54 protein-coding genes and 1 riboswitch (1 of these 55 running past the window's edge) are annotated in these 57,671 nt (G+C 46.1%); of the genes, 4 read left to right on the top strand and 50 right to left on the bottom strand.

Features of this window, described 5'->3' with window-relative positions; all coding sequences use genetic code 11:
- Positions 1-341 precede the first annotated feature (341 nt).
- On the bottom strand, positions 342-1,550 hold the full coding sequence (locus BLR65_RS19190) for a PAS domain-containing protein (RefSeq protein WP_176772768.1): 1,209 nt from the start codon (positions 1,548-1,550) through the stop codon (positions 342-344).
- Positions 1,551-1,842: 292 nt separating this feature from the next.
- Between BLR65_RS19190 and BLR65_RS19195 the strand changes: the two genes are divergently transcribed.
- Positions 1,843-3,063 carry a Crp/Fnr family transcriptional regulator gene (locus tag BLR65_RS19195; RefSeq protein WP_176772769.1) on the top strand — a complete coding sequence of 407 codons (1,221 nt, stop codon included), beginning with the start codon at positions 1,843-1,845 and terminating at the stop codon, positions 3,061-3,063.
- A 724-nt stretch (positions 3,064-3,787) separates the two neighbouring features.
- On the opposite strand, the gene BLR65_RS19205 is transcribed toward BLR65_RS19195, so the two are convergent.
- The 38 genes from BLR65_RS19205 to BLR65_RS19395 form a co-directional block, all read right to left on the bottom strand.
- On the bottom strand, positions 3,788-5,590 hold the full coding sequence (locus BLR65_RS19205; protein WP_093795792.1) for an LTA synthase family protein: 1,803 nt from the start codon (positions 5,588-5,590) through the stop codon (positions 3,788-3,790).
- Positions 5,591-5,596: 6 nt separating this feature from the next.
- The gene (locus BLR65_RS19210; RefSeq protein WP_093795793.1) at positions 5,597-6,649 is read right to left on the bottom strand and encodes a nicotinate-nucleotide--dimethylbenzimidazole phosphoribosyltransferase; all 1,053 of its coding nucleotides are present in this window, start codon (positions 6,647-6,649) and stop codon (positions 5,597-5,599) included.
- A complete protein-coding gene (gene cobT / locus BLR65_RS19215; protein ID WP_093795794.1) occupies positions 6,642-7,682 on the bottom strand; it encodes a nicotinate-nucleotide--dimethylbenzimidazole phosphoribosyltransferase in 1,041 nt (346 codons plus the stop codon). The genes BLR65_RS19210 and cobT overlap by 8 nt, the downstream gene beginning before the upstream one ends.
- A gap of 82 nt (positions 7,683-7,764) precedes the next feature.
- A riboswitch (cobalamin riboswitch) is annotated at positions 7,765-7,953 on the bottom strand.
- A gap of 57 nt (positions 7,954-8,010) precedes the next feature.
- Positions 8,011-9,174, bottom strand: coding sequence for an ABC transporter substrate-binding protein (locus BLR65_RS19220; RefSeq protein ID WP_093795795.1), 1,164 nt, complete (start codon positions 9,172-9,174; stop codon positions 8,011-8,013).
- 383 nt (positions 9,175-9,557) lie between these two features.
- Positions 9,558-10,505, bottom strand: a complete 948-nt coding sequence (locus tag BLR65_RS19225; RefSeq protein ID WP_093795796.1) for a tripartite tricarboxylate transporter substrate binding protein — start codon at positions 10,503-10,505, stop codon at positions 9,558-9,560.
- Positions 10,506-10,644: 139 nt separating this feature from the next.
- Positions 10,645-11,592: a tripartite tricarboxylate transporter substrate binding protein gene (locus tag BLR65_RS19230; protein WP_093795843.1), complete on the bottom strand. Its 948-nt coding sequence runs from the start codon at positions 11,590-11,592 to the stop codon at positions 10,645-10,647.
- A 147-nt stretch (positions 11,593-11,739) separates the two neighbouring features.
- Positions 11,740-12,690 (bottom strand): Bug family tripartite tricarboxylate transporter substrate binding protein, encoded by a 951-nt coding sequence (locus tag BLR65_RS19235; RefSeq protein WP_093795797.1) that lies wholly within the window; start codon positions 12,688-12,690, stop codon positions 11,740-11,742.
- 153 nt (positions 12,691-12,843) lie between these two features.
- Positions 12,844-13,791 (bottom strand): tripartite tricarboxylate transporter substrate binding protein, encoded by a 948-nt coding sequence (locus BLR65_RS19240; RefSeq protein WP_093795844.1) that lies wholly within the window; start codon positions 13,789-13,791, stop codon positions 12,844-12,846.
- Between the two features lie 95 nt (positions 13,792-13,886).
- Positions 13,887-15,374, bottom strand: a complete 1,488-nt coding sequence (locus BLR65_RS19245; RefSeq protein WP_093795798.1) for a tripartite tricarboxylate transporter permease — start codon at positions 15,372-15,374, stop codon at positions 13,887-13,889.
- A gap of 16 nt (positions 15,375-15,390) precedes the next feature.
- Positions 15,391-15,822, bottom strand: a complete 432-nt coding sequence (locus tag BLR65_RS19250; RefSeq protein ID WP_093795799.1) for a tripartite tricarboxylate transporter TctB family protein — start codon at positions 15,820-15,822, stop codon at positions 15,391-15,393.
- Complete coding sequence (locus BLR65_RS19255) at positions 15,819-16,979, bottom strand: ATP-binding protein (protein ID WP_143122617.1); 1,161 nt, start codon at positions 16,977-16,979, stop codon at positions 15,819-15,821. Before BLR65_RS19255 ends, BLR65_RS19250 begins: the two co-directional genes overlap by 4 nt.
- Before the next feature lie 606 nt (positions 16,980-17,585).
- The gene (locus BLR65_RS19265; RefSeq protein WP_093795802.1) at positions 17,586-19,625 is read right to left on the bottom strand and encodes a methyl-accepting chemotaxis protein; all 2,040 of its coding nucleotides are present in this window, start codon (positions 19,623-19,625) and stop codon (positions 17,586-17,588) included.
- A 97-nt stretch (positions 19,626-19,722) separates the two neighbouring features.
- Complete coding sequence (locus BLR65_RS19270) at positions 19,723-20,091, bottom strand: response regulator (protein ID WP_245692934.1); 369 nt, start codon at positions 20,089-20,091, stop codon at positions 19,723-19,725.
- A gap of 106 nt (positions 20,092-20,197) precedes the next feature.
- Entirely contained in the window at positions 20,198-20,836 is a 639-nt protein-coding gene (locus BLR65_RS19275; RefSeq protein WP_093795804.1) for a cupin domain-containing protein, read from the bottom strand.
- A 20-nt stretch (positions 20,837-20,856) separates the two neighbouring features.
- Positions 20,857-21,306 (bottom strand): EutP/PduV family microcompartment system protein, encoded by a 450-nt coding sequence (locus BLR65_RS19280; RefSeq protein ID WP_093795805.1) that lies wholly within the window; start codon positions 21,304-21,306, stop codon positions 20,857-20,859.
- 2 nt (positions 21,307-21,308) lie between these two features.
- Positions 21,309-21,653, bottom strand: a complete 345-nt coding sequence (locus BLR65_RS19285; protein ID WP_093795806.1) for a BMC domain-containing protein — start codon at positions 21,651-21,653, stop codon at positions 21,309-21,311.
- Between the two features lie 52 nt (positions 21,654-21,705).
- Complete coding sequence (locus BLR65_RS19290; RefSeq protein ID WP_093795807.1) at positions 21,706-22,254, bottom strand: BMC domain-containing protein; 549 nt, start codon at positions 22,252-22,254, stop codon at positions 21,706-21,708.
- Positions 22,251-23,579 (bottom strand): 4Fe-4S dicluster domain-containing protein, encoded by a 1,329-nt coding sequence (locus BLR65_RS19295; protein WP_093795808.1) that lies wholly within the window; start codon positions 23,577-23,579, stop codon positions 22,251-22,253. Before BLR65_RS19295 ends, BLR65_RS19290 begins: the two co-directional genes overlap by 4 nt.
- Positions 23,576-23,887 (bottom strand): EutN/CcmL family microcompartment protein, encoded by a 312-nt coding sequence (locus BLR65_RS19300; RefSeq protein WP_093795809.1) that lies wholly within the window; start codon positions 23,885-23,887, stop codon positions 23,576-23,578. Before BLR65_RS19300 ends, BLR65_RS19295 begins: the two co-directional genes overlap by 4 nt.
- Positions 23,884-24,639: a hypothetical protein gene (locus BLR65_RS19305; RefSeq protein WP_093795810.1), complete on the bottom strand. Its 756-nt coding sequence runs from the start codon at positions 24,637-24,639 to the stop codon at positions 23,884-23,886. The genes BLR65_RS19300 and BLR65_RS19305 overlap by 4 nt, the downstream gene beginning before the upstream one ends.
- A gap of 3 nt (positions 24,640-24,642) precedes the next feature.
- On the bottom strand, positions 24,643-25,926 hold the full coding sequence (gene pduL, locus BLR65_RS19310; RefSeq protein ID WP_176772770.1) for a phosphate propanoyltransferase: 1,284 nt from the start codon (positions 25,924-25,926) through the stop codon (positions 24,643-24,645).
- A 46-nt stretch (positions 25,927-25,972) separates the two neighbouring features.
- The gene (locus tag BLR65_RS19315; protein WP_093795811.1) at positions 25,973-26,284 is read right to left on the bottom strand and encodes a BMC domain-containing protein; all 312 of its coding nucleotides are present in this window, start codon (positions 26,282-26,284) and stop codon (positions 25,973-25,975) included.
- Positions 26,285-26,319: 35 nt separating this feature from the next.
- Entirely contained in the window at positions 26,320-27,792 is a 1,473-nt protein-coding gene (locus BLR65_RS19320) for an acetaldehyde dehydrogenase (acetylating) (protein ID WP_093795812.1), read from the bottom strand.
- A gap of 19 nt (positions 27,793-27,811) precedes the next feature.
- Positions 27,812-28,459: an ethanolamine utilization microcompartment protein EutL gene (eutL, locus tag BLR65_RS19325; protein ID WP_093795813.1), complete on the bottom strand. Its 648-nt coding sequence runs from the start codon at positions 28,457-28,459 to the stop codon at positions 27,812-27,814.
- Positions 28,460-28,496: 37 nt separating this feature from the next.
- Positions 28,497-29,393, bottom strand: coding sequence for an ethanolamine ammonia-lyase subunit EutC (gene eutC, locus BLR65_RS19330; protein ID WP_093795814.1), 897 nt, complete (start codon positions 29,391-29,393; stop codon positions 28,497-28,499).
- A 13-nt stretch (positions 29,394-29,406) separates the two neighbouring features.
- Positions 29,407-30,771, bottom strand: a complete 1,365-nt coding sequence (locus BLR65_RS19335) for an ethanolamine ammonia-lyase subunit EutB (RefSeq protein WP_093795815.1) — start codon at positions 30,769-30,771, stop codon at positions 29,407-29,409.
- Positions 30,772-30,804: 33 nt separating this feature from the next.
- Positions 30,805-32,229 carry an ethanolamine ammonia-lyase reactivating factor EutA gene (locus BLR65_RS19340; RefSeq protein ID WP_093795816.1) on the bottom strand — a complete coding sequence of 475 codons (1,425 nt, stop codon included), beginning with the start codon at positions 32,227-32,229 and terminating at the stop codon, positions 30,805-30,807.
- 12 nt (positions 32,230-32,241) lie between these two features.
- Positions 32,242-32,583 carry a BMC domain-containing protein gene (locus BLR65_RS19345; protein ID WP_093795817.1) on the bottom strand — a complete coding sequence of 114 codons (342 nt, stop codon included), beginning with the start codon at positions 32,581-32,583 and terminating at the stop codon, positions 32,242-32,244.
- A gap of 39 nt (positions 32,584-32,622) precedes the next feature.
- A complete protein-coding gene (gene eat / locus BLR65_RS19350) occupies positions 32,623-34,011 on the bottom strand; it encodes an ethanolamine permease (protein WP_093795818.1) in 1,389 nt (462 codons plus the stop codon).
- A gap of 381 nt (positions 34,012-34,392) precedes the next feature.
- Complete coding sequence (locus BLR65_RS19355) at positions 34,393-35,001, bottom strand: ANTAR domain-containing response regulator (protein ID WP_245692930.1); 609 nt, start codon at positions 34,999-35,001, stop codon at positions 34,393-34,395.
- Positions 34,964-36,439: a sensor histidine kinase gene (locus BLR65_RS19360; protein WP_093795820.1), complete on the bottom strand. Its 1,476-nt coding sequence runs from the start codon at positions 36,437-36,439 to the stop codon at positions 34,964-34,966. The genes BLR65_RS19355 and BLR65_RS19360 overlap by 38 nt, the downstream gene beginning before the upstream one ends.
- Before the next feature lie 235 nt (positions 36,440-36,674).
- Positions 36,675-39,047 (bottom strand): ATP-dependent DNA helicase, encoded by a 2,373-nt coding sequence (locus BLR65_RS19365; protein ID WP_218130649.1) that lies wholly within the window; start codon positions 39,045-39,047, stop codon positions 36,675-36,677.
- Between the two features lie 156 nt (positions 39,048-39,203).
- Positions 39,204-40,475 (bottom strand): nickel pincer cofactor-dependent isomerase, group 22, encoded by a 1,272-nt coding sequence (locus BLR65_RS19370; protein WP_093795822.1) that lies wholly within the window; start codon positions 40,473-40,475, stop codon positions 39,204-39,206.
- Positions 40,476-40,528: 53 nt separating this feature from the next.
- Positions 40,529-41,692 (bottom strand): UxaA family hydrolase, encoded by a 1,164-nt coding sequence (locus BLR65_RS19375; protein WP_093795823.1) that lies wholly within the window; start codon positions 41,690-41,692, stop codon positions 40,529-40,531.
- A complete protein-coding gene (locus BLR65_RS19380; protein WP_176772771.1) occupies positions 41,692-42,000 on the bottom strand; it encodes a UxaA family hydrolase in 309 nt (102 codons plus the stop codon). The genes BLR65_RS19375 and BLR65_RS19380 overlap by 1 nt, the downstream gene beginning before the upstream one ends.
- A gap of 223 nt (positions 42,001-42,223) precedes the next feature.
- Positions 42,224-44,107, bottom strand: coding sequence for a sigma 54-interacting transcriptional regulator (locus tag BLR65_RS19385; RefSeq protein ID WP_093795824.1), 1,884 nt, complete (start codon positions 44,105-44,107; stop codon positions 42,224-42,226).
- 120 nt (positions 44,108-44,227) lie between these two features.
- Positions 44,228-44,977, bottom strand: a complete 750-nt coding sequence (locus BLR65_RS19390) for a 3D domain-containing protein (RefSeq protein ID WP_245692931.1) — start codon at positions 44,975-44,977, stop codon at positions 44,228-44,230.
- A gap of 166 nt (positions 44,978-45,143) precedes the next feature.
- A complete protein-coding gene (locus tag BLR65_RS19395; protein WP_093795825.1) occupies positions 45,144-45,794 on the bottom strand; it encodes an HAD family hydrolase in 651 nt (216 codons plus the stop codon).
- Between the two features lie 142 nt (positions 45,795-45,936).
- Here BLR65_RS19395 and BLR65_RS19400 point away from each other — a divergent pair, with 142 nt between their 5' ends.
- Positions 45,937-46,506 carry a xanthine phosphoribosyltransferase gene (locus BLR65_RS19400; RefSeq protein WP_093795826.1) on the top strand — a complete coding sequence of 190 codons (570 nt, stop codon included), beginning with the start codon at positions 45,937-45,939 and terminating at the stop codon, positions 46,504-46,506.
- 19 nt (positions 46,507-46,525) lie between these two features.
- Here the strand turns inward: BLR65_RS19400 and BLR65_RS19405 are convergent, their stop codons facing one another.
- The gene (locus tag BLR65_RS19405; RefSeq protein WP_093795827.1) at positions 46,526-47,026 is read right to left on the bottom strand and encodes a GNAT family N-acetyltransferase; all 501 of its coding nucleotides are present in this window, start codon (positions 47,024-47,026) and stop codon (positions 46,526-46,528) included.
- 234 nt (positions 47,027-47,260) lie between these two features.
- Between BLR65_RS19405 and BLR65_RS19410 the strand changes: the two genes are divergently transcribed.
- Positions 47,261-47,701 (top strand): hypothetical protein, encoded by a 441-nt coding sequence (locus tag BLR65_RS19410; protein WP_093795828.1) that lies wholly within the window; start codon positions 47,261-47,263, stop codon positions 47,699-47,701.
- Positions 47,702-47,751: 50 nt separating this feature from the next.
- On the opposite strand, the gene BLR65_RS19415 is transcribed toward BLR65_RS19410, so the two are convergent.
- From BLR65_RS19415 to BLR65_RS19440, 6 genes are all read right to left on the bottom strand, one after another.
- Complete coding sequence (locus BLR65_RS19415; RefSeq protein WP_093795829.1) at positions 47,752-48,348, bottom strand: ECF transporter S component; 597 nt, start codon at positions 48,346-48,348, stop codon at positions 47,752-47,754.
- A gap of 278 nt (positions 48,349-48,626) precedes the next feature.
- The gene (locus tag BLR65_RS19420) at positions 48,627-49,541 is read right to left on the bottom strand and encodes a Na/Pi cotransporter family protein (protein ID WP_245692932.1); all 915 of its coding nucleotides are present in this window, start codon (positions 49,539-49,541) and stop codon (positions 48,627-48,629) included.
- A gap of 88 nt (positions 49,542-49,629) precedes the next feature.
- Entirely contained in the window at positions 49,630-50,844 is a 1,215-nt protein-coding gene (locus BLR65_RS19425) for an MFS transporter (protein ID WP_281241556.1), read from the bottom strand.
- A 52-nt stretch (positions 50,845-50,896) separates the two neighbouring features.
- Positions 50,897-51,289: a Na-translocating system protein MpsC family protein gene (locus BLR65_RS19430; protein WP_093795831.1), complete on the bottom strand. Its 393-nt coding sequence runs from the start codon at positions 51,287-51,289 to the stop codon at positions 50,897-50,899.
- A 231-nt stretch (positions 51,290-51,520) separates the two neighbouring features.
- Positions 51,521-52,441: an arginase gene (rocF, locus tag BLR65_RS19435; RefSeq protein ID WP_211285187.1), complete on the bottom strand. Its 921-nt coding sequence runs from the start codon at positions 52,439-52,441 to the stop codon at positions 51,521-51,523.
- A 178-nt stretch (positions 52,442-52,619) separates the two neighbouring features.
- Complete coding sequence (locus BLR65_RS19440) at positions 52,620-53,915, bottom strand: dicarboxylate/amino acid:cation symporter (protein ID WP_093795832.1); 1,296 nt, start codon at positions 53,913-53,915, stop codon at positions 52,620-52,622.
- Positions 53,916-54,389: 474 nt separating this feature from the next.
- Between BLR65_RS19440 and BLR65_RS19445 the strand changes: the two genes are divergently transcribed.
- Positions 54,390-55,142 carry an exodeoxyribonuclease III gene (locus BLR65_RS19445; protein WP_093795833.1) on the top strand — a complete coding sequence of 251 codons (753 nt, stop codon included), beginning with the start codon at positions 54,390-54,392 and terminating at the stop codon, positions 55,140-55,142.
- Positions 55,143-55,208: 66 nt separating this feature from the next.
- On the opposite strand, the gene BLR65_RS19450 is transcribed toward BLR65_RS19445, so the two are convergent.
- From BLR65_RS19450 to ilvB, 4 genes are all read right to left on the bottom strand, one after another.
- Positions 55,209-56,066, bottom strand: coding sequence for a YitT family protein (locus tag BLR65_RS19450; RefSeq protein WP_093795834.1), 858 nt, complete (start codon positions 56,064-56,066; stop codon positions 55,209-55,211).
- A 153-nt stretch (positions 56,067-56,219) separates the two neighbouring features.
- On the bottom strand, positions 56,220-56,393 hold the full coding sequence (locus tag BLR65_RS29915) for a hypothetical protein (RefSeq protein WP_169716945.1): 174 nt from the start codon (positions 56,391-56,393) through the stop codon (positions 56,220-56,222).
- Positions 56,394-56,599: 206 nt separating this feature from the next.
- Positions 56,600-57,097 (bottom strand): acetolactate synthase small subunit, encoded by a 498-nt coding sequence (gene ilvN / locus BLR65_RS19455; protein WP_093795835.1) that lies wholly within the window; start codon positions 57,095-57,097, stop codon positions 56,600-56,602.
- Positions 57,097-57,671, bottom strand: partial view of a biosynthetic-type acetolactate synthase large subunit gene (gene ilvB, locus BLR65_RS19460; protein WP_093795836.1) — the 3' end only. The gene runs 1,123 nt beyond the window's last position; the window shows 575 of its 1,698 coding nt (coding positions 1,124-1,698); its start codon lies off the right edge, out of view; the stop codon is at positions 57,097-57,099. Before ilvB ends, ilvN begins: the two co-directional genes overlap by 1 nt.

Below are 57,671 nucleotides of genomic sequence, written 5' to 3' on the forward strand. Positions count from 1 at the left end.
GGCCATTATCGGCAGAGTATAACGGTGCAAAGGGTGCTTCATCAATCTGGCTGAAAACGTGTTCGTAAAATATGGGAGCCCAACTGGCCATTAAGCGTTTTTGTTGACTGGGGTGTAAATGCTGGAAGTCATCAAACAAGCGTTCCTGAAGGTGTGAATTATTTTTGCGAAACATTTATATTCGCTCACTTTCAAATATCGTTATGTTTATAATAATAATATTCGACTTCAAGCAGAAAATCCCTGTTCGCAATACCTACAAAACCTTATTTCATAAGGGCTTTAGGTCATTTTCTCTCGGCAACTGATACCCCTGTGCAGGGGGAGTTTTCGCAGTAGAATCATGTATTCAAACAGTATTTTTTCAGTTCAACCCGTTTATCTTTGGCTAATAAGAGGTATTCGCTGATAATGGTATTAGCACGGTTCAGTTCTTCCATCATTAAAACCAAACGATTTTCATACTTATGTAACTCAGCCTCACGGACCATTATTTGCAAATAGCCGCAAACCGTTGTTAAAGGGTTGCGTATTTCATGGGCGACACTGGCAGCCATCGCTCCCGCCATATTCAGCTTGTCAACACGGGTGGCAAGGCGATCCAGTTCTTTACGGGCGGTGACATCCCGGATAATGCCGTCAAGGTAAAGCAAAATTCCTTTTTCGTCATAGTGGGGAACACACTTATTCTCAATCCATATTATATGGTTATCTTTGCGAATTAAACGCAGCGAAAGAGGCAAAGAACTATCTTCTCCCGTGGCGTTAATGAAAGCCTCATACGCAGGCAGATCATCAGGATGAATCAAACTACGCAGCAAGCCGGCATCGTCATAATATTCACCGGCACTATAGCCGGTGATGGGAAGTATGGACGGACTGATATACTCCAATTTAGGTTCAGGTAAAAGCCGGTAACGGTAGATGATGTCTACCGCACCTTCCGTTAACAGCCGAAAGTAAGCTTCCCGCTCAAGCAAATCGGCGCGGGTTTTTTCAAAATACACAATTAACGTACCGGAGGCAATAACTAGCCGTAATATTCCGCCAATGGCGTAATTCGCGGAAGTTATCCAGGGCAATCCTAAACCGAGGGTATAAAGGGTGCTGGCGGTAAGCAGGCCCCAGAGGATAAAGGCATAGCCGGTAATGCGGTTGCCGATGCCCTTTATTTTTAAATCATAGATAAAAGAATGACCAGTAGTGATCAGGATTATGCCGGCGAACATGGCGGGAAAAGCGTGTTTAAACCAAAAGGGTAAATCCAGGAAAGCTGCGGTAATGCTGATTACTGTCACGGCAGTGGCACCGTACACCCACCAACGGTTAAACGGTCTGCCGACAAAAAGATATTGGCCCCACAGAAACAATAGGATTGTGCTGTTATACGTTATTTGAAAGATAATAAATCCGGTCAGCGATTGTTTCCATTCAAGCATCCCGGAGTCAAAAAGGACCAGCCGCACGGAAAAGGCGACCCAGGTTATGATCCAAATCCCCATATAACGTTCGCGGTATAGAACGTAAAGATAACTGTAGACAAGAATCATACAAAACATTCCGGCTACCGCGCATAATATTGCCAAGCTCGCGTGATTCACGAAAGTTCACCTTATTTCAAACATTATTGATCGGTTCAAGCATTTAACAAACATTATTTTACTACTTCCCTTTGTAATAATTACTCGAAATGAGTAATAGCTTACCAAATTTATACAAAATAGAGACCCTTTATTCAAATGATGTATTTGAATAAAGGGTCTCTATTGTCAAAAAAGATCATTTTTTCATGACACGATGATAGGTAATGCAGCTTATTTCCTTAATTTTCAATCAAAGGAGGTGATTGACTTTGAAAACATAATGCCCTCTATTCGATCATCCGCTACAAAAAAACCGAAAAAAAGGAGCGAAAAAAAAATTATGACAAACGTGGTTAGCTTATCTGACAAATCCATCACCATCGGAATTGCGACAACACCGCAAGAAAAAAAAGAAATTTTCCGCTTTCGTTACCACATTTACGCAAAAGAAATTGGCCATCGGCTCGCATCCATTGACCATCGTAAAGAAATGCTATGTGATGAATTAGATGAAGGAGGAATACTGTTATATGTTAAGACAGAAACAAATTTGATCGGTACTTTGAGAGTGAATATTGGATATCTTCAAGACTTCCCTCCATATATAGTGCGTAATTTTTTATTGGACCGGTTTCAGAACTTTAATAGTTATAATGGCAGTCAACTCTATGCATATAATTCAAAAGGCATTATATCTTCAAACTACCGTCGCTCTGGAATACACCATTTGTTGGAAGAAATAAGTTACAAACTTTATTGTGATAACCACGTTCATTTTAGCTTCGGTAATTGCAATTCTTATTTGCTCCCCTTTCATGAACGATACGGCTACCGACGCTACACACGCAATTGGGCCGACCCGGATTACGGCCTGCAAGTACCACTTGTCTTATTAATAGACGATATCGCATACTTGCAGACCGTAAGCTCCCCTATATTTAATGTGGCTTATAACAGAACCGTACCAAACGATCAAACCCGCAAATGGTTCTACCGGGAATTTCCCGAAGCTGCAAAAGTAATCAGCAACCGTGCGGTCACGGAAGATGTTTATTGGGCTTACCTGAGCAAATGTCTACAACATTCCCCTCATAAGGCAATTCCGGTACTCCACGGAATTCCTGAATCGGCGGCCAAAAAGTTCGTCCACAGTTGCGGCGCAATTCTTAAATGCCACACCGGCGAGCCGATAATAACCTGCGGAGATTCCGGTAATGAACTGAATATTTTACTTGCCGGAAGACTGGAAACTTCGGATGGTAAATACATATTGCCAGGACAGTTTTTTGGCGAAGTCGGTTTAGTTAATCGTACTAAGCATATATTAAATGTTTTGGCAAGCACCGATGTAAAAATTCTTGTTTTGTCTTTCCAATATTTTAAAAAATTCAGTTATACTTACCCTGATATTTCCCGTAAGATTTTACAAAACTTAGCGGCAACAGGTAGCCTTAAATCCCGGACAAGTTCGTCGTTTTAGGTTTTCGTTCCTTACTTCTATACATGTAAATTGCCGCTTTAAGAAAACTGAAAAATCCGGTTGATTTTTGAGCCGGGTTTTTCTCTGAATCTGTGAGTCAAGGGACGGCAGACCGTGGGAAAAACATCATTACTATTTCATTGCAAACAGTGCTCTTCAACAGAAATTAAAAATCATTTGCCAATTAATAATAAGGAAGTATAAGAAACGAACAACTAGCCTTGTTATGTTAAGGCTAGTTGCTCGTTTTTTATAGTTTAATATGACTATTGGTTGGTCAGATGGCTATCAGCTTGGGTTGACCAAACTCTCTTTACCGTTAAACGAATTAGGGTTTCACACGGTCTGCCGTCACTTGACTCTTCACTCACACTGCATTCTTCGGACTTTTTTTCTCGAACATTCGTGGGAATATAAAGTTCTTTATGATTTTGCCAATGCCGTCCACTATGCGTCTGATGCGGCAACAGACTGGGCCAGAATCGGTTAATTCAAACAGAATCTGATTAATGTATCTTAACCCCCTTAAGTCAAACACTCCAAAGCAAGGATTTGGAGCTAATATCCAGTTCAATTTTAATCGTAAATTTTTTCTAAAAATAAAAGACAATTGAAATCTCCAAGCAAACTCTTGCTTGGATTTCAATTGTCTTTTACTAATAGTTAGAAAATATATATGTCTGGCGGCAGCTGCCGCTGATACTGAATGTCCCATATGCTCCAGCTAACGCTTACCATAGTAACTGCTGCAAATAATTTTATCGGCTACTTCCCAGCCTTGCACAACGTGTGCCTGTTCCCTCTCGTCTGCCACCTGTCCCATTAACTGTCCGTCAGTTAGTACAGCAAAATCCTTGCCTGTATTAAGCAGGTTTCTGCCTATCGCCGTATGACCGTACTCCTGTTCATCAATTCCCATGAGATAGGCAACTGTCGGCAAAATATCGATCTGGCCGCCACTTGTCATAATTCCCTGACCGGTTAAACCTTTCTGGTAAATAAGGAACGGTACCTTATGGTGGTTATCCTGCCACCAGGTATCGGCTGGCGTGATAGCATTTATTTCCTGGGAATAAAATCTATGTACCCCGGTATGATCGCCATAAATGACAATGACGGTGTTATCCAGCAAATTTCCCTGGTCAAGCAAAGCAAGAAAATTGCCGATTTGCCGGTCGGTATAGTGCACCGTATGAAAACTCCTGCCTAACATCGTACCGGCAAACTTTTCGTCAGGTTCCAGTTCTTTATACTCGTCCGGCAATTCGAAGGTCGTGTGGTTTGTGAGTGTGATCATGAAGGCCAGGAAAGGCCGATTCCGCTCTTGAAGGATAGGCGCCACCTGCCGAAAAAATGAGCCGTCGCTTAATCCTAAGCCAATTCGCTCCTCCATAAGAAAATTGGAGGAATCCAGACACAGTTGATAACCAATTGACTCCATGTTGTACTGCCAATTCCAGTAGGACTTATTATCAGGATGAATGGCCAGTGTCGTATAGCCCCGCTTGGCCATCAGCTTAGGCAGCGAATTATAGGTGTTATTGGGATAACGGAAGTACTCGGTTCCCCGGCGCAGCGGATAAATAGACGTATTGGCCATAAATTCGGCATCGGCGGTCGTACCGTTGCTGACCTGTTCATAAAAATTAGGAAAATAAAGACTGTTCTTCAGTAAACGGTTCAAATTCGGTGTAATCTCTTTACCGCCTAGCGAATTTTTTAAGTAAAAGCTCTCTAAGGACTCCACCTGAATGAAAATGAGGTTCTGCCCGGCAAACATCCCTTTATATTCGTTGTCCGGACGCATTTCCCTATTTTCTCTATACCAGGCTGCGATTGCTTCTTTTTCAGAATCAGTCAGTATGAGCGGTCTGGAGTCAGCTACATAATTATAAACATCAAAAAGATGATAACCCAGCGGCGACAAGCCGGTAACCGTCTGGCTGGGAGCCCAGCACACCGTAAACAAATACTGTCTTTGGCCACGTTCAGCCGACAAATCAAATACATAATGGGCATAAAACAAATAACAAACTGCAAGACCGAGCAGGCAACCGGCCAGCCGCCTGCCTGTCGCCGGCTGCTCACACCGCCGGTGAGCCAGTCCGGCCAAAACCAACAGAACAGGAATATCCCCAAATAGCAGAATGTCCTCTTCCCGGGCCATAGACAAAATACTGCCGCCTAAGTTGGTCAAATTAGCCGTCTGGCTTAACACATGCAAAGAAAGAAAAGTACCAAAAGCCCGAAAATGCCACAGGTCAAACAAAAAGAGGACAGACAGCAAGCAATTTCCCAACAGCAGGAGCCAGAAACGGCACCGACCGGTTAACAGCAAAACCAAAGAAAGCGGCATAATAAGAAAAGCCAGGTAAACATTGTAGGTCGGCACAATGGACCATACATCCCCGCAAGCGGCTTTAAAAAATTCGGTATAGTTTACGACACCGACTAAAAGGACGGATTTAAATACCAAGGCACTTAATGTACCCAGCCATACTAGCCAAAATTCATGTACTTTTGCCATAGTCGATCAATCCCGAACATCTTTACTTTGCCGCAAAGCCCCCGGTCCGTCCTGCGCTACGGCAACTTCAGCCTCGCCGAAAGTTTTCATATCATTCAGCATATGAAGGGTTGCATGAATAATGGACATTCCCAGCGCCGCCCCTGTCCCTTCTCCCAGATTCATTTTGAGTTGAAGATAGGCCGGTATAGCCAGAAGCTGCAGGGCCGTTTGATGAGCCGGTTCCTCGGCAAAGTGTGACCCCAGCAAATATGGTGTAACATTGGGCGCCAGCTTCACAGCCAGCAGCGCTGCAGCCGTTGTCGCCATTCCATCCAATATGACAGCCGCCCTGCCGGCAGCCGCCCCCAGAATAACGCCAACCAGCCCGGCAATGTCCAGACCGCCCACTTTGGTTAAGACAGCAAGAGGATCAGCTGCATCCGGACAATTAACGTCCTGTATTTTTTTCACAAGCGCCGCTTCCTGCGCCGTCAAACCAGGCAGTGTCCCGTCATAATAGCAGGCGACAACCGCCAGAGCGGCAATCAGGCCGCCTGTTCCAGTTTCACCCAAACCAATCACTTGGCAGCCGTGTGCCAGTTCCGACCGGACTACTTTTATCCCTGCCTCAATTGCCTTTACCGCCTGCTCGCGTGTCATCGCCGGCCCCTTGCTGCTGTCGTTGCTGCCATACGCCAGTTTTTCATGGCAGATCAACGGCGACTGCGGCAAATCGGCAGCAATGCCAATATCCACCATAACGGTCCTGGCCTGAACATGTCCGGCAAACACCTGAATTGGTGCCTTTCCCTGGCAGAAGGCGGCTAAACGGGCACACGTTGTCTCCTGTGGTTGACTATAAGCAGTTGCCACACCATGATCGGCAGCCATAATAATAATACTTTTTCTTAGAGTGCGCGGCCGGGGATCGCCGGTAATTCCCGCAAGTTTACAGGCAATCTGTTCAAAAGAAAGAAGACTGTTTAAAGGCTTGGTCAGATTATCCACTCTAAGCCGGCATTTTTCCATAGCTATGCTGTCCAGTGGTCTTATGGCTGCAATGTACTCTTCAAACATCGGCTTTGCCTCCCAGATTATTTAACAACTTAATAACTAGATAAAGCATGTCCACCACCATCGAAGCACCAATGCCTTCTCCCAGCCTGACTCCTAACTCCAGGCACGCTTCCAAGTGGAGCTGGCGTAATGCAATAATATGGGCCGGTTCACCGGATAAGTGTGATGCAAACATATACTCTTGGCAGAGAGGGTGAATCGCATTGGCGATCAAAGCCGCTGCCGTCGTGTTAAGCCCGTCGATAACCACAGGACAGCGATTGGCTGCCGAACCAAGAATGACACCGGCTAGTGCGCCTAACTCAAAACCGCCGACCTTGGCCAGGACATCAAGTCCGTCGGCAGGGTTTGGCTGATTGACAGCTAAGGCTTGGCCGACAATGTTGATTTTAGCCTGCAGCCTGCTGTCCGATATTCCGGTACCCCGTCCGGTGACTTTTTCGGGTGACAGCCCGGTAAAGGCGCCGACAATAGTTGCGCTGGCGGTTGTATTGCCAATACCCATTTCGCCCAGACAAAAGCAACGATATCCGTGCTTCACCCGGTCATTGACAATTTCGATTCCCGTCTCGACGGCTTGTACGGCCTGCTCCCGGGTCATCGCCGGACCTTGGGTAAAATCCTGTGTGCCATAAGCAATCTTTCTATGCCATAATCCCGGAACATGCGATAAATCTCCTGCCACGCCCATATCAACCACAACCATGTCCGCTCCGCAGAAATTGGCAAATGCATTGGCACTGGCTCCTTTCGAAACCAGGTAATTCACGGTCATATGAATTGTGGTCTCGATTGGGTAAGCGCTGACTAGACGTCTGGCTACGCCGTGATCGGCTGAAGCCACTACCGTACACGGTTTGGGCAACATAGGATTCAGCTCGCCTGTTATGCCCGCGTATTGCTCAACCATGTCTTCCAACCGCCCCAGGCTGCCTGTTGACTGTAGCACGTTCGCCAACCTGGCTCTCACCTGTTCTTTTACTGCGGCATCTGAAGCCGCGATTTTGGCTAATGTTTCCTGCAGTAAAGTCATAATACCCCCTGTTATTGCTTTTCGATAATTAAAAGTAAAAGGCTTTTTTGGTTACCCAAAAAAGCCCTCTTGTCCATGAAGGATGGTATTGTGGTATAAGGCAGGTCTCCTGGCTCCCGGTTCATTGATACTTACGCCTTCCCCTTGACGAGTGGCCGTGTAAGATCTCCGCGGTACAGTGGCGGGCCCGCGCCTATGTAGGAATATAATGAATCCCTACTCAGACTTCCCTATTCTCCCCCTGAGGGGCACCTTATCCGTCATCTATGCTATTCCAAGGATATTATATCAAAGGGCCGCGAAAACCGTCAACGGCCAATTCTCTGCATTACGGTTTTACCGTAGCTTTATACATTTGTTTGCCATCTTTCATTTCGATGATAACTGCGTTTTTAACAGCATCATGAGTAGCATTTAACGTGGTCGAGCCGGTTACTGTCGGAAAATCCTTGGTAGCAGCTAATGCTTCCCGGATTTTTGCCGGTTCGGTGCTGTTGGCCCGTTTGATCGCGTCAATTAATACATTGGCGGCATCATAACCAAGTACGGCCATGGCATCAGGTGCCTGTCCATATTCCTTTTTATAAGCTTCAACAAATGCTTTGGAGGCCTCACTGGTATCATCAACTGAATAGTGATTGGTAAAATAGGTATTGTTCAGCGCAGCCGCAGTACCAATTTCAACTAATTTAGGCGAATCCCAGCCGTCGCCACCGATAATTGGAATAGTAATTCCGAGTTCCCGGGCCTGCTTAACAATTTTACCTACTTCTTCGTAATAACCGGGTACATAAAGGACTTCGACATTGAGGGCTTTCACCTTGGTCAGAATGGTTTTGAAGTCCTGGTCTTTTTGCAAATAAGCTTCTTCGGCCAACACCTCGCCGCCACCTTTAGTAAAGGCGTCTTTAAAGAATGCGGCCAAGCCTTTGCTGTAGTCACTGCTGCTGTCAACCAGCATCGCCGCTTTTTTAAGCTTTAACGTATTAAGTACAAAATTGGCGCCTACGGTACCTTGGAATGGGTCAATAAAACAAACACGGAAGGTATAGTCTTTTACTTTGTTGGTTTTCTCATCAACTGTGACCTTCGGATTGGTTGCGCCTACAGCCAGAAAAGGGACTTTGGCAGACTCCGCAACACTGGAGGCGGCAATGGCATTAGAGCTGGCAAACATCCCGGTAATGGCCACAACTTTATCCTGAGTCGCTAATTTAGTCATTGCATTGGCTGCTTCAGACGGTTCACTCTTGTTATCCGCAACAACAGCCTGAATCTGTTTGCTCAGCACGCCACCTTTGGCATTGGCTTCTTTAATTGCCAGCTTGGCGCCATTGGCTGATGAGGTTCCCATTGTAGCGTTGCCGCCTGTCATTTCATTTAAGAGTCCGATTTTGATGTCATTGGAAGAACTGCCACAACCAGCCAAAACACCAGCCATCACTAGCACGGCCGTCAGCACGGCAACCATTTTTGCACTTGTCCTGCTCATCTTTGTAAAATTTCCCCCTCTTTTTTTCTTGGCCGTACTAACATGCCTACCTATCAAATTCTCATCTAATTATTTTCTACAATGAATCGGTTCAGGCTATAGAAATTCGGCCTTGTATAAAAAAACACGTAAAAGTATACTGTCTGAGTACTTTTATAGTATTTTTTTAATCTTGTTCATTATAGTTCTACATTATATTACATTCCTAATGCAAATTCAAGATAATTAGTGATTGATATCACTAATTATCTTGAATTTTTTTACCTTTTGTCCTTATATAATATACATAGATATTATTTGTCTCCTTATTATACTACTTATCGCATTTATTAAATACAAAAAACAAGTGTGCACTCACGCACACTTGTTAAAGTTTACTGCTATTATTTTTTCTGAGCCGCGATAAGTTCAGCTATGCCGGTTTCTTTGATTGTCTTTGTTAATTTAGCATTATCTTCTATCCATCTTGCGCTGAATTCTTCAGGTCCCATATATTGGATAGAAATTCCCCATTCCTCCATATTCTTTTTAAACTCAGGATCCTCAATCATTTTTCTAAATCCCTCAGCCAGTCTGTTTTTTTCACCTGCAGCCAAACCCTTCGGAGCTGCAATCCCATTCCAAAAGTTAAACGAAATATTAATCCCTTGCTCCTTAAAAGTTGGCACATTCTCAAAACCTGGAATTGTTGATCTACTTGCTTCCGCTACCCCCAAAATTCTAACTGTGCCATTTTTTATATGATCGGTTAACACAGCAGGATTAGATACACATATAAGCTGTACATGCCCCCCTAGGAGAGCTGCTAGAGATTCCGCTTCGCTTCGAAAAGGCACTTGCGCAATCTGAATGCCCGCTTCCTGAGCAAACATTTCCCCTGCAACATGAGTTCCCGTACCCAGCCCTCCGTGAGCAAATTTGATTTCACCCGGATGCTGCTTTGCGTAACTAATTAATTCACGCAGATCTTTCCAAGGTTTTTCAGAACTTGTTGCCAACACAGTGGGAAACGCTATGACATTAACTAACGGCTCTAAAGCGGTAGGATAATGGTATCTTGTCTGTCCATAAAGAGGCTGCAGCATTAAGCTCGGACCAACCATTCCAATAGTATAGCCATCCGGGCTAGCGCCAGCAAGTTCATTCATGCCAATGGTGCATGCTCCACCGGGAATATTAACTACAATCAAGGGTTGTCCCAGATACTTTTGTGCAAACCCTTCCAATACTCTTGCCAGCATATCCGTGCTGCCGCCAGCGGCAAACGGTACAATCATAGTAATCGGTTTTGCCGGGTATTTCTCGGAAACCACACTTTCCTTTGCTCCCATAGTACACCCTCCCGTCATAATCGCGACACTTAAAAAGATTATAGTCAAAATAGGAACTATCCTATTACCATTCACTTTACCCCTCCATTCTTGGTTAATTTTTACTATCAATAACTTCAACCAAAGAATTTATCGGATATTATTTTTTCTGCGCCGCAATAAGCTCAGCTATTCCGGTTTCTTTTACTATTTTGGTAAGCTCTTCATTATCTTTTATCCATTCTGCACCGAACTCCTCAGGGCCCATATATCCTACTGATATCCCCATTTCTTCCATATTTTTCTTGAATTCAGGATCATCAATCATTGCTTTAAGTCCTGCTGCCAGCTTTTCCTTTTCGGCCGGCGGCAGACCTTTGGGGGCGGCGATCCCATTCCAAAAACTAAATGCAACATTGATTCCCTGTTCTTTAAAGGTTGGTATATTCTCAAAGCCAGGAATCGTTAGTCTTTTTTCGTCGGCAACTCCTAATACCTTTATCGTGCCGTTTTTTATATGTTCTTTTAGCACAGCCGGAGAAGCAGCGAAAATAAGCTGCACATGTCCGCCTAACAAAGCGGCAAGAGATTCTGAGCTACCCTTGAAAGGAACCTGTTTAATATCAAGGCTTGTTTCTTTTGCAAACGTTTCTCCCACAATATGTTCCATTGTACCCAAGCCTGAATGGCTAAACTTTATTTCGCCCGGATGTTCTTTGGCGTAACTGACTAACTCACTCAAATTTCCCCATGGCTTGTCCGCCAGAGTAGCTACTATTACAGGAGTATCTACAACCTTTACCAGAGGGTCCAAGGCTGTCGGATAATGATAGCGTGTCTGCCCGTAAAGCGGCTGTAATATTAAACCCGAGCTAACAGCCCCAATGGTATAGCCATCCAGTTTTGACCCGGCAAGTTCGTTCATGCCAATGGTACCTGATCCCCCTGGCATATTGACCACAATCACCGGTTGTCCAAGATGCTTTATGGACGACTTTTCCAAAGACCGTGCTATTATGTCCATACCGCCACCAGCAGCAAACGGCACAATGATCGTAATCGGTTTTGCCGGATATTTCTCGGAAACCACACTTTCCTTTGCTCCCATCGTACAACCTCCCGTCATAATCGCGATGCTAAAAAAAATTATCATCAAGACCGGAACAACCTTATTGTTAGCCACTTTACCCCCCCATCCTTGGTTAACTTTTATGCCTTTATTATCAATAACTTCAACCAAAGAATTTATCAACCATTACTTTTTCTGCGCGGCAATAAGATCTGCTATTCCGGTCTCTTTGACTATTTTGGTTAGCTTCGTATTATCTTCGATCCATCTTGCGCTGAATTCTTCAGGTCCCATATATTGAACTGACATTCCCAGTTTTTCCATATTCTTTTTGAACTCTGGATCATTAATCATTTCCTTTAACCCAGCTGTTAGCCTGGCTTTTTCGGCTGGAGGCAGACCCTTGGGAGCGGCGATTCCCGTCCAAAAGTTAAAAGCAACATCAATTCCCTGTTCTTTGAAGGTTGGCACATCCCCAAATTCTGGGATATTTAATCTAGTTTCATCTGAGACTCCTAGTATTCTAATGATTCCGCTTTCAACATATTCTTTTAAAACAGCCGGATTATATGCAATCATAATCTGAATATGCTTGCCCAAAAGAGCCGCCAAAGATTCTGGTTCACCCCCCGGGAAGGGAACTTGTACGATATTAATACCAGTTTCTTGGGCAAACATTTCTCCCGTAACATGTACTGCCGTCCCTAAGCCAGAGTGGCCATACTTGATTTCACCGGGATGCCGTTTAGCATAACTAACTAATTCGCTCATATTTTTCCATGGTTTTTCCGCGAGAGAAGCCACTACCACGGGTGAGGATACAATATTAACCAACGGTTCCAAAGCAGTAGGGTAATGGTATCTTGTTTGCCCATAGAGTGGTTGTAGTATTGCGCCCATACTAACAACTCCAATTGTATAGCCATCAGGTTTGGCAGCGGCAAGCTCATTCATACCGATAGTGCCTGCACCGCCAGGTATATTAACCACCACCAGGGATTGACCCAGATGCTTCTGGGCAGACTTTTCCAAGGCACGTGCTATCATGTCTGAACTGCCGCCAGCAGCAAATGGCACAATAATTGTAATCGGTTTTGCCGGATACTTCTCGGAAACCGTACTTTCCTTTGCTCCCATAGTACACCCTCCCGTCATAATCGCAATACTTAAAAAGATTACCATCAAACTAGAGACCATCTTATTACCAACCACTTTATCCCTCCATCCTTAGGCTACTTTTCAATTTCTATACTTTCTATTGCAATAACCTCAACCAAAGGATATCAATCATTACTTTTTCTGCGTGGCAATAAGTTCGGCTATCCCGGTTTCCTTAACTATTTTGGTTAGTTTTGCATTATCTTCTATCCATCTTGCGCTAAATTCGTCAGGCCCCATATATTGGACTGACATGCCTAGCTCTTCCATATTCTTTTTGAACTCTGGATCATTGATCATTGCCTTAAGCCCTGCTGTCAGCCTTGCCTTCGCATCCGCTGAGAGTCCTTTGGGGACAGCGATTCCATTCCATAAACTGAAACCAACATTTATTCCTTGTTCTTTAAAAGTTGGTATATTTTCAAATCCCTGAAGCGTTAATCTATGTTCATCTGTAATGGCTAACACCTTTATTGTGCCATTTTTGATATGTTCTTTTAAAGCAGCAGGAGTAGCTGCAAAAACAAGCTGTACATGATCACCCAATAGAGACGTTAGTGCTTCTGCATCTCCCCTAAATGGCACCTGCTTAATACTAATATTAACCTCTTGGGCAAACATTTCACCTGCAATATGTGTCCCTGTACCCAATCCGGCGTGACCGAACTTAATTTCACCAGGATGCTGCTTAGCGTAACTCACTAGTTCATTTAAATTATTCCACGGTTTATCAGCCAAAGTAGCCATTATTATTGGCGATGATACAATATTAACTAATGGCTCTAAAGCAGTAGGATAATGATATCTCGTTTGACCGTAAATTGGTTGTAAAATTAGGTTAACTCCAACAATTCCTATTGTGTATCCGTCTGTTGGCGCACCCGCAAGTTCATTCATTCCAACCGCGCCTGCCCCTCCAGGCATATTCACCACGATGAATGGCTGTCCAAGATCCCTCGGTGCAGATTTTTCTAATACTCGTACTATCATATCCATACTTCCGCCAGCAGCAAACGGTACAATGATCGTAATCGGTTTTGCGGGATATTTTTCCGTAGCCATACTTTCCTTTGTTCCCATAGTACACCCCCCTGTCAAAATTGCCATACTTAAAAAGGCGGCCATTAAACTAAAAGTAAGCTTACTTCCAGACACTATATCCCTCCTTTGGGTTATTATTTTCTTTGGCCCCTAGCCCAAGTTACTATATTGAAAAGCAGCAAAATCATTCCCAGCAGTAAAATCGGTCCTGAAAGCGGCCGCGTGAAGAAAGAAGCGATTTTTCCGTCACCAATAATTAAGCCCTGCGCCAAGCCATTTTCCAATATCGGCCCCAGCATAAGCCCCAACAGCAGCGGTGCCGGTTCATAGCCTGCCTGTTTCATGAAAAAGCCCAGAATGCCAAAACCGGTCAGAAGCCCCAGGTCAAAAAGGCTATTATTGATGGAATATGCCCCTGTCATGGTAATAATCAAAATAATAGGCATTAAAATTTTCATCGGTGTCTTCAGAATATAGGCGAACAATCCCACCAGCGGCAAATTCACAATCAACAGAATCACATTGCCTATATACATACTGGCAATAAGCCCCCAAAACAAATCCGGTTTTTGCGTCATCAGGGTCGGCCCTGGTATAATTCCGTGAATCATAAAACAACTAAGCAACAGAGCATCAGAAGGAGAAAAGGGAAGACCCAAGGACAGCAGCGGAATCATGTTCCCTGACGCCGCCGCATTATTCGCCGATTCCGGGCCGGCAACCCCTTCAATCGCTCCCTGCCCAAATTCTTCCGGATTTTTGCTCCGCTTTCTTTCTACAGCATAGGAGGTAAATGTCGAAAGGGTGGCTGTCGGCCCGGGCAGTAAGCCGATAAAGAAACCAATTATGCCGCCGCGGAAAATTGGCATAATCGAGCGTCGACACTCTTCCTTATTTGGATATAACTCACGAAACCGGACAGACTGCAGAGCCTCTTTGCCTTCCGCATGCACCATCGTATGCAAGATCTCGCTAATGCCAAATAACCCCATCGCCACAATGGAAAACTCCATACCGCGCTGTAATTCATCCACATCAAAAGTAAACCGGTTGATGCCTGTCAAACTATCCAGCCCGATCGTACCCAACATAATTCCTACCGTAACCATCAAACCGGATTTGAGCATTGACTTGCCGGTCAATTTCATCAGAATCAATAATCCCAGCACAGCAATCGCAAAATACTCCGGTGGTCCAAAGGTCACCGCGGCTCTGGACAGCAGGGGAGCAAAAAAAGTTAAGCCAACAAGCCCCATCGTACCAGCAAGCAAAGATCCAACCGCCGCCACCGCCAATGCGGCTCCGGCCCGCCCTTTTTTAGCCATGGCATAGCCGTCGATACAGGTTACTACCGAAGAAGCTTCACCGGGAACATTTATAAGAATCGATGTTGTCGAGCACCCGTATAAGGAACCGTAATATATTCCGGCAAACAGAATCAGGGAAGTCGTGACATCCATCGTAAAGCTAAAAGGCAAAAGCAAGGCCATTGTCCCTACCGGTCCGATACCTGGCAGGACCCCCACCAGGGTTCCAATCAGAACGCCTGTTACGCAAGCCAGCAAATTTGCCGGCGATATGCTCACATAAAAACCATTGACAAGCATCGCTAGTATTTCCACTGCATCCACTCCAGCCTTACGGCAAATTAGTACCTAACAACTCGTAAAAAATAACATAGAAGCTTAAGGCAATCCCCAGGGAAAAAAGGCAGGGAAAAAACCAGCCTTCTGTCTCCGCTACTTTGAATAAATAAAACAAAATAATCATCGTGGCCAACAAATAACCAACTAATTTAAGCAGAATGATATAGCCTATCATACCGATAATCAAAAATATCAGTCTTCGCCAACTTATGTCATTCAGAGCGTTTGCCGCTTCCTGTCCGCCTTTCTTGAATAGTGTAGCAATACATAAGGAAAATGCCAGAATAACGGCGATACAACCTGTTATGACCGGCAAAAAACCGGCTTTAGGCGCCTGAAGACATCCAAAAGACAATTGAAAAGCAAAATGAGTATACAGCGTCGTCGTTACCAGAAAAAAAATCACTACCAGCTTTTCGCTCATTTCCTCACCTCATTGTCCGGCTGTGCTGCCTGCGAAAAAGTAATCGTGAACCTGGCTCCCCCTCCCGGTACGTTTTCCGCAACCATCCGGGCATTATGGCGCTGAATAATGCGATAACAGACAGCCAAACCAAGACCTGTACCCGTTTCTTTGGTCGTGAAAAAAGGCGTTCCCAGTTTGTCGATAATTTCTGACGGAATGCCGGTTCCCTCGTCGGTAAATGTCAGAAATACCCTAGGCGCATCACTGTATGTGCAGATTTTTATCATGCCACCCTGCGGCATCGCTTCTATCCCATTACGGACAATATTCAATATAACCTGGCGCAGACTGCCGACATCAAGCATAAGAGCTGGAACATCCTTAAGATCCAGTTCCAGTTGACAGTTATAACGCAATACGTCAGCTTCCAGCAGGGGAGCTACCTCACGAATGACGGTATTTAAATCGCTTTCTTTAAAATCCATCACTTTGTTTTTGGCCAATGACAAAAAATCGGTAATGATCCCATTGGCCCGGTCAAGCTCATCAATCATTAAGAGAAAGTGGGATTTATAGGTTTCAAATGCCTGTTTATTCCCAATGTACTGCAGAAACCCTCGTACCGTTGTCAACGGATTACGCACCTCATGGCCAATGCTGGCCGCCATCTCGCCAATGATATTTAAGCGGTCAAGCCGGGCCATACGTTCGGTTTGCTCGCTGATATATTGTAAAATCGGGTTAAGTTCCGTTATTTTGCTATGGAACTTTTTTCCATGCCCATCGACAATGGCATCAGCAAATAAGGAAAGTTCGCGTTTAAAGCGGATAAAGATTTCCTGAAATAATATAATCGCAATGATCAAAGCAATAACACTGCCAAGCATCGTCTTTTCATAGGTGCGCAGTATGTCTGCTTTAACTTTATCCAGATTGTCACAGGCAAAGATATAACCAACAATCTCTCCTTCGCAGCGGATCGGACGCACAAAATATAATATTTGCGCACCATACCACAGTACGGAATGCTCCTGCCTGCCAACTGTTACTGTATCGGCTTGAAATAAATTTCCAAACAGGCCCGGATCATCAAGCGCCAGCAGCGACTTATCCATTTCCGGCCCAATGGCAACAATGCGCTGCAGCTTGGTAGAATAGATTCCAAACTTGACCACATAAGTGGGGATGAAGATGTTATTCAATACAGGCTGCAATTGTTCATTAAGCAGCACTACCTGTTGTTCCCGGGATTTTTTATCGGCACTCGGATTCTCATTCGTTTCCAGTAGATAGCGGACAGGAAGGTTTTTTCAATATGAGCAGTGAAATTCTCCATAACCCGCGTATGTGCGGTAATTCTTTCTTCAAAAGCTATCCATTGATGATAAAAAGAAAAAAATAGCATAAATGCTAAAACAATGGCGATAGCTTTAAGGCTTAACATGGTAGTCAAATTAGATATTCTCATCATATCCTCAATTTTTCGCTACTTTTTTTTACAGCAACATCGCAATATACATTATCTTGCATTTATTGATATATTTATTAAAAATGTGTATATTTGCTTTTTCTCCATTTTCCAGCAAAATCCTTTTTTATCTTTTCATAAAAGTCGAAATATTTTCAGACCGCTCTCGACTTTTTGAAAAATTTCAAGCAAAAAAATTTCCCAGACAAGACGCAAGGCGTACAATACATGCACACTTCATCTCACCTAGGAAAGGATTTATCAAGAACCCCTACAATTGGTCAGTTTTTACTAATAAGTTATCGCCAGTCTCTCAGCGAATAAATTTGTTGACCGACATCGTCAGATCTTCAGCCAGTTTAGCCAGCATTTTACTGGCTGAGGCTATCTCCTGCATTGTTGCCGATTGTTCCTGAGTCGTGGCTGCAACTGTTTCGGCTCTATGTGCCGTGCTCTGGCTCATGGTGCCAATGTTCCGTACTGACTCTACCAATTTTTCACTATCTACATTCATTTCCTGAGCAGATCCGGCAATCCGGTTCAATTCGGACGCTATCTGCCGGATCATTTCCACAATTGTATCAAAGGCCTTGCCGGCAACGTCAACCATCCCAGTGCCTGCGTTAACTTCTTTAATACCTGCCTGCATTGTAGTTACGGCTTTACCGGTCTCGCCCTGGATTTCCCTGATAAGTCCGGAGATTTGTTTGGCGGCCGATTGTGATTGTTCCGCCAAATTGCGGACTTCTTCTGCCACAACGGCAAAGCCTTTGCCTGCCTCTCCGGCACGCGCCGCCTCAATGGCCGCATTTAAGGCCAATAGATTAGTCTGAGCAGCAATTGTGGAAATAGCCTCAACAATTTGCCCGATTTCTCCTGAATAATTTCCCAATTTATTAATGACTTCGGCCAGGTCGCCCACAGCTTTTTCAATGCTGTCCATTTGCGCTACGGCCGAATGGATTGCTTGTCGGCCCTCACCAGCAGTATTGGATGTTTCAGTGGATACATGGGTTACGGTAATCACCTGCTCAGATATCCGGTTAATTTTCTCATAAATCTGCTCGACAAATTTCAGGCTATCTTTAACGCAATTTAATTCTATATCGGTAGCTCCCGCCACTTCTGTAATCTCCGCAGCCACTTGATTAGACGCCTGGGCCGATTGTTCGACATTGGCAGTTAATTCTTCTGAAGCAGCAGATACTTGTTCTGCCGAATGCCGTATGCGGTTAAACAATTCTTTTAAATTGTCCACCATGATCTGCAGATTTTGCGCCAACACGCCAATCTCATCCTTAGTGTCAACCGGAATCTGCGTTGATAAATCACCTTGCGCTACCCGGTTGGCGGCCTCCTTGAGCCTACTAAGCGGCCCGCTAACCTTGCGGGTAAAGAAAAACGTAAGTAACACAAAAAATAAGAATGCCGCCATAATAAAGCTAATTGTGCTGGCAATGTTCAGCTTATTAAGCCCGGCAAACACCTCAGACTTCGGCATAACCATCACGAGTTTCATCCCGGTATCTCCAATAGGACATATACCTATATAACTTTCCTTTTTATCCATCGTTCCATTTAGCATTTTAAATTCGGTTGCTGCAATCGCTTGTTCGCCAAGCTTCCGGACAAAATCATCCGGATCCTCAGTAATCTTCTGCTTCATATTTTTTTCAGCCACCGGATGCCCCAGATACTGCCCGCTTTGGCTGACAATAAACGCGTAGCCGGTCTGTCCTACCTTGATACTGGCAACATAGTCGTTAATTTCTTTAAGGCCAATATCCATCGTGGTAACCCCAACCACTTTGCCTGCGCGTTTGACAGGCGCCACACTGGTAATCATATCGGCTTTCAGCACTTCATCATAATAAGGATCAGTCCAGGCTATTACACTCTTAGCATTTAAACCTGTTTTGTACCAGTTCTGAGAGTGATAATCGCTTTGCGGCGTACTAAAATCCCAGGTTAGATTTACTGTATTATCTTTTTTAAGCAAATATGGTCCATAGTATCTTTGCGTACTGTCAAAAACAAAAGGTTCATAAAAACAGCCGCCGCCAAAAATCATCTTGTCAGATTGCATGTAATTGGCTAGGATTTTCAGCAAACTGTCAATATCCTTATCGTTTGTCTCCATATCTCTGGCGGTGGCCTCTGTTAGTGTCGCAATATGAAACAAATCCCGTTCAACTTTCTGGGCTTCAAAGCTAACTTGGTAGGACAATGATTTTTCAATCTCATTAGCCAAAATCTCTTTACTCTCGAAATAATTAAAAATTCCTTGTAGCGAAAAGACAGCAAAACTTATGGCAATTGTAACAAAAATAAACAACGTCTTAATATTGTTCATCAAATCCTCCTTTGTTTGCTGCCACGGTAACCTTACAAATTATCATAGTATGGAAACATACTACCAGCGAAGCATTGTAGGATAATGGCCGATTTTCTTAATTTGACATACTCTTGGTAAGGCAATGCAGATTGTGTATCAGTTTGTCAGGCCGAACAGGTTTCAGCATGTAATCGACTGCCCCGGCTGTGGCGACGTCTTGTACATAATTTGAGTTGTCAGATGCAGTTAGAAAAATTATTTTAGCCTCCGGCACGATTGTACGCAGATGTTTAGCCGCATCCAGACCATTCATTTCCGGCATCCGAATATCCATAAGCACAATGTCTGGTCTTACCCGGTTTGCCACTTGTAAGGCCAGCGCGCCGTCACTTGCCTCACCAACAACTGATATTTCCGGGCAATGCCTGTCAACGATAAAGCGAATGGCCTGTCGTTCCAGTTGTTCATCATCAACTATAATCATTTTATACACCAGCAATCCCTCCTCTTAATACTCTTGTTCTTTGTGTGCTAATGGGGCTAACCCATTTCAACAGGTCAACCCCTATTGATCAGATAGTCTTGTTACTCTAAATATCCGACCAATTCGCCGGATATGTCACATAAAATACTTTGGCTTTGTCCGGCGATCCGAACACCACCTGCGTATCCTTGGGTATGTAAAGGACATCACCGGCAACACAGGTATATGTCTTTCCGCCGCTTGCTACCGTAAAAGTCCCCTCTATGACATAATCCACTTCATCATAGGTTAAATTCCAGGGAAACTTTGCATGATCAAATGACATAAAACCTGCGGCTAAATTGGCCTCTCTTGCCGTAATGACATCTTTCAGTTTAACCTTTTGATCTGACGGCGCCGCCTCAAAGGGCCGCAGTTCCACTTCCGAACCCTTAACCTGAGTCATCTTCGGCTGAGCGCAGGCCGGCTTCATTAATTCAGTTACTATATTGCGCACCTGTACTTCAAGAGTGCTTTGACTGCTATCAGGCTTTGACTGGATTTCCGTACTGCCATGCTTCCCGGCTTCTCGTTGTTTTTGCTTATCCGACAATCGGTTAACTGCCTGTTCGCGAACAATTCTAACGCCTAGCTCTTTAGCCATATCCTTGGCCGAGGGAGTCAGCACACTTTGTGACGGAATAATCACGTCTTTACCGGTTTCGGCCAACCGGCGCAGTTCAACGGCCGAAATTAGCTTTTTCATTCCCCCACCCCCTTTTGAATTTAATCTGATAAGCCTGCCAAACAAGACATATGCAACGCAAGCTCCTCTATACCGATCCCCTCTTGTGCGGAGACATGATAAATCCGTCCGGCAATTCCTGCTTTGCGTAAGTGATCCTCAGCAAGTTTCGGATTAGCTTCCGGATGATCGATTTTAGAAATAATGCCGATAACCGGCTTACGAAATGCCAAAGCAAATTTAGGCGGATACGGACAATTACGCCGGGTCGCATCATGCAATGCCCAGACTTCAGCCGCGCCAATGCCGGCATTTATTAACACATGATAGTGACGCGGTATTTCCAAATATTCTCCCGGACAGTCGATAAAAATGCTGGAAAAGTCCATTGCCTGGGTCTTCAAATAAACAAGCGACTGATTTAACAATTTTTGTTTCAAAGTTGTCTTGCCGGCACCAATACCGCCAATCAATAAAATTTTTTTCTTCATCGTCAACTTCGCGTCACTTCCGCTGCTGAAAATCCCAGGATCGTAACAAGTGTTTCAACAGCCGCCCGAATGGCCGCTTCGACATCGGCAATGCCGCCGGTAACGACAAGTGAACCTGTAAACCGGTCGACAAAACCTATTTCGACATCGCCGGATTTGGCTGCCGAATCGGCGGCAATGATCGCTGCTTCACTAGGAGTAATTGTCATAATGCCTAAGGCCCCGTTGCCATCAATCCCCAAGCGTTCATGCAGGTTGCCTTGCGGGTTGGGTATGATATGGGCCATCGTCACTTGTTTTCCTGGAACATATTCTTGTATCATCCGCTGTTTTTGTGTTGTGCTCATTCCCTGTCACCAACCTTTCCGCCAAGATGCTCCTACTAGCTTTTCATTGGGTTCATTTGAAACTATCAATAACCTGCTGATTAGGACGGGGAATCACGACTTTATACACCAGCATTCCTTTTTCTGCCGCCAATTCACTCCCGGCAGCAACAGCCGCTTTAACGGCAGCCACTTCGCCTGTCAATATACTGTAACTTTTACCCCCGATACCAAAAGCCATATGCAGGCGGACAGGCGTCACAGCCGCCGTTTTGACAGCCAAATCAGCCGCTTCAATCGCCGCTGCCACCGTATAGGTTTCAATTACACCAATAGCCCTTATACCGTTTAAATCGTTGCCGCCCCCAATAGCCGGCAGGATGGACGGATGAACGTTGGGAATAACAAAATGGTCAACCGCATGCTGAGTTCCCAGGTCAAGGCCCGCAGCAACCGCCTGCTTGACAGCCGAGACATCCCCACTCACCAGCACCATATACTTGCCAGGGCATAGGTGTTTGGCTACAAGCAGCGTGACGTCAGCAGTTTTAGCCATGGCATCTGCGGCTTCTATTCCCTTTGCAATACTGGTAAACTCAACAATACCAATCGCATTAATCATGAGGTGGCACCGCCTTTTCGAATCGTAATAACTTGCGGGGAAACTTGTTCAACAGTCCCTGTTATACTGGCATGAATTCGAGCCCCTAGCGCATCGGCAGGCATTTCAGCTATCAATTGGCCTGCTTCAACCAAGTCCCCTTCCTTAATTACAGCGACTGCCGGCGCTCCGATATGCTGGCGCAAGGGAATGCATACGCGCTCCGGCTGATAGTTCTCCTGGCGCAAAGGGGCATCCGGCGGATACCACGGCTGTAAATGGAGGCGCGACACTAAACGGGATGAAGGAATAAGCCGGTGTTCGGCCATAGGATCTGCTTGCCTCAAATCTCCCTGATAGCGAATATTATGAGCCCGGAATTCTCCTTTTAGCGCCACGTTCACCCGCATGGGAGAAATACCGACAGGACAGGAATAGGCTTCACAAACACCGCATTCGGAGCAAGTTAATGCACTTTGCAGCAATTGCGGGTTACCTACCGCATTATGGTTAACTGACCGAACAATGAGGTGCGGCGGCAGCTCGTGGCCGATGATATGCCGCGGGCAAAGCTCAGTACAGTAACAACACTGTTCGCATACGGTTTTAGCGATCTGCAAAACAGATTGGACAGATTGCTGCTTGCGCCGGATAAGCAGATGGTCTGCCGGCAAAACGATAAGCCCGCCGGTAGTCTTCGTTACAGGAGCAGATAAATCTGCAACTAAATTTCCCATCATGGGACCACCGTCAATATAAGCGGCCTCGGCACACACAGCTCCTCCGGCTAAATCCAGTACTTCGGTCAGCGTGGTGCCAACCGGTACGGTTACGGTAGCCGGCGACTTAACAGCGCCTGTCACTGTCAGGGTTTTAGTCGTAACCGCTTGCCCCCGCATGGCTTTGGCTATGTTCATGACGGTCTGGACATTATTGACAACAACGCCAATGTTAATCGGAATGCCGCCCGGCGGCACCCTTCGCCCGGTAGTCAGCCAGATCGTCATAACTTCATCGCCGGCGGGATAGATATCCCGCAGAATCCCGATACGAATGTTCGGCGGCAATAACGGCTGAATTGCTTTTATTGCCGCTTTGTATTTAGCCTTTAAGGCAATAATGCCTTCTCGGGCCCCCGTAGCTTTCATCGCCTGGTTCAGACCTTCAAGGAGCAATTCGGGATACCGGGCCGCTAGCTGCTGGTCGGTCCGCAGCATGGGTTCACATTCGGCGCAATTAACAATATAGATTTCGGCTTTGGCCGCCAGCTTAACATGGGTGGGAAAACCGGCGCCGCCGGCCCCTACTACGCCGGCTGCCTGTACTTTTTCGATTATTTTGCTCATGATACTTCGCCACTTTCCGCTCCGAAGGTTTCTTTATCAATAATGCCTACGACCATTGCATCCACTGGTATATGGGTGTCAGCAAGGCTTTGTCTGGCTGATGACCCGGCGGCGATCATCACAATCTCCTCTTCACCGGCCCCAATCTTATCACCGACAACCAGCGTGTCACCCCATTCTGCCAGAAAAACTTCTCCGGACTCTTTATATCTCATGGCCACCGGCTGTACGACAAGAAATTTAAGTCCTCTAAGGGACTCTTCCTTGCGTGTCGCCCAGACATTTCCGATTACACGTGCGATAATCAACAGCAACGAACCCCTTCCCTATAGACTTCTATTTTTTGTTTTTTGAGTACATCAATGGCGCCCGGTGCCACTACAGTCGTTTTGGCTATTCTTATGATTCCCTTTAAGGGAAATTGCAAAGCCTCTTTAGCGGACAGCAGCCGCTTTTCATAGCGTATTCCGGAGTTAAGTGGCTGTACTAGCGGTTCCGGGCTGCCTGGGACCATAGGAACAGGCTGTACCGCAGGTGTAGCCTGCGTTTCTGAGTTGCTGCCGGCAATAACAACACCAAAGCCGGTTACCCTCCGCACATACTCCGCAAACATCTGCCGGTAGCTGTCTGGTGTTTTGGCGGTAAAACCTAAGTTTAACTGCCCGATTTCGACCGGTATGCCTTGGGAAATAGCCCAGGCAATCATCCTGCCGACTTTGTCACTGATCAGTCCGAGAGCGATTTGCGCCAGTTGGTCCGCGGAGCATACCGGCAGATGAATACGGCTCCAGCTTGGCTGTTCCACGGCCTGTTCCCAAGAAATCCTATTTATTTGCTTGCCAGGCACCTCAATTGAACTAAGAGCACATACCTGCAAGGAATAGTCCGGGTGATAACGGGCTGTTAACGTCGGCAACCGCTCCAGGTCCTGCTGGCTATTTACCAAAATCAAGCACCCCGGCCGCCTTTCGCAAATTTCTGTATTGGGCTGCAAGAGTGCCTGCAGTTCTGGTGAAGCTAGCAGCCGGGTGATAATTTCCGTCAATACAGCTTCATTCATAAACTATACCTCCACCAGAATACAACGGGTGTCCGGTTTGACTAAAGCGGCATTTGCCTCATCGGTATCGAGATGTAATTCCCCTTTAAAATTAGGACTAACCCGGACCAGCACCTTTTCAAAAACCACCGGTCTTTCACTGTCAACCTGCACGCTAACCCGCTGTCCGTCTGTAAGGTGCCACTCTCTGGCCTGCTCGCTGTGCATGTGGATATGCCGCGCCGCAACGATGGCTCCCCGCTCTAGTTCGATCATGCCGCAAGGTCCTATTAAGGTTAATCCGCTAGTTCCCTCAAGGTTTCCTGAATCCCGGACGGCCGCTTTTATCCCTAGTTGAAAACAATCCGTTACGCTGACTTCGACCTGGGTTGCGGAACGCACCGGACCCAATACCCGTACTTTCTCGAGCTTGCCCTTAGGTCCGGCCAGGGTGACAACTTCTTTGGCGGCAAACTGGCCGGGCTGGGACAGGTCTTTTTGTTTTTGCAGGCTATAGTTGGCGCCGAACAAAACTCCCAGGTGTTCTTGCGATAAATGGATATGCCGGTTGGAAATGCCGACAGCCAGGGCTTTGAGGTTCTTGTTTTGACTGCATCGCTGGCAAATAAGCACATAAAACAGACTGGATAGCCGGTTTAAAATTTTAACGATATCAGTTCGGCCGCAACTACCGTCCTCTGCCGTAAAGGCACGGTTAGCGTATAATTCCACTTCCCGGATTTTGGAACGCAGACGGTTGAGCCGCGCGACAACCCACCCGTCCCGGCTGCTCATAGCGGTATGTGGTATGCCGAAATATTTGTCCGGATGATGAGACATATCCCGAATTTTCTCTGCCGTCCAGCCGAACAAAGAACCAAACTCAATTGGCTCCTCTTTAACTTCAGCCGACATCAATTTTTGGGCAAGCAGAACAATTTCTTCGAGCTGCCCAGCCAATTGAGTCTCGCCCGCCTTCAATAACAACGTCTGTGTTTCTACCAAATCACAGTCAAACTGATCCAATTGCCCCCGCCAGGCGATGATCGGATGGGTTTTCAAAATAAGTTCTTTCCCTCTAAGGTGGGTCATATGTTCAGGCTTAGGCGCACCAGGCGTAACTGGCACCGTAGAAACAGGCTCCTGTTGTCCCAGATCAGTTTTTTCCAAAGTATATTGAACCTGAACACCTTGCGAACGCAGGAAATCACGTGCTGAAGGCGTAATGACACTGCCCTGGGGAAGGGTTAAAATTTTGGACTTTGTTTTATGCCATGTGGCCCGTAGTTCATGTTCAGATATCAGCAATTATAATCACCTCCCGGTTGTATCAAACTTGCAGGCCGCGAGAGCATTATTGATTGCCGTAAGCTTTGTTGTCACCGACAGGCAAAACATATTCGACACTGCCATGCGGCCGCGGAATGACATGTACACTGATAATTTCTCCAACCCGTTCAGCCGCCAAGGCACCCGCGTCAACCGCCGCCTTGACCGCCCCAACGTCACCGCGAACCATAACGGCCACATAGCCGCCGGACACATGTTCCTTGCCGCACAAAGTTACATTAGCGGCTTTTAACATCTGATCGGCAGCCTCGATGGCCGGAATTAAACCCTTGGTCTCAATCATCCCCAAAGCAACAACACTGCGAACTTCTGCCATTTGCTTTCCTCCTCATATACTAATTTGTCAGCTTTTTACGAACATTTCATGGCCTTCATCACTTCAGCCACAACAGACTTTATCAGCTGCGGGTCAATCGTATTGGCACTTACGGAACAGAAATTGGCTGTCCCGCCGGGAGGCTGTATAGCCGGACGCTCTGGTATGCCCGTGTGCCAGGCGACCCGTTTTATGTTAATTAAGTGCAACGGGGTTACATTCTCCGACACGCTGGAACCGCCCCAGGTTCCGCAACCAAGGGTAAATGAAGGGGCCATTTCCGTTGTAGCCCCAACGCCGCCTAAAGCGGATGGCGTATTAACCAGCACACGGAAAATCGGCTTTCTTAGCGCAAACTCACGAATAACCGTCTCATTCGTGGTATGAATGGCTAAACTGTGACCGATACCACCCAATTCCAGGAGTTGGGTACACTTCTCACACCCCTCCTCCCAGTCTTTCACCCGGTAAAAACCTAACACTGTAGTCAATTTTTCGTAGGATAACGGCCACTGTGACCCGATTCCATCAAGCGGCGCCACCAGACATTTTACTTGCGGCGGCACATTGATTCCGGCCATTTTGGCAATAACTTGCGGATCTTTTCCGACTACACGGGGATTCATACTGTGATTGGGCAGCATGACAATTTTCGAAACTTTCTCGACTTCATCAGGTTCGAGGAAGTGGGCTCCGTAACGCTTCAATTGCTGGGTCAACTCACCGGCAATACAATCTTCGGCCACGATGGCTTGCTCGGACGCACAAATAGTGCCATTGTCGAACGATTTCCCCGCAATGATATATTCCGCCGCTTTTGCCAAATCGGCGCTTCGTTCAACAAAGACGGGCACATTGCCCGGGCCAACGCCAAGAGCGGGTTTGCCGCTGCTATAAGCGGCTTTTACCAAAGCGCTGCCGCCTGTCGCTAAAATTACGGAGGTAATCGCATTCTTCATCAATTCCTGCGTTGCATCCATGGAAATTGTTGTCAGACAGCCAATAACGCCCTCCGGCGCGCCTGCTGCGACGGCTGCCCGGTTCATGACCGCGGCCGCCTCGGCGGTACAACGCGCCGCCGACGGGTGCGGGGAAAACACAATTGCGTTGCGGGACTTCAGGGCAATCATCGACTTATAAATGATCGTCGAAGTCGGGTTAGTTGTGGGTACAATCCCGGCAATTACGCCAACCGGCTCGGCAATTTTCCACATTTTTTCCTGAGTTTCAATAATGCCGGCGGTTTTCATATCCTTAATATAGTCATATACATGCTTGGCAGCGAAATAGTTTTTAAAGCATTTATCCTCATATTTACCCATACCGGTTTCACTTACCGCCATGGCCGCCAGCCGGCAAGCCTCCGCTTCGCCGGCATTACGCATTGCCTTGATGATCTCATTTACTTGTTCCTGCGAAAAACTTTTCAGGATTTGTTGTGCTTCCCGGGCCTTTTTCAATAGATTACGGACTTCCTGTACGGACGCTAAATCCCGGTCAAGTTCCATTGTCTCCACCTCTCCCAAGTTAGAACTTCAGTGCATTAGATGCCACATCAATAACGGCTCTTTGAAAAGCTTCACACGCTGCCCGGCAGGCACTTTGCGTTCCTGTTAAGAGCGCACCGCCAAAGTTTGTCTCTGTCGGCGGACCGTAAAATGCTTTCATCTCAACCTCAGCGGCTTTTAGTGCCGCATCAATACCATACATGGCTTCCAGCGGCGGCGCAATTAAATAGGCCAATGGTTCACCCAGCGGAATCTCGGCAATTTTGGACAAATAGCTGCCTGTTCTGGATATGGTCTGGGCAAACCAGGCAGTTGCCCCTCCGTCACAAGTGTAAAAAAACGCCTCGGTCTCCAGGTGATTAATGCAAGCATCCATGCCGGCATTTACTTCAGCCGGCGAAGGTCCTGCCAACACGCCGATAATCTCACCGGAGCGGGGACCGGATGCATGAGCGGCACCTGCATAAAAGCTTTTGGCGTAAATAACGTCAACTTCAGCCTTTTTTGTCGCCTCGTCAAGAGCGGTATAAGTCGCATCATCGATTGTTGCCGTAATCAGGCCAATTGATTTTTGGTACGAATCCAATCCCAATTTTTCTGCAAAATCAGGGGCAACATTAGGAATTAAACGCACGGCAAGAACCTGCGGCTTAATCGGTTCGATCATGTTTATAGCCTCCTTTTTTCCCACTACCATCCACGCTTTATTTGAAATTAACGCCTGTTGCCTTAGCTTCAAGTATTCTCTTTAATAAATCTGCCAAATGGGCCCCGGCTTCGGCCGAAGGCAACCCGCCTCTATGGATATTGCTGACTACCGTTCGCTCACTTTCCAGCATGCCGCGACGGGCGTGATAACCAATATAGGCGCTCATACTTTCCGCAGTACCCAGACCCGGACGTTCCCCGATGAGAATAATCACGACTTCAGGTTTAAGAACCTCGCCGATGACATCCATAACTCCTACACGGGAGTACTTGACAAAAATGGTGGTCCCCACTGTGATCCCCAGGCTGTTTAGCCCTTGGAGCATGGCAGGCAGCAAATTAGGAATATTGGCTTCCACCGCCTTACTGGATAAGCCGTCAGCTACAATTACTTGTACTGTAGCCCCTTGCACACAATGTTGACGCAAAATTTCAATGTTCTCATCATCAAGCAGTCTGCCTAAATCCGGCCGCGTCAAATATTCATCCTTGGAAGAACACTTGGTAACAACCGATACCATCTTATATTGTTTAGGAAACTCCGCCGGCACCTCGCCCAGCACAGAATCCTGCGCCACAGCGTGGTCGGCCCGAAACCGCAGTAAAGTATCTGTTAAAGGACGTACGCCTGCGCGCCAGACACCAATTCGCGCCGGTGTGGCCAACTTCATTTCGTGATAGAGTTCCGCATTCACCGGATTGGGAACTTGTAAATATTTCTGCAGATTAATGGCTGCCAAATCATCCAGATAGTCTTCATTGTTCACTACGTCCTGCGCAGCAGCCACAGCCTGCTGCGCAGGCATTTGACACTCCACAGAATCTTTTGCCGGTTTATTTATTTCTGCCAGCACCTGTTCCACGATCAGTCGAATATTATTGTCCACCTCCATAAAAACCTGCCCCCTATTTCGTAAAAATAGTTGCGTCACCGGCCTGCGGTGTAAGCCTGCCATTTTTCAAAATTCCCATGCTGTCTGCCCAGGCTTCGAACTCCGGCAGCGGCCTGAGGTTAAACACCTCACGCAAAGTTGGAATATCATGATAACTGGTACACTGGTAGTTCAGCATCACATCGTCGCCCATGGGTATCCCCATAAAATAAGTGCATCCGGCGGCGCTTAATAAAACAGCCAGATTTTCAATATCATTCTGGTCTGCTTTCATATGATTGGTGTAACAGGCGTCCACGCCCATCGGCACCCCAGTCAGTTTGCCCATAAAGTGATCCTCCAGTCCGGCCCGGGTAACCTGACGGGTATCATACAAATACTCAGGACCAATAAACCCTACTACCGTGTTCACAAGGAAGGGTTTATAGTGACGGGCCAAACCGTAGCATCTTGCTTCCAGAGTAACCTGATCAGCATCATGGTGAGCTTCAGCCGAAAGTTCGGAACCTTGCCCAGTTTCAAAATACATGATGTTAGGACCGGCAGCCCGGCCCTCTTTTAAGCCGGCGGCATAGGCCTCATCCAAAATCCTGCTCTCAATGCCAAACGCCTTATTACCGGCTTCGGTGCCGGCAATAGACTGAAACAGTAGTTCAACAGGCGCTCCTTTTTGTATAGCTCTAAGCTGAGTTGTAATGTGAGCCAAAACGCATATCTGGGTTGGGATTTGCCAATCCTGAACAAACTGATAGAGTGTTTCTAAACTGCGAATAACCGCTGGCAGCGTGTCGTCAACCGGATTCAAACCGATTACGGCGTCACCAACTCCATACGATAACCCTTCGCGAACACTGGCCAAGATTCCATCGACTCCGTCCGTCGGGTGATTAGGCTGCAGACGTGCCGCCAAGCGGCCCGGAGCACCAATGGTGGTATTGCAATGAGCTACGTTTTTGATTTTGCTGGCTCCTAACACTAAATCCAGGTTGCTCATTAATTTGGCAACTGCGGCCACCATTTCCGAAGTTAGGCCGCGGCTTAAGCGGTGAAGCTCATTATTGCCGGTGTCTGAGTCTAAGATATACTGACGAAGTTCAGCCACAGACCAGTTTTTGATTGACCGGTAAACTGACTCATTGATATCACCGTCAATAATCCTTGATACCTCGTCCTCTTCCAACGGTACAACCGGATTGTTGCGAAGATCCTCAAGAGTAAGCTGGGAAAGCACATATTTGGCGGCAATCCGTTCGGCGGCATTTTCGGCGGCAATGCCTGCCAGAATATCGCCGGATTTTATTTCATTCGCTTTTGCGAGAACCTCTTTAACGCTTTTAAAACTAAAGCTTTGGCCCATAAGCCTTGTTTTCAGCTTCACGCGTTTCACTCCTTCCCTGCCTGGTGCGGCACATTATCGCGCAAACACCAGCGTTTTTACAATAACTGGCACCGCTTCCTCATAAGGCAACGGCTTTGCAATATCGAGAAAATCACCAAGCTTTAACTCAATACCGTCAAGGCACACGATTTCTTGTTCAGGCAAAATGCAGCGCAGGCTTTGCCCTAAAACCTTAGCGATGTCTTGCTGGGCTACAACCACTTTGGGAGTACCGGAAATTTGGAGTAGTTCTTGCGCAAGATGACGGGCCAGGGCAACAATTGTTGTAAAATTAGTATCCGCTAAAGGGGGCACAACTGCGGCAAAGGTACGGTATAATGAATTGTCATAATTGGCGGCCAGATTAGCCCAGCTCCAAGTACCGTCTGTCTTTAACTCCGGATAGATAGCCGGAATATTTCTCAGCGGCAAAGCCGCCTTACTCGCCATAACAGTTGAACCGGATACGCTTACCGTGTGCACGCCTGCTCCCAGTACAGTGGCATGAATCGTTTCCTCTCCCTGAAAAACCCGCAGCGACTTATAAGCCCTGCTGCTGCGATAGGCTTCGGCAAGCAGCGGGCCGACATCGCCGTGAACCCACCAATTCTCAGCCTGCGGTTGATAAATATAGCGGGCAACGCCTCCGGAAAATACGATTCCGTCCAGCGGCATATCCGGCAGATGATTGGTCATTACCAATGCCGCATCGCTGTCAGCTATCGGTAGATGAAATAAAACCCGTTCTACACAGCAAACCATTTCATTTAGACAGGCCTTGATGCCAGCCAATTCTTCTGCCGGCGAATCGACGGGAAAAAGGGCACTCTCCCGTTGTTTCTCCAAACATTGCACTAATTTTTGTGCCGAAGGACTGATATAGGTGAGCCGGCGAGAAAGTGTGTCCACCTCAAACAGCCGCCCCCCAACATTAATGCATGCTGTACCGATACAAACCCCGCGATCAAAAATCGCAATATTGGAAGTGCCGCCACCGATATCCAAATTGGCCACTCGAATACGCAGTCGTTTGGAAATCTCCTCCGCACCCGCTCCTTTGCCGGCTATTACGCTTTCCAAATCCGGTCCGGCGGTGGCTACCACAAATTCACCGGCAAATTCCGCCAAAGCATGGACAATCTCTGACGCATTTTCTTTTTTGGCTGTCTCACCGGTGATAATGACAGCCCCGGTATCTACATCTTTAGGCTGAATGCCGGCACATTCGTATTCTTGAGCTATCAAATTCCGTAAAGCCGCACCATCAACCCGGTTGCGGTCTAAAAACGGCGTAAAATGAACGGCCCCCATATAGACGACGCTTTTGCGGCTAATTTCGATTTTGGGCACTTGGGTTCCCGGCATCACATTAACCAGTGTCAATCGGGATAACACCATTTGGGTAGTGGTTGTTCCGATATCAATACCAATGCTTGTAAGCGTAATTTCCTTGTCCATACTCGCTCAGGATCACTTGCCGGTATCAGTTGGCTTAGTCGCTGTTTTAGCCGGTTTTTCTTCCACAGGGATGCTCGGCAAAATAGCCTCCAATTCGGCGTGCGGCCGGGGAATTACGTGACAACTGATCAGTTCGCCAACACGTTCAGCAGCGGCAGCGCCTGCATCAACAGCCGCCTTTACAGCCCCGACATCACCGCGCACCATTACCGTTACCAGCGCCCCGCCAACTTTTACTTTGCCGATCAAATGAACATTAGCTGCTTTTACCATCGCGTCGGCAGCCTCAATACTTCCCACTACCCCTTTTGTCTCGACCATCCCTAAAGCAACTAATCCGTCTTTGTATGACATACTTTATTTGCCCCTTTCATAAAAATGATCACAAACCGACTAATTGTCCAATTCATCCAACACACCGAATTCTTCTTCGAAAGGCCGGATGTTTTTATTGCCCCAGATGAAATAATAGGCTACCGCCAAGACATAAGCCACAGCCACCCAGATTAGACTGTCAATACTTGCCACCAACAGACTGACTACGCAAAATACTGCTATGATTAAGCTGATTGTCGGCACCAGCGGAAACATCGGAACTTTAAACGGACGTTTCATTTCAGGTTCCTTGGAGCGTAATACAAACAAACTGATCAGGCTGATAATATACATGATAACCGAGCCAAATACGGATATCGTAATAACAACATTTGTCAGCCCTGTCATTGCGGCCCCCAGGCACACTAAACCCGGTAAGAGCAGCGCCCAAACAGGTGTACGGTGCTTTGGATGAACATAGGCCAGGAATTTTGGCAAATAGCCGGTGCGTGCCATAGCGTACGCTTGGCGGGAGTACCCGAGAATAATGCCATGCAGGGATGCTACAAGACCAAATAAGCCAATGGCGTTAATCGCTAAAACCCAGAAAGAGCTCTCGCCATAAACACAGCTCAAAGCCATCGGCAACGGATAATCCACTGCATCAATCAATGCGACGTCAGCAATGCCGGCAGTAAGAAACAGTGTGGCAAAGGCCATTACCGTCAAAGTTCCCATTCCACTTAAAAATCCGACAGAGATATCCTTTTGCGGATTGACCATTTCCTCAGCCGACATAGCGCCGCCTTCAATAGCCAGGTAAAACCATATTGCAAAAGGAACTGCCGCCATAATACCGTTATAGCCGTTAGGCAAAACGGGTTCGGCCATAACTTTGGCCATATCAAAATGCGGAATAGCCAACCCCCAGTAAATTACTAAGCCGACAAGAGCCACAATTGTTACAATAAGTTCGAAAGTAGCAGACGTCTTCATACCCCAATAATTAATAAAAATAAACACCAAAAAGGCAAATACTGTCGCTGTCATTGCCGGAATAGCAGGCACAATATTATGAATATAGCCGCCTATTGCTAATGCAATGGCCGGCGGTGCGAAAACAAATTCAATAAGACAGCTTATCCCGCTCATATAGCCCCAAAACTTACCTAACGCCCGCCGCGCGTACGCGGACGGACCGCCGGCATGCGGAATCGACGTTGCCAGTTCGGAATAAGAAAGAATAAATGTCACATAAAAAATAGTAACCGGAATAAGAGCAATCGCTAAGCCGATTACCCCGCCGGCTCCAAAGCCATAACTCCAGCCAAAATAGTTTCCTGAGATAACCAGTCCAACTGCCAACGCCCAGAGATGAATGGGTTTTAAAACTCGCGTAAGTTGAGAATTTTCGCCTCCGGTATTGGCCTGCGCACTTAGAATTACCGGTTTTTCAACATTACTCATTACATACTCCTCCTACTTTACTAATTAGGCAATTGTAAAACATACTATCCTTTGTTTCTGATCTCCCTCCCATCCCATTTACTTATCCAGTGCACCAACACCTTATATGTAAGGCTGATGTTACTGTCCGTAAAATAAAATAAGCGCCTTTTAAGACTGTTATCCTTGTATAACAATCTTAAAAGGCGCTATTGCCCATTATTTCTTTGTCGCCAACAAATTTCACCAATAAAAATTAACTTCTATAGGCAAGGGGCGCTATTGCCTCTGCCTTTTAGCAGCGAATAACCAAATCTAATTTTGATAAATCTGATAATTCGCGTTCTGATAAAAAAATCCTGCAAGATTTTGCTAAAATATATAAAAAATTTGCTCATTATCTTAGTTATTACGATCAGAATTGTTTAAGACTTTTGCAGCTTTATGACTGCTGATAATTTGCTTGGCCACCTCCACCAGAGTCACCCGCTTCTGCATAGCTTGGCGCAATAATTGCCGATGAGCCTCCTGCTCGGAAACACCCAATTTGTCTTTTAAAATAACGCGCGCATGAGCAATTGTTTGCTGATTTGCCAATTGATTTTTGGTTTCAGCTAATTCCTGTTTAATATTTTGCGTATCTTTCCACCGGGCATAGGCAATTCGAACCATGGCTAACAAACCATTTTCCGAGGTTGGTTTTATAAGATAGCCGCAGGCGTGCACACATTCGGCACGGCTGATAAAGCTCGGTTGGCTATAGGCCGTAAGCATAATAACCGGTATGTTCATATTTTGAAAAATCTTTGCCACTTCCAACCCGTCCAGTTTGGGCATCATAATATCCAAAATAGCCAAATCCGGCGATGTACGTTTTGCCGTGTTAACAGCGTCACGTCCGTCGGAACACTCGCCACAAACGACATAACCGGCTTTTTCAAGCATTGCTTTAATGTCTACTCTCGTTAGTACTTCATCTTCTGCGATTAGTATCGACAATGGAATCATCATCTTTCTCCTTCCTACACGAAGGAAACGAGACCTTCGCTATTGTTGTACTATCACGGCGCTCGATCTTAAATGTCCCCTCCATTTGCTCACAAGCTAATAAGTTGACCAAATATAAACCTAAGCCTTCATTTTTTATATTAAGTTTCCTATCGGTTTCCTGATTTTCAGTATCCGCAACCATTATATGGACAATTCCCTCAGATTCCTCCACAAAAATGCTAATTTCTCCATTCATAACCTCCTTGATGCCATGTTTTAAACTATTGGTAATGAGCTCATTCAGGACTAAAGCAACGGGAACAGCCTGACTATCGGGAATTCTTACTTTTTGCCCCTGTACGGATATCTTGATATTTTGATCAGCTAATGTATAATTATCCACTAAGCTTTCGACAAGGTAACCGGCTAAATCCAAAATATTCAGTGAATTCCAGCTTTGATGAGCAAATACATCGTGAACCCGGGCAATGGAAATAATTCGGGATACACAGGCTTCAAATTCCTGCTCTACAACCTTTGAACCCACTCGCCGCTTTTGCAAATTCAAAAGCGATACGACATTTTGTAAATTATTTTTAACACGATGATGAATTTCTCTGATAATCGTGCTTTGCACATCTAACTGTCGTTCCTTCTGCCGCAGTTCCGTAACATCTTGAATAGAAACAACACACCCGGATAATTCCATATAGTTTACCAGTGGATGCACCCGAAAAAGGAAATGGGAATTATTAACTTCATACTCCATTGGTGAAGACAGACTGCCCAACATGTCCTGCATCGATTTGAACGCTAAAGCCTGCATGAGGTTTTCACCTAATGGCGAATCAGGAAAATAAGCCTTGCCAATCCGCGCTGCATTTTTATTGGCATAAATGATTTCGCCTTTTTGATTAAGCACGAAAATACCATTGCCAACCCATTCATCCCAGGCAAAACCGGTAAACGTCAAGGACATTAAAGTACTACTGAGCCGTTCTGCCGTTTGATTAAGAAATTCGACTTGTTCCTCATGGCGAATTTCTGCCGAAATATCCTTTTCCATAATAATAACACCAATAACTCGCTTGGTTTTGCTATAAAGCGGTACAACCGTCTGGTCAATGGGAACGCCTTCTTGGCTCAATCCCCGAACATTACGAACAATCCCTTCCCTAGAAAAAGCTTGAAATACAGCAGGCTCCTTAGTTGCATAAGCGATCTCACCAACTACACTCTGTTTATACAGTGAATGTCCCGGGGGATGCGCCCATGCCAATACAATCGCGTCAACACCATTCTTTAAAAAAGCATCAATAAAAACATCTGTTCCCGTTAACTCGGCAAAAACCGGCAATTGCCGGATAACATCCTCAATATCACCTGCCTCATTCGTATCCAAATCCGTATATTCCCTACAAAGCTTGCGAAATGTTTGCAAGTCATCCTTTTTTTCCACAGATTAAAGCCTCCATACATATTCAATACTAAGCTTTGCTCGTATGCAACATTTGAATTGCTCGTAAATACAAAATATGTTGTAGACATTTTATAACGGGTTAGATCAGTTTTTAGTTGTTATGTTTATTTTTACATATCTCTCCAATAAATGTCAAGAGTTGACATTTATTGGAGAGATATGCTGTTTTTTCCATTTTTCGAAGTATACTCTGTAAGGATGTAGATATAGACTATTAAATACGCTTCCCGTCCTTATTCCAAAAAAAGCCGGCCTGCTTCGCAATACTATCAACAGTTTTGACACTTACCGCCCCTTTCCATTCCGGCGGAAATAAGCGCCGGTACCCCGGTTGCGCAAAGCGGGCATCAATCAACAGTACAATTCCCCGGTCCTGTTCGCTGCGGATGACCCTCCCGGCTGCCTGCAAGACTTTGTTCATACCCGGAAATACATAAGCATACTCAAAACCCTGGTGGTTTTCCTGATCAAACCATTGCCTGATAATTTCCCGCTCCAGGCAAATTTTCGGCAAACCGACACCAACAACGACGGCACCTAGCAGCCGTTCGCCCGTTAGGTCAATTCCTTCGCCAAATACTCCGCCCATGACGGCAAATCCCACCAGCGTAGTCTCGTTATCACTGGAAAACTGACGTAAAAATGCGGCCCGCTCTGCTTCGGTCATCTCACCTACCTGTTGAATCACCCTGATGGCCGGATTTTTCAAGGTGAAGCGCCGGCAAACTTCTTCCATATAACGGTAAGACGGCAAAAACACCAGGTAATTGCCTGTTTTTGCCTGAGTGGCCGCCGTTATACTGTCGACTATAACTTCATAGGTTTTATCCCGCATCCTATAGGTAGTATGAATGGTATCAGCCACCAACAGCCCCAAATGATCCTGCCGGAAGGGAGAAGGCACCGCCAGCTTGCCGTCTTCCGCCTCGCCGCCCAGTATCTCCGCAAAGTAAGTAAGCGGTGTTAACGTTGCCGAAAAGAAAACCGCAGCTTTGCCCCGTTTAACAGCCTGCCTGAGTAATTCGGAAGGGTTGATGCAAAACAGCTTAATTTTTACATTCTTGTCCAGTTTTTCGTAGTATGTCACATAGCGTTCATCGTACAGCTCCGCTGTCCGCACAAAGGCATTAACCTTGAAATACAGTTCCAATAATTCTTCCCGGAAGCCGGCTTGCTCATTCTTAGTCAGCCATTTTTCCGCTAAATCCATAAACTTTCTCAGCAAGGGAAAAATTTTAGCCGGCAATTCCGTCAGGCAATAGTCCGCTTCACCGACTGCGGACTGTTCTACACATAATTTTCCGGCCTGCAGCATAAACGTATTGATTTTGCCGGCACTTTTTGCCACGTGGGGGAGTTCCTGACTGAGACTCTTTTTTAGATCCAAAAAGCTTTGTTTGGTTATTTCTGCCGAAAACATCTCTCTGGCCCGGTCAACAAGATTGTGCGCCTCATCAATCAAAAAACAATACGGGCCGTTATTTTCCAAGAAGAAACGTTTTAGATACACCCGGGGATCAAACACATAATTGTAGTCACAAATGACAACATCTGCCCACAAAGCCAAATCAAGTGACAACTCAAATGGGCACAGCCGGTGCTCACGGGCGACCTGTTCGATTGTCTCCCGCGTAAAAGTCTCCTGATCCCAGCAGGCGTTAAGCGCCTGATTAATGCGGTCATAATAGCCTGCCGCATACGGACACTCCTCCGGCGTGCAGGCCGCATCCGGCATAAAACAGATTTTGTCTTTGGCGGTCAGTGTCAGCGTCTTACACTTAAGCCCTGCTTGCCGCAATAACTGAAAAGCCGCCTCAGCCAGTTCCCGGGTTACCGTTTTGGCTGTGAGAAAAAATATTTTTTCCACTTGTTCCAGCCCCAGTGCCTTCACAGCCGGAAACAAAGTCGCCATGGTTTTGCCGGTACCTGTCGGCGCCTGCGCAAACAGCTTTTTCCCCTTTACCAACGTCGTATATACGGCGACAGCCAGTTGCCGCTGGCTGGGACGAAATTCAGCAAAGGGAAATTCCAACAACCGGGCTGTACCATTGCGGATTTCCAGCCAATCCCCCAGCCGTTTTGCCCACAAGGCGTACTGATTGATTAGCGAGTCAAAAAAGTCGGCCAGTTCTGCCAGCGAATACGTTTTCTTAAAAATCTTCACTTCCAGGGTAGCAACCTGACAGTAGGTGATCTGCACATCGATTTGCGTTAACTCCTGCTTACGCGCATACATATAGGCATAGCATTTGGCCTGTGCCCAATGGAGTGGATTATACGCTTCGTCAATTGCCTCAAGTTCTTCTGTCACGGATTTAATCTCATCAATCGTCACCTGCGGCGGTTCTGTGTCAGCCTGTGCCGTAATAATTCCATCAGCCCGCCCGCTAACTTGCAATTGTACATCAGGCCGTTCGACAATGATGGACAGGAAGACCTCCGATTCATAGTCGCCACCTTGCGCATGCTGAAGCCGGCGATGAATCTTGCTTCCCTCGGCCATACGGGCACTGCCGGCAAATGCCGACGACAAATCTCCTGACCGGAGAACAAATTCAACTAAATTACGCACCGAAGTTTTTATCATGCTATCAGAAGACATATGTCATTACCTTTCAGACTGGTATTGTGTCTATTATACAACACCCTGACCTTTTGTAGGAGGGTTGGGGAATGCAAAAGACTGACCTCACTATGAGATCAGTCTCCTTTTATACAAGTCTGTTGGGCGCATAAACTTGCATTAGCCAATCAGATTGCCGTCGTCATCAAACACCATATCCATAGGCTCGCTGCAAATTTCAATATCAGGGTTGGCCTGAGCCGCCTCTAACAAAGCCTCCGAAATAATGATGTCTTTCAAATGCAGCGTGTCTTTAATTCTAACCAGTTTAACCTTAGACATATCGCGGGCGTTGCAGGTCTTAACCGCAGCCAGCAGGGCTTCCCGGTCGTCGGCCATGATCATCGGCATGCGGGCCGGCGCAGGCGTCGTATTGGTAATACAGTTGGCATACGTATAGTCAAAATCAATTTTATTAAACAATTTACGGGTGGTATAGTCCGCTACCCCGATGCCGCAGGCATTGCCATGCGTTCCTTCTGTCAAATCCAGCACAACTACTTTATTGGCATCCAGGCCGCCGCTGGCATAGGGAGTGGGAAAACGCCCGGTAATGTTCGGGTCCATGCCATCGCCGGATATCTCTTTGCCCAGTTGATCCACAACCAGAACATCAACAGGGTCGAACAGGATGCGCGGCATCTTCTCTTTAGCTTCAAATAATAGTTTCTGATCCACTTCCATAATGTTTTCCGCAGGTACGGCTAGCAGTGTCGAAATCCTGTCATAGGCGTTCTCGACAGTGGCAATACCGAACAATATCTTACTGTTGGCGATTTTTACCTTAGCCATTTCAAAAACATGCTCAGCCATATGTTTAAAGCTGTATTTATGACAGGTTTCCGCACCCTTTTGCTTGCCAAGACCAATAACCAGCATCTTAGCCAAGCCGCTTTCACATGGCCCCCGGTAAGCGGTATGGGGCTTTATCCGGTTAATGATGACAATGCCGTCTGCCTCGTAAGCATTTTTATCCATATGCACAGGCAAACCGTTGGCGATTTTGCCGATTTCGACCACTTCCATCGAGGAAACAATTGGACAGCCGGCACTTTCGGCAGTAACACCGAGATTGGCTAATACCTGTTCTTGTCCGGCGGCAGTGGCACCGCCGTGGCTCCCCATGGCCGGCACGACAAAAGGTTCGCCGCCGCGTTGTTTAATCTCTTGTACTGTTAACCGGACCAGTTCAGGAATTCTGTTAAGCCCCCGGCTACCGACCGCAACCGCAATACGCATGCCTGGCTTGATTCTGTCGCCAATATTCTCTTTGGCAAACTCCTGTTTAATGGCTGCCGCTATATCGTTGATTTCTGTTACATTAAATTTTTGACGCACTTTTACTACCCGCGGCAGCTCAGTGTCTTTGAGCAATTCTTGTATAATTCCCATTGGAAATTCCCCCTATATGGTCTATCCTTAACTTGATTCCATGTTACAGGCAACTACATCGTCGGGCCAATTCGCATAATGGCAAAATCATTATGCCCCAAGACTTCGGCTTTGGTCATCTTTCCGGATGCCACTGCCAGCATCTCCTCAAAAATTCGTTTGCCAACCTGTTGGACGGTTTCATCCCCGGTTATAATAGTGCCGGCGTTAAGATCCATATTGTCGGCCATCTTTTCAAATAACGCGGTATTGGTAGCCACTTTGATCGTGGGTGCGATCGGCGAGCCGGTAGGTGTGCCGCGCCCGGTGGTAAACACGCAAATATGGCAGCCGCCGGCGACCATCCCGGTCAACTGTTCAATGTCATTGCCGGGAGTATCCATAAAGACAAGTCCCTTGGTGCTCACTTTTTCCGCCCAATCAATGACGGCTTGCAACGGCCTTGTCCCACCCTTGTAGACACAGCCCAGCGACTTTTCTTCAATTGAGGATAACCCGCCCTCAATATTTCCCGGGGTAGGATTACTCCCCCGCATGTCAACTCCCATCGTTTTGGCCTTTTCTTCAAACCCTCTGATGGTAGCATAACATTTGGCTTTTACGGATTCATTAATTGCCCGTTCGGCAATAATATGGTCAGCGCCGATCAATTCGGCAGTCTCAGCAAGAATTGACGTACCGCTCGCATCTATTAACAAATCGCTGGCCGCTCCCAGCGCCGGATTGCCTGACAGCCCCGAGCAGGCGTCAGAGCCGCCGCATTCTGTCCCTAAAATAAGTTCCGAGGCGTCGATAGGCTCGCGCTGTAGTCCGGAGGCTTCAATAACCATTTTCTGAGCAGCGGCTGCACCGGCTTGGATGGCTTTAATCGAGCCGCCCTCATCTTGAATAATAATGGTATGAACAGGTTTGTAAGGACATTGCTTTTTAATTTCCGCCGCTACATCCTGGGCGCGAATGACTTCACATCCCAGGCCGACAACAACGATTCCATAAACGTTGGGATGAATGCCATGACCAATAAAGGCCCGCGCTGTCTGCTCGGCATCTGCCCCCAACTGCGAGCAGCCATGCTGATGTTCCACCCAGGTTGTTCCCCGTACATTGGACGCAATGCCCCGTGCTACTTGATTAGCGCAATTGACTGTCGGAAAAACTAATACATGATTGCGAATTCCTACTGTTCCGTCTGGCCGGCGATAGCCCATAAAGTTCATTATTTTTCCACTCCTGTCTCTAAATCTCCGCGTCCGCGACAACCAACCAGATTGTGGACATGGGTATGCTGCCCGGCCGCTATGTCTTTCGTCGCTACTCCGATTACTTCACCATACTTAATGATTTGACTATCCTTGGCTATGTCCTTAATAGCCACCTTATGGCCAAAAGGAATGTTCTCTTGCACGTGAAGTTTCACCGTTTCGCCATCCTTATTGACAGCAATCTCTGTGCCTGCTGCAATATTTTCCGTTACGGTTGCCACATTGTCTTTGGCTTTCATAACAATCGCTTTAAACTTATTCACAATTTCTCCTCCAAGACCTGATTTATTCACTACCGGCAGTTGATTATATTTGCAATTTCTATGCCAAGTTTTTGCGTTACATTGCTGCAATCTGCCACAAGCGTGCCGCGGCCTGTATTCATCAGTATCTTCTGTCATAGTAATGTGAAAATTAGCGGAATTACCTGTCTATTGTTTAGCAACAAATTGTTACATCGGTAACGATTTGTTTCATGAATTTGTTTCATTCGTCTTTTTCCCATTGCCGAAGTTTGCGCCAAAGTGTCGTGCGGCTCATGCCCAGCCTTTTAGCGGCTTGTGTATAATTATATTTTTCCTCAAACAATATTTGTTCAATTTTACAACGTTCTGAGACAGCAGACCTTGCCGCCTCATGTGCAAACTCATTAACTACCTGCCCGCAGGCGGCCAATTCCTGACGCACCATGATTTCGTCAATAGGCCGGCCGCCAGCCAGCAGTTTAACTCTTTCCATAACATTTTCCAATTCACGGATGTTACCCCGCCAGTATTGTTTCTGTAAAAGTTTTACCGCTTCTTCCGTAATTCCGCTACAATGGCCGCCTAGCGGCTTGCCCAAAAAACTCCGCACCAACTCCGGAATGTCTTCAATCCGTTCCCTGAGCGGCGGAATATGCAGTCTGAGAACATCCAAGCGATAATATAAATCCACCCGGAATTTTTTTTCATCCACCAGGCGCATCATATCCTGATTGGTAGCCGCCAGTATCCGCACATTTACCGGAATAACCCGGTCAGCCCCCAGCCGCATGACTTCTTTTTCCTGCAATACCCTGAGCAGCCTGGCCTGTAGCGCCAAAGGCATTTCGCCAATCTCGTCCAAAAAAATCGTCCCGCCATGCGCCAGTTCAAATAAACCGGATTTCCCCCCTTTTTTGGCGCCGGTAAACGCGCCTTCCTCATAGCCAAAAAGCTCACTTTCCAGTAAATTTTCCGGCAGCGCCGCACAATTTATGGCCACAAAGGGCCCTCGCTGCCGTTGGCTTACGTTATGGATACTCTGCGCAACCCGTTCCTTGCCGGTTCCGGATTCGCCGGTGATCAGCACGGTAGCGTCATTGCCGGCATACAACCGCACACGCTCCTTAATCAGTTTCATCTGCGGCGAGGATGCGCTCAATTGTTCTAGATGGAATTTGGCCACAAGGCCCTTTTTGTTCAGCTTTTGCCGTACCGCCTGCTCAAAGTTCTGCAACTGCGTAACATCCTGTACATTGGCTATTGCCCCCACCGTATCTTCACCCAGCTTAATGGGAATACGCTTAATGGCAAAAACGTGGTTTTCTACACTGCGTACACTTTCACGTTCGGCCTTATCATCCATAAGACATTCCCGCAGACCATCGTCAGGAAAAATCCGGCCAATTTTCTTGCCAATAACCTCCGCTCGGGAAATCCGGTACATCCGTTCCAGCGCCTGATTAAAAATCGTTATCTGTTCATTTTTGTCAATGGCAATAATCCCATCCGCAGAGGCTTCAATGATGGTGCGAAACAGTTCCGCTCTCTCCCGTTCGCGGCGTCTGACATGCGCTAGATTCACAGCCTCAATAATTGCCTTACTGATTGATTCTGCCGATGATTCAATCGGCACAACATTTAACCCCCGTTCAATCAGCAGTTTGACTGACAAAGCATCCCCTAAAAACGTACTGATCCCTTGCTTGCAAGCGATCTCAATCGTTTTTTCCTCAATGGTTTCGTTCTCCATAAAAATTTCCCTGATCGGCACGCCGATATATTCACCCAATTTTTCGCATTCAAACAAAAAACGCCGCATAAATACAACTCCTACCGGCCCTGAAACATGACCGGCAATTTTTAGAGCCTTAAGAATATCAAAGGCGGTAACCTGAATCTCAACAACCGGAATATCCACATGCTTGGCAATCAAGGACGCAGTAGCCCCGCGGCTGATAATAACATCCGTGCCGCCTGCTTCTGCCCTGATTGCCTGTTTCACTCCGGTTTCCAAAAGACCGGCTACGATTTCTATCTCTCCCGGCCAGTTGAAATCTTGTTTTGTCAGCACCTCTCTGGCAGTATCCGCGATATTCTCCAGGGGTGCAATTATCGTAATCTTCATCACCCACACCTCTTAACTCGACAAGTCAACCAGTAAGTTTAAATTTATTGTACCATTTGCCTGACTGCAACTACAAGACACAGAAAACTCCACCCTTTGCTAATAGGTGGAGTTAAAAAACTAGGCGTTGGTTCCTGGCCCTAAAACATATACTTTTGCGTTTTTGACACCAAAGTCATAGGCCTGGTCCACAGAACTCTGTGCTACGTCAATGCGGTTGCCCTTAATAGCTCCGCCGGTGTCTTCCGCCGTTGCATAGTGTCCGGTACCATCCGGGTACTCGATATACAGCCGCGAGCCCAAGGGAATAACATCCGGATCTACCGCCACGACTCCGGGGCGAACTGTCGTACCCAAAAATGTTTTATCCCCCCATTGTTCATTATCATGAGCGCCGGGAGCATAGGCAGTCGCCTTGACTTCTACGACTTTTTGAAAATCTTCCGGTGCCTGAGCCGATGTTTTTTCACTTGCCGGCGTTTTTTCACTTACCGGTGTCGCTTCCACCCGTTTAGCCTGTGTCGCTTCTTTAGCCGGTGCAGCCTTGGAGTTGGCCGCAAGCGGATTGATCGTTTTCTGGCTGCGTTCAGCGGCCGCCCTGGCTTGTATTCTCGCCAGTTTTTTCTGCGGTATCTTGCTGTCTGACTGTAAACCGAAAGATCCTTTTGGTGTTTTCACCATCTGTTGCACGGCAGCGTCCGGCTGCGCGGGAGCATCAGGAACAGCTGAGGCATGAGCGGTAGCCGGCATCCCCGGCAGCAAAGCCGATGACACAAATGCAGCCCCGGCAACCGCCGCGGCGGCCGCCATACGTTTAAATTTACGGTTAAGGGATTTACTGTGCCTGTTGTGACGCGTTTTATGTGTCACAACCATTCGCCTCCTTTCCAAAACTATACTTATAGTTTTTGGCTAAAAATTGTCTTACATGCACGACAGTTTTTAACAATAGACGAATAAATAAAAAGTTTTTTTCATACACCATCCGCCTGCGCCTATAAATTTCCTTAATGCGGAGTAAGAATGACCCCAGGCATTACACCCTTAAAAGTTCGGTAAGTTCATCAACTGTGGCTGCCATATAGGTAGGTCCGGCGTCCTGCAGTTCTTTAACCGTGCCATAACCATACTGAACAGCAATGGAGTCAATGCTATTTTTTTGCGCACCAATCACATCATGCTTTCTGTCGCCCACCATAACGATATCTTTCTTTTCCATACAGTTAAGTTCCGTCAAAATATAAGAAATAATTTCATCCTTATGAATGCGGGACCCGTCCAGATTGCTGCCGACAATCAATTGGAAAAACTGCGGAAGGTTAAAATGCTCGATAATTTGCTGGGAATACACAGTAGGCTTGGAGGTGGCTACCAGCAGCTTTTTACCAGTACCGCTAAGCAGCGCCAACATTTCCCTGGTTCCTGGATAAACCGCATTTTCAAACATTCCGGCCTGCGTGAAATATTCACGGTAATAGCCAACCCCGGCAACCGCTTCTTCCCTGCTCAACGAATAAAACTCCTGAAAAGATTCAACAAGCGGTGGCCCAATGAACGGCACCAGCTTCTCTAAATCAGGTTCATGAATAGCGAATTTTGCCAGTGCATACTGCACTGACTTCGTAATCCCGACCTTGGGATCTGTCAACGTTCCATCCAAGTCAAACAAAATCACCTGATATCCCATACTTACTCCTCCCTTGCCCGTTTAATAAGCCGGTCATATTTTGTCTCCTGTTTTGCCTTCATTGACAACCCCGTAAAGCTCCTGCTACAATAATGTATAATTTACATTCTGGTCCTAACCCTAAAATCTTTAGGAGGCTGTTATGGATTTACTCAAACAACGGATACGGACCGATGGTCTGATCTTGAATAATTCGTTACTAAAAGTTGACTCTTTTTTGAATCAGCAGATTGATCCTGCGCTTATGTTGAAAATCGGCGAAGAGTTTGTCAACCGCTTCAAAGGCGAAACAATAACCAAAATACTAACCATTGAATCCTCCGGTATTGCTGTTTCGGTTATGACCGGGCTCATTCTGAAAGTCCCTGTGATTTTTGCCCGTAAACGAAAGCCTAAAGTCACCAGCGACGATGTGTATACGGCCAAAGTATACTCTTATACCAAAGGCGAAAGCAATAATATCATGATATCCAAACAGTTTTTACACCAAGACGACAGTGTACTTATTATCGATGACTTTCTGGCAAATGGCGAAGCCGCCGCCGGTTTGGCCGATATTGTTAAACAAGCCCAAGCGAAAGTGGTCGGTATCGGCATTGTTATCGAAAAATCCTTCCAGCCTGGTGCCCAAAAATTAGCGCAAGCCGGTTACCGGGTAGAATCCCTAGCCCGAATAAAATCATTTGCTAACGGCCAGGTTGAATTTTTATAAATGAATCTTTTCGCAGCCGTTAAAATTCATAAAATTTCCCGGCAGCAACCGGCTCAAACTGAGCCAGCAGCAGGCACTTCCCCTTGGTATCCGGCGACTTCCTGCCATAAGGCTGCATGGGAACAAAGCCGGCCCGGGTATACATGGGATTTTCCCAGGTACAAACCATGACGCTAAAAGCAGCCGGGCCATGGTGAAGCCTTATCTGGCGCAACCGCTCGTCAAGCATCAGCTTATTAATACCTTGGTGGCGCCATGCGGGTAGCACCGTAGCCCATGACAGCTCATACAACCAAAACGAACACATCGACGGCGCCCAGGCGGCGACACCGATGATCCGGTTATTAACAACCGCCGCAATAAAGCGCGCCCGAATGTACCCATAGATATCGCCTTTAAAAAAAGCCTGCATTTCGGCCTTTACATAAAATAAATGTTCTTTATTCCAACCGCTTTGCGCAAAGACAGCCAAGGCTTCCTCCCGTCTGTCCTCGGTTAAATTTACGATCTTTACATCCATAAACATCCTCCCCTGCATAACCTTACTACAAGAGCCATAGTTCTCCGTAACTTCATGGAGAATTATGGCTCTTTTCGTTATACCGGCCTATTTTTCCTGCCTTACTATAAACTTCTTTAATGCGGAAGATATATAATCGTTCGAGATTATCTGATTTCTGATGATCATCCCCGGATAAATAATAATAAATTCCTTAATAATAACAATAGCACGAAATAGTAGGAGGTCAAAATAATGATGTATATTAAGAGAATTGCTTTGGCAGCCGGCTTGTTTTTTCTGGCAAGCAGCCTACTGTTTGCCGGCTGCAGCAACCTGACACCGGTTAATCCGCAGAACCCGCCAACCCCTTCTAAGCAATTGGATAATACGCAAGACTACACAGTTACCTATAATTATGGCGACACCGGCCCGGTACAGCTTTCAGCCAATAATTTTTCTTTGAAAGTCGGCCAAAGACTTATTCTCAAACCGGCGCCGGGTCTCACGAAAAACACCCGTTTCACCTCAGGCAATGGCAACTTTTTCGGCGATATCATGCAACAGGAGGGAGACCAAAGCAGTACCGGCCAGCTTAGCTTTCGCGCCAAGCAGGCAGGCAAAGGCAAACTGCAAATTATTCCCAACGGTACCGACACCGACAGAGCAACCGACCTGTGGGTTACTGTAGAATAACTAAAAAGCCTGGGGTTTACTGTTTTTTTAATAAACCTCAGGCTTTGTGTTTAATTTTTATACCGTTTCTTAATAGCCCCGATAACCGGAATACTAATCGCTGCAGCAATAATGGCCTCAGGAATGCCATTAATCAAGGCAATACTATAGATTACTTTGGCGGCAGCACCCAGCTCAATCCCCCGGGTAGCGGCAAACTCCGCCGCATACAGCAGGTAAAGCATCGTCAAAAAGCCAAATGTGTTGGTGAGTGAGCCAACAATTGCTCCGACACCAATGCGAAGTCCTTCGTGCTTTCCCCAGGTCCATTTATAGGAATAGTAAGCTGTAATACCAATCAGCATCCGCGGCAATACGGACACCAGCGGATTAATAATTGCAAATGACAAAATCGTAGGCGCCGTTAAATTCTGCACGATGCTGAACAAGCCAAAAATCAAACCAATCATAGCCCCGACAAGCGGGCCTTCTAAAATGGCACCAATGATAACCGGAATCTGCATGATGGTGGCTTTGGCCGTAGGCAGTGGAATAAAACCAAAACCCGAAAGTCCCAACATGATCGAGATAGCAGAAAGCATGCCGATAACCGCAATCTGCCGCACGCCAAATTTACCTGATCCCCGTAGTGATGCTGTTTTTTCCATTACTTAATACCTCCGTTCTTATTCCCTTCAGGATATAAGTCGTTTTATTCCGGAGTCTTCTCAGACCGCCAGTCCGGTTTCCTGCGAATACCGGCTAAAAAGGCGGATCGTGCTACTCCGTTAACATGTTACCACAAATATAATAAAATTTGTATAGTTTTTTTCTTGGATTAAAAGATTTTTTTAAGACTCAGTTATGGCGTTTTCGTCGCCGGAATTTATCCAAAAAGCCCTTTTGCAGCAGGCAAAAGGGCTTTAAATAAGCTCCATGATCGGCATCACTTTGTCCTGGGAACAAGAAAATAAATCACTTTTGCAAACTGATCAAACAAAGGCAGCACCGCCACCGACGACAACACATTAAACAAGGTATGCATCACTGCCACCTGGCCACTGAAATCAGTCGTAATCCAGCCGGCGGCAACAACCAGGAATTTGGTCAAAGGCAAAAAGCAAACAACCCCCAAAACATTCAGCAAAATGTGGGCCGTTGCCACCCGCCGGGCTGCGAGCGGTGCCGCCGCGCTAAATACTACCGAAGAAATACAGGAACCAATATTATTGCCGTACACAACATAAGCAGCGGTCGTTATATCAACAATCCCCTGATCGGCAAGCACCATCAGCAAAGCGGTCGCCGCGCTGCTTGACTGAAAAACTATTGTCGCGATAATCCCGCCCCAAATACCGTAAAGCGGCTGAGCTTTAGCCAAAATGAGATAATCTGTAACCCGGGCAATCTCCGGAATACCGGCAATACCTTGCACCAGCAGGAAAATGCCGCCAAACATACTTAACAGTCCCGCACAGGCAAAACTTAGATAACGCAGCCTTCTTATTCTGCTCAACGCCAGGCAGCCGATCAGCAATGGCCAAATATAAATTAACGGGACCGTCACGTTGATCAAACCCAAAGTTGAACAAGTACCAATATTCGCGCCCAAAATAATGCCCAGCGCCTGCCGAAACGACATATAGTCGGCACTCACCAAACCAATGGTAATCAAGCATACCGTAGTACTGCTCTGGAATGCCGCGGCGGTCACTGCCCCTAACAGCAGTCCGCGCCAAGGTGTTTTCGTTAACTTCGCCAAAACAATATGCAAACGATACCACAATGCTTTCTTCAGCCCATAACGCATAAGGAAAATGCCGCCTAACAGCATCATAACCCCGAAAAAAACCGTCAGCATAGTTATAGCCTCCAACACATGTTTTCCTTCTACCATATGTCGGCAACGCTTTTCCTATGTTTAACAATCTTCAAGTTCGTGTAAGCATTTACGATTGTGTTTGTTCTTCCGGACAAACTCCATACATAAATTCGAAAAACACCACACCGCCCAGCAGCAAAAGAATACTACCGGTAAAAATGAAAACAGATGAAATGCCCAGCCATGAGCTAAGCACACCACCCATAACCGGCCCCAGCATTTGCCCCAATTGATTGGCCGTTGTCGTCAGGCCAAAGACACGCCCCTGCGAACCGGCGTCCGCCGAGGATGCCGCAATGGCATTAATCGCGGGAAAAACACCTACAATAAACAATCCATAGAGAAACTGCAGCACACCAAACTGAACCAGGTTACTGGCAAAATACTGCCAGAAATTAAAGACACCCGCCCCTAGAAAGGCAATGAGCATCACTTTAAAAAATCCCCCGCTTTGGCCGAGCCGTCCCCATAACGGTGCGGACAGCGCGCCGGCAATACCGGCCAAACTAAATACAAATCCGGCTTTTAAGGCGACGCCTTCCATGCTCCCCTGTAATTCAGCCACATACAGGGCAATGACCGGCTGCAGCACCATGCCAACAGCTTGCACGGCAAATAACAGCAACAGCATCTGTACCAACCTGCGGTTGGCGAGTGCTGTTTTCAAATCCTCCAGTATACTGCCGCTTTCCTGCGGGCAGGACTCATTCTCAGTCGCCGGCTCTACCACCAAAGCACCTACCAACAGAGTGCCGCAAAAAATAATACCGGCAGAGACCATGAAAGAGAAGCGCATACCGAAAATATGGGAAAGGGCCCCGCCCATCAAGGGCCCCAAAATACCGCCAATTAACAAGGTTGTTTGCATAATCCCCAAACTAAAGCCTAAATGTTCTTTAGGCGTTGAAGCAGCCACAATGGCCATTGCCGCCGGCACAAAACCATTGGCAAATCCCTGCAGCAATCTTACGATAAATAAGTCTACCGGATTTCTTACCAGTCCTCCCAAAAAATAAACCACCGCCAAACTGAATCCGGCCCGCATCACCATGCGGCGCCGGCCACTTTTATCAGCACATCGTCCCCAATAAGGAGCCAGTACGGCAGCGACCAAAAAAGTAATAGAAAGCACAAGTCCTGACCACATATTTACATTTTGCGGACTAGCCCCAATATCCAAAAGATATAACGGCAAAAATGGTATAACCATTGTATAACTCGAGCCGGACAGCATTACTGCTAATGCTAATGTAAAAAGATTCCTACGCCAATGCAAAACCACACCACTTCTTTCCCCTATTCAAACTAAACTCCGTAACCAAATCAAGCGGTAATTAACATTCAATTCGTTGTTTCTCCAAACTCCGCAACCGTTTTTCGAGGTTGTCTTCCATAATATATATTTCTACCCGTTCACCGGTCTTGGTGCTAATGTCGCTATGACTGCTGACAACTTTGCATTCTGTCAATTTGGCAACCAGATCCTCAGTTTCATTACTAAAAGTTTCTCTCAAGATTTGCCGCATTTCTTTTACTACCTGGCGCCCCTTCTCTGTCTTAGCCAAATGGGTTTCTTCGATTGTCAGCACACCTTTAAACCGGATCAGTACCATATCTTCAATAATATAAGTACGCGCCTCTACCGGTCCCCGTCCAACCAGATTCCGTTGAAGCTTGATAAATGCGTCACGAATTGCTGTTTCCATCGCAGCCTTTTTTGAAACCATTGCTTACCTCCCACCAAAGTTCACCAACTGCTCTATTGTTAATTACCGGCAATCATTGCTGCTTTTCCAGCAGTTTTCCGCCATACAGGCGGTACTTCTATAAAGTTATATTATATAACATACAAAAGCATTTTTACAAGAGGGAATTCTGCATGGCAATCTATAGAGAGACTAACCTTCCGGTATTTTACTTTTTTGTAACGATCAGTCTTTTATTCCATCTTAGGAAAATCAATCATCGGGTAAAACCTGCTCCCCCAACAGCGACCTCATTAATGCTACAGCTACTTTGGCTGTTTGATTTTTGTGATCCAGTACGGTGTTTACTTCTACAAACTCTGCGCTGGTAACAATTTGCGCCTGAGAGATCAATTCCATCGCCAAATGGCTTTCCCGATAGGTGAGGCCACCAAAAACCGGCGTGCCGACACCGGGAGCATACAAAGGATCCATGACATCCATATCAAAACTAACATGGACACCATCAGTTCCAGCGGACACAAGTTTGATGGTCTCCTCCATAACCTGGGCCATGCCTTTTATATCAATATCATGCATGGTATACACAATTACACCTAACTTTTTTAACAAGATTTTCTCGCCCGGGTCCAGTTCCCGGGTACCAATCATCACAAATTTTTTGGGATCCAAAGTTACCGTTTTACCGCCAATCCCTATCAGCCGTTCATGCCCAAGTCCAAAACTGACGGCAACCGGCATACCGTGAATATTGCCTGAAGGTGAGGTTTCGGCCGTATTGATATCCCCATGGGCGTCGAACCAAATTACACCCACTTTCTTTTTATGCTGCAAAATACCTGATATGGTACCAATGGCGATGCTATGGTCGCCGCCCAAAACAAGGGGAAACCGACCCTTATCCAGTTCTTCAGCCACAATCCGGCAAAGCTCCGTATTCACCCTTTCAATTTCATCCAGATATTTTAAGTTACTTCCGTCTTGGTGACAAGCATCCGGCCGGTTCGGTACAATATCACCCCGATCATCGATTTCATAGCCGAGATCCTGAAGCTTTTCCCGCACTTTCGCATAGCGTATGGCGCTAGGCCCCATGTCAACACCGCGGCGGTCAGCGCCAAGATCAAGCGGCACCCCAATCAGAGAAATACGATTATTCATAGCTGGATTCATTAAGAAATCCCCCTTTTCTGACTTCCTTGCTTTACATCTATAGAATGTCCAATATCATTTCTATATTATATCATTTGCAGAGCATAATAGCGCTTTAGAAAACAACAGGGCCGCCTTAAAGGCAGCCCTTGCTGTTTTCCCAATTAATACTCCGCACTATTTCGGGATTATCAATTTATTAGGCGCTTACTCCGGCCTTATTGGTTTCAGGAGTGTCTGTTTCAAACCCAGCGCTGACTAATTTGGAAATCACCAAGTCACCGGATACATTCAAAGTCGTTCTGCACATATCCAGGAATCTGTCAACGCCAAGAATCAATCCCAAACCTTCCACCGGCACACCCACATTTACGCACAGAATCGCGATGATCGGCAAAGTACCGCCTGGAACACCGGCTGTACCGATACCGCCTAAAACGGCAGTTAAAACAACGACCACCTGCTGGCTAACTGTCAAGTCAACGCCAAATACCTGGGCCAGGAACAGTAAAACGGCTCCTTCATACAAACCTGATCCGTTTTGATTGGCAGAGGCCCCGCAGGTCAGTACAAAACGTGAAATTTTCGGGGGAAGTTTGCACGATTTTTCCGCAACTTCTAAGGCAATCGGCAACGTAGCATTCGAAGAAGCGGTTGAAAATGCATATACATAGGCCTCACGACAATTTTTAAAAAATGTCCAGGGATTTGTTTTAGCAAAAATCTTGAGGCAAAGGGCATATACAACAAATTGCTGAATTAATAAGCTCAACACAACAACGCCAACAAAGTAAGCGACGTTTGCTAAAAAGCCGGCACCCATACGGTAAGTAGTATTGAATACAATTGCAAAAATACCATAAGGAGCAAGTTTCATTGCCCAGTCAATGACTTTCAAGGAACAATCATAAATGGCTTCCAGCGTTTTAACGAAAGGATGGTTTTCATCCTTAACACAGATACTCAACGCATAACCAAACATCAACGCAAATACCATCAGCGCGATAATTTCACCGTTAAAGGCTTTGGCAGCAGAGTCGATCGGATTTTGCGGAATCAACTCGGTAATATACGTGGTCCAAGGTTTCGCTTGTGCAGCTTGCATATTTTTGTCTATCGAGATAACAGCCTGATTTTTGGCAAGCTGGGCCGGGTCAAACTCTAGACCAACGCCGGGCTGCAATATATTGGTCATTGCTATGGCAACGAAAACTGCAATTGCGCTTAACAGGATTGTAAATCCTAGTGACCTCACAGCAACTTTCCCCAGGCTGCGGCCCTTGCCCAGTTCGTAAACGCCAAGCATGAGAGCGGATACCAGCAAAGGGACAACCACCATGAAAATCATTTTTAGGAAGATAGAGCCAACCAAGGTACAAATCTCAGTCCATCTCTTCATCCAGGGAAAAGCTTTTTCAGGCAAAACATAATATGCGATAAGACCAACAATTACACCCAGACAGAAGCCTAAAATAAGTTTTTGATATTGCTTCATTTTCATCCCTTCCATTCATTTAAGTCGATTGTTTGTTCTACAACTCACCGCCAAACTATTTTTTCTCCCCCCTTATTTTAGAGTTACTGTTCAAGGGTTTCTCTCCAGTGTACCTTTTGTTACTATCCTCCTTTCTTTATGTCAAATATCTAACAGATTTATAACTATTCTTGTATATATTTCCATTATAATTCGCAAATACCTGCTTGTCGCCGACTAGTTAATGCTATATTTTTTAGAAAATTAACTTTATTTTGGTCAAATGTATTTACCCACCGGACACAAGATTACTGTTATTCCAAAATAATTCATAAATGTAAAAAATAGTAATATTTATAGGCAACAAAACCATATAATGTTTAACCCCGTCTCGCAATCTTCATGTTTGTCCTGCTGGCAATGCTGATATGAAGGAAATTAACAAGCCTGCATGGAATATACATTACAACTATACCGCACAGGAAGAGGGATATCATGAAGTTAATTTCGTGGAACGTTAACGGCTTAAGGGCTTGTCTCAATAAAGGATTTTCTGATTTTTTTACCAGTATAAATGCTGACATCTTCTGTGTGCAGGAAACGAAAATGCAGCAGACGCAGTCCGAATTAGAGCTCGCAGATTATCAGCAATATTGGAACAGTGCCGTAAAAAAAGGCTACTCAGGCACCGCTGTCTTTACGCGTATCAAACCAGTGTCCGTAACTTACGGCATGGACATCGCCGAACATGACCAGGAGGGCCGCATCATTACCTTGGAATTTGCAGACTTTTACCTGGTAAATGTGTATACTCCCAATTCACAACGGGAACTTGCACGCCTTGATTATCGCATGAAATGGGAAGATGCTTTCAGTGGTTACCTTAGCGAGCTTAATAAAGGTAAACCGGTGATTACCTGCGGCGACTTTAATGTTGCCCATCAGGAGATTGACATAAAAAATCCAAAAACCAACCGTAAAAATGCCGGGTTTACCGATGAGGAAAGAGCCAAAATGACACTGCTGCTCCAGTCAGGCTTTACCGATACATTCCGCTCGGTTTATCCTGATAAACGGGATGCCTACACCTGGTGGTCCTATATGATGAATGCCAGGGCACGGAATATCGGCTGGCGCATTGACTATTTTCTTATATCAGACCGATTAAAAAATTCTATAAAAGAAGCCAGCATTTATGCTGACATTCTGGGCAGTGATCATTGCCCAATCGGCCTCGAACTAATCTGACTATAGTAAAGACCAGTCCCTTGTATAAGGGTACTGGTCCTTTTTTTCAAATGAATACAAGATCAGTTAATGAATTGCTTTTTTCTTAAATCTGCCACCCATTACTTCGTGAACGTCATTAATCGTAACAAAAGCGCCTTCATCAATTTCATCGACAATCGATTTTAATTTTGCCATCTCAAGGCGGGTAATAACGCAATATAACACATCCTTACGCTCTTTCGTGTAACCGCCCTCGCCATGCAAGACGGTAACACCCCGGCCTAACCGGGCCATCAGCGCTTCGGATACCTCATCAGGCTTTTCAGAAACTATCATAGCGGCCTTCGATTCGTCTAGGCCTTCAATAACCGTATCAATCACTTTAAAGGCAATAAAGTAGGCCACCAGGGAATACATCGCTTTGTCCCAGCTAAAAACAAAGCCTGCACTTGTCAGAATAAACAAGTTGAAGAACATAATGATTTCTCCGACAGAGAATCCTGTGCGTTTATCTAACAAGATGGCTACAATCTCTGTCCCGTCAAGCGATCCGCCGTAACGGATAATCACACCGACACCGATGCCGATAATAATCCCGCCGAAGATTGCAGCCAAAAACAAATCATTCGTGAGACCGGGTATGGGGTGAAAAACCGAAACCCAGTAAGCTAACGACGTAATAGAGAAAAGCGTCGATAAGGCAAATGTTTTCCCGATCTGAGCATACCCCAAATACAAAAAAGGTACATTCAGGATCACCAGAAACAGGCTAAGCGGCAATCCCAGCAGATGACTGGCCATAATGGAAATTCCCACGACGCCGCCGTCAATAATATTATTGGGAACCAAAAAAATTTCCAGACCAATTGCCGCAATGATTGAACCGATAAACAACATGGCGTATTTTTTTAAAATACGCAAACTTGGATTTCGTTTGGCCATATACCAACCCCCTATTTTTTCAAAATACTTTTATAAATATATAGTATCAATAAAGATTTTGCAAGCAGGTTGCTAGCATAAGCTGCTATGAAGTTTACTAACACCTTGATAGTAGAAAATCTTTATTGGTTTCATATATAAAATGACAAACAGTTACTTTTGTAAACCTCCATAGTGTTTGGCCGCAGCCAGTTCCATGCCGATCAGTATCGCACCCTTTAGCGGCCCAAACACACCGATATTAATCAGTATTCCCCGATAATTTTTATTCAACATGGAACATGCCGCTCCGTCAATAATGTTGACGAATTCCGCTCCCACTGCCACAATCTCTTCCTGACTCTATGCGAGCCGGCGCAGCATGATCTTACAACTATGTCGAGGTAAGAGATAAATTCGGCGTTAGCCGGCCATATTCCTCCTATTTCCAGAGTAAATACAGGGGATATGCAGCAAATAAAAATTATAGGCATGCTGTTCATTGCCTCTCAGGTCAAATCCCGAGCGTTTCTGAACAGCATACCTAGCTTTTATTACATTTCTTTGGCGGGGACCGGTCCTCGGGCGAGTGCAATTTTGCCTGTCCGGACAATTTCAATAATCCCGAAATCGAGCAGGACTTCACAAAACGCGTCAATTTTACTTTCCTCGCCGGTCAATTCAATCGCCATCGTCTCCCGGTTGACATCAATAATTTTCGCGCGAAAAATCTCCACAACGTTTACCAGATCCGAACGGTTGTTCTTACTGGCCTTTACTTTAATCAATGCCAACTCCCGTTCAATGGACTCCACATACGTAAGGTTGACAATTTTGATCACGTCAACCAGTTTGGACAGTTGGTTGACAACCTGTTCAAGTTCAACTTCATTATCGACCTCGACGCCAATGGTAATCCGGGTTGTATCCGTCTCCTCCGTATAACTTGCCGCGATACTTTCAATATTAAAAGCCCGCCGGCTAATAAGCCCCGAAATATGGGTTAATACACCCGGTCGATTTTCAACCAGCACAGCCAATGTATGTTTCATTAGCCCACTCCTTCTAACAGCATTTGATCCAGCCGGCCGCCTGGAGGAACCATCGGCAGCACATCTTCAGTCGGCGGCAAGAGCACTTCTACCAGTACCGGCCCATCCATACGCAGTACTTTGTCCAGTACAGCATCCAACTCATCGGCTTCGGCGACGCGCAATCCCGGCACCCCCATGGCCTCCGCCAATTTCACGAAATCAGTTTTTCCCTTAATGCTGGAATGAGAATAGCGCTGACCATAGAACATGCGCTGCCATTGATGAACCATCCCCAGCACCTCATTATTCATAACAAAAATTTTCAGCGGCAGATTATTATCAGCAACCGTCGCCAACTCCTGGCAGTTCATCATAATACTGCCATCGCCGGTAAACAGTACAACATTTTTATCAGGCAGGCTCATTTGCGCACCAATCGCCGCCGGCAAGCCATAACCCATTGTTCCCAGACCGCCTGAAGTAATATAGGAGCGCTCTCTGATAAAATTATAATATTGTGCTACCCACATTTGATGTTGTCCAACATCGGTTACAACAATCGTATTCTCTTGCGTAAGCTGACTAATCTTCT

Source organism: Sporomusa acidovorans (assembly GCF_900101845.1).
In the GTDB taxonomy this organism is placed as follows: domain Bacteria; phylum Bacillota; class Negativicutes; order Sporomusales; family Sporomusaceae; genus Sporomusa; species Sporomusa acidovorans.

Excerpts from the sequence above, each read along its gene's own strand:
- BLR65_RS19190 (WP_176772768.1), bottom strand. The coding sequence starts at position 1,550 with ATGATTCTTGTCTACAGTTATCTTTACGTTCTATACCGCGAACGTTAT.
- BLR65_RS19205 (WP_093795792.1), bottom strand. The coding sequence starts at position 5,590 with ATGGCAAAAGTACATGAATTTTGGCTAGTATGGCTGGGTACATTAAGT.
- BLR65_RS19210 (WP_093795793.1), bottom strand. The coding sequence starts at position 6,649 with ATGTTTGAAGAGTACATTGCAGCCATAAGACCACTGGACAGCATAGCT.
- cobT (WP_093795794.1), bottom strand. The coding sequence starts at position 7,682 with ATGACTTTACTGCAGGAAACATTAGCCAAAATCGCGGCTTCAGATGCC.
- BLR65_RS19220 (WP_093795795.1), bottom strand. The coding sequence starts at position 9,174 with ATGAGCAGGACAAGTGCAAAAATGGTTGCCGTGCTGACGGCCGTGCTA.
- BLR65_RS19225 (WP_093795796.1), bottom strand. The coding sequence starts at position 10,505 with ATGGGAGCAAAGGAAAGTGTGGTTTCCGAGAAATACCCGGCAAAACCG.
- BLR65_RS19230 (WP_093795843.1), bottom strand. The coding sequence starts at position 11,592 with ATGGGAGCAAAGGAAAGTGTGGTTTCCGAGAAATATCCGGCAAAACCG.
- BLR65_RS19235 (WP_093795797.1), bottom strand. The coding sequence starts at position 12,690 with ATGGGAGCAAAGGAAAGTACGGTTTCCGAGAAGTATCCGGCAAAACCG.
- BLR65_RS19240 (WP_093795844.1), bottom strand. The coding sequence starts at position 13,791 with ATGGGAACAAAGGAAAGTATGGCTACGGAAAAATATCCCGCAAAACCG.
- BLR65_RS19250 (WP_093795799.1), bottom strand. The coding sequence starts at position 15,822 with ATGAGCGAAAAGCTGGTAGTGATTTTTTTTCTGGTAACGACGACGCTG.
- BLR65_RS19265 (WP_093795802.1), bottom strand. The coding sequence starts at position 19,625 with ATGAACAATATTAAGACGTTGTTTATTTTTGTTACAATTGCCATAAGT.
- BLR65_RS19270 (WP_245692934.1), bottom strand. The coding sequence starts at position 20,091 with ATGATTATAGTTGATGATGAACAACTGGAACGACAGGCCATTCGCTTT.
- BLR65_RS19275 (WP_093795804.1), bottom strand. The coding sequence starts at position 20,836 with ATGAAAAAGCTAATTTCGGCCGTTGAACTGCGCCGGTTGGCCGAAACC.
- BLR65_RS19280 (WP_093795805.1), bottom strand. The coding sequence starts at position 21,306 with ATGAAGAAAAAAATTTTATTGATTGGCGGTATTGGTGCCGGCAAGACA.
- BLR65_RS19285 (WP_093795806.1), bottom strand. The coding sequence starts at position 21,653 with ATGAGCACAACACAAAAACAGCGGATGATACAAGAATATGTTCCAGGA.
- BLR65_RS19290 (WP_093795807.1), bottom strand. The coding sequence starts at position 22,254 with ATGATTAATGCGATTGGTATTGTTGAGTTTACCAGTATTGCAAAGGGA.
- BLR65_RS19295 (WP_093795808.1), bottom strand. The coding sequence starts at position 23,579 with ATGAGCAAAATAATCGAAAAAGTACAGGCAGCCGGCGTAGTAGGGGCC.
- BLR65_RS19305 (WP_093795810.1), bottom strand. The coding sequence starts at position 24,639 with ATGAATGAAGCTGTATTGACGGAAATTATCACCCGGCTGCTAGCTTCA.
- BLR65_RS19315 (WP_093795811.1), bottom strand. The coding sequence starts at position 26,284 with ATGGCAGAAGTTCGCAGTGTTGTTGCTTTGGGGATGATTGAGACCAAG.
- BLR65_RS19320 (WP_093795812.1), bottom strand. The coding sequence starts at position 27,792 with ATGGAACTTGACCGGGATTTAGCGTCCGTACAGGAAGTCCGTAATCTA.
- eutL (WP_093795813.1), bottom strand. The coding sequence starts at position 28,459 with ATGATCGAACCGATTAAGCCGCAGGTTCTTGCCGTGCGTTTAATTCCT.
- eutC (WP_093795814.1), bottom strand. The coding sequence starts at position 29,393 with ATGGAGGTGGACAATAATATTCGACTGATCGTGGAACAGGTGCTGGCA.
- BLR65_RS19340 (WP_093795816.1), bottom strand. The coding sequence starts at position 32,229 with ATGGACAAGGAAATTACGCTTACAAGCATTGGTATTGATATCGGAACA.
- BLR65_RS19345 (WP_093795817.1), bottom strand. The coding sequence starts at position 32,583 with ATGTCATACAAAGACGGATTAGTTGCTTTAGGGATGGTCGAGACAAAA.
- eat (WP_093795818.1), bottom strand. The coding sequence starts at position 34,011 with ATGAGTAATGTTGAAAAACCGGTAATTCTAAGTGCGCAGGCCAATACC.
- BLR65_RS19355 (WP_245692930.1), bottom strand. The coding sequence starts at position 35,001 with ATGATGATTCCATTGTCGATACTAATCGCAGAAGATGAAGTACTAACG.
- BLR65_RS19365 (WP_218130649.1), bottom strand. The coding sequence starts at position 39,047 with ATGATAAAAACTTCGGTGCGTAATTTAGTTGAATTTGTTCTCCGGTCA.
- BLR65_RS19370 (WP_093795822.1), bottom strand. The coding sequence starts at position 40,475 with ATGGGAATTATACAAGAATTGCTCAAAGACACTGAGCTGCCGCGGGTA.
- BLR65_RS19375 (WP_093795823.1), bottom strand. The coding sequence starts at position 41,692 with ATGAACTTTATGGGCTATCGCCGGCCAGACGGAACAGTAGGAATTCGC.
- BLR65_RS19385 (WP_093795824.1), bottom strand. The coding sequence starts at position 44,107 with ATGAAGATTACGATAATTGCACCCCTGGAGAATATCGCGGATACTGCC.
- BLR65_RS19395 (WP_093795825.1), bottom strand. The coding sequence starts at position 45,794 with ATGGGATATCAGGTGATTTTGTTTGACTTGGATGGAACGTTGACAGAT.
- BLR65_RS19400 (WP_093795826.1), top strand. The coding sequence starts at position 45,937 with ATGGATTTACTCAAACAACGGATACGGACCGATGGTCTGATCTTGAAT.
- BLR65_RS19405 (WP_093795827.1), bottom strand. The coding sequence starts at position 47,026 with ATGGATGTAAAGATCGTAAATTTAACCGAGGACAGACGGGAGGAAGCC.
- BLR65_RS19410 (WP_093795828.1), top strand. The coding sequence starts at position 47,261 with ATGATGTATATTAAGAGAATTGCTTTGGCAGCCGGCTTGTTTTTTCTG.
- BLR65_RS19415 (WP_093795829.1), bottom strand. The coding sequence starts at position 48,348 with ATGGAAAAAACAGCATCACTACGGGGATCAGGTAAATTTGGCGTGCGG.
- BLR65_RS19420 (WP_245692932.1), bottom strand. The coding sequence starts at position 49,541 with ATGCTGACGGTTTTTTTCGGGGTTATGATGCTGTTAGGCGGCATTTTC.
- BLR65_RS19430 (WP_093795831.1), bottom strand. The coding sequence starts at position 51,289 with ATGGTTTCAAAAAAGGCTGCGATGGAAACAGCAATTCGTGACGCATTT.
- rocF (WP_211285187.1), bottom strand. The coding sequence starts at position 52,441 with ATGAATCCAGCTATGAATAATCGTATTTCTCTGATTGGGGTGCCGCTT.
- BLR65_RS19440 (WP_093795832.1), bottom strand. The coding sequence starts at position 53,915 with ATGAAGCAATATCAAAAACTTATTTTAGGCTTCTGTCTGGGTGTAATT.
- BLR65_RS19445 (WP_093795833.1), top strand. The coding sequence starts at position 54,390 with ATGAAGTTAATTTCGTGGAACGTTAACGGCTTAAGGGCTTGTCTCAAT.
- BLR65_RS19450 (WP_093795834.1), bottom strand. The coding sequence starts at position 56,066 with ATGGCCAAACGAAATCCAAGTTTGCGTATTTTAAAAAAATACGCCATG.
- ilvN (WP_093795835.1), bottom strand. The coding sequence starts at position 57,097 with ATGAAACATACATTGGCTGTGCTGGTTGAAAATCGACCGGGTGTATTA.